Source organism: Mesorhizobium sp. B2-8-5, assembly GCF_006440675.2.
Lineage (GTDB): Bacteria > Pseudomonadota > Alphaproteobacteria > Rhizobiales > Rhizobiaceae > Mesorhizobium.
In genome coordinates this window covers 2,162,367-2,219,178 of record NZ_CP083951.1, presented here as the reverse complement: position 1 = coordinate 2,219,178, position 56,812 = coordinate 2,162,367, and the positions used below count along the sequence as shown (strand labels likewise).

The following is a 56,812-nucleotide window of genomic DNA, read 5'->3' as shown; positions in this document are numbered from 1 at the left end:
CTCGCCAACGATGGCTGCGCCCAACGGCACGACTCGCCTGAAACACGGGGGGTGCGAGACTGGGCGAATTGGCGGGACGAGGTTTTCGGTTTCACGTTCGAACCCGTCGTGTTCGTTTACGACCGGCGCTGGGTTCCGCCCGAGGAAGTGCCGAGAAGTCACGACGCGCTTTTGGAACTCCTGCGCCGAAAGCCCGAAGCCTACCGCACACGCATAGGAACCTACGATATCCAAGCTTCCGGCATCGGCTATCTTTTGGCATTCTACGATTCCCGCCAGGCGCCTACAGCAAACGGGCGACTGCTCGAAGCTCTGAGCCGCGTGGAAACCATCGTGCGCTGCTGCAACAATGAAGTGCTTGGCGAGCTTGCAGCGGGGCGGATCAGCATCGCCTACAACGTGCTCGGCTCCTACGCCTATGCGGCGGTGCTCGCCAATCCAGATCTGCGCATCGTGCTGCCCCGGGACTACGCGCTCATCCTGTCGCGGGGTGCCTTGATTCCCGCTGCTGCGGCCCACCCAGATCTCGGGAAGCGTTTCCTTAACTATCTCCTGTCGGCTCGCGGCCGGCAGGTCGCGATGGACGCTTCATTCTTCTTTGCCGAGGACGCCCCCCTGCCCGTCGGCGTCGACGGACCCGAGGCATTGATGGACTCGGGGATCGGTCGCCCCATCCGCATCGGCCCGGCGCTTCTTGCCGCACAGGACGAAATCCAGCGAAGTACATTCATCGAGGATTGGCGCAGACACATCGGAGAACATCCACAGCGTTGATGAGGCCACGTGCCCCAGTCGGAGCTCCCCTCTCCAGCTCGCACCTCGGCGCGCGGCAGCTTCAAAGCAACGGTACCCGCGATTCGCCGGGGCTTGAAGCGCGCCAAAGCAGTCGAAGGAGATTTCACGGACCGGAGATTTACACGACGACTAGAGAATGCGCACCATCCAAAACCCTGTCAGGTTTAATCTAGTTCTTGTTCAGAGCAAGCCGACGCTGCGATATCAGAGATATAAGCACACAGTCAAAAGTGACGGGATGCCTGTCGCAGGCATGCCCGTGGTTCAGAGGTATCGGCCAGGTGACAAAGCTTGAGAAACCTTATCTTGGGCTCTGCCGTGTACCAGTTCCGATAACAGCCGGGCGCTTGTGGGTCCCAGCGTAAATTCCTGATGGCCGTGGCCAAAATTACACCATAGGCCGGGCTTTTCCGAGACGGCGCCAGCGACCGGAAGCATGTCCGGCATGCATGGTCGCCAGCCTGCCCAAGGCTCAGGCTCGACGGCTTCACCGAAATCGATCGCCTCGCGCGCCATGGGTTCGGCATGGGCCAGTTGTCGGGGCGTCTTTGCCGAGGGGAAGCGCGCGATCTCGGCGCCCGTCGTCAACCGGCGCCCTTGTCTCATCGGGAAGTAGAGGGCAGAGGCCGCGACATCGAACAACGGCCTGCCTGGAAGGCGATCGGCCTGGTAGTGACTGTGGTAACCGCGCTTGCGAACCATGGGTATGGAAACTGCCAACGGCTTGAGTAGCGACGGCGACCAAGCTCCGAGCGCAATGACGACGTTTTCGGAGGACAGGCGACGCCCATTCCGCAAGTGAGCGTGCCAGCCGGAAGCAGGCTGCGTCAGTGACTGCACTTCTTCTTCCAGCAGGTTGCCACCGCGATGGCGAAAAAGCGCTGCATACGCCGCGACGAGCCCGCCCGGATCAGCGCAACTTCGGCTTTCTTGCCAATGCACAGCGCCCGCAAGATCCTTTTTCAAGCAGGGCTCCTCGCGTCTCAACGCCTGATTGTTCAAGATGTGCGACTGAACCCCAAAGTCCTTGGTGTAGCGTTCCGCCTGCGCGGCATCCGCATCGAGCTCACGGGCGTCGCGATGCATCTGGATATAGCCGCGCCTGCTGAAAAAGTGTTCTGCGCCGGCTTCCGCGATCAGCTTGTCGTGATCCGCGCCGCAGCGGCCAATCAATTGCCGATAGATTGCGGAAATTGTCCGATACCTTCGGGGGGCAGAGTTGAGATAGTACAGGGCGAGCGGCAGTGCCGCGGATGGCAAAGCCGCAAGATGGTACCTGACATCGTTGCCGAACCCTAGTGCCAAACGCAGTACATCAAGCGGGGCCCGCAGAAATGCATAGGGCTCCATCACCTCGACCTGAACAATCCCGGCATTTCCGTAGCTTGCCCCACCGCCGGGTTGCCGACGGTCGCTGACAATGACCTCGTTCCCCCATTCTTGCAGTGCAAGCGCGGTCGTCATACCGATCATGCCGGCGCCAAGGATGACAAACTCGCCCATGCGCAATCACTTGTCTGAGCACTGTGCGATAATCGAAATTTCGAGCAACGCATCGAGAACCAGATCGGCTACCACAGTCGTGCGGACCGGCAGGGTGTCTTCACTGAAGAAGGCGTGATACGCCTGGTTGAAGCCGGGGAGGTCTTCCTTGCGCACGAGATAACAGGTGCAGGAGACAATGTCGCTTCGCGACAGTCCGGTGCCGGCAAGCGTGGCTTCGATCCGGCGCAAGGTGAAATTCAGATCATTGCCGCGACACTCAACTCTTTTCGGTATCCATTCGGAAGAATTCGGAACACTTGATGCAGCCTTCGAGACGCGCGCAAGAAGCTTCCCCAATCTGAGGCGTGCCGTCACGCCGACGGTGCAGACCCCAAGGAGGGCGCGCCATGAACGTCGTCAAGTCAATTCCAGACACTGAAAGCGATTTAGCCATCCGCAAACAGCAGGCCTATGAACCGTTTTTCAAACGGCGGGGGCCGCCGCGCTTCGAAACTCTGGAGCAGGAGCGGCAACACCGAAAGGAGCGGCTCGCTGCTGGCTTCCGCATATTCGCGGAGTTGGGCTTCAGCGAAGGCGTTGCCGGACATATCACGGCACGTGATCCGGAATTCGCCGATACATTCTGGGTCAATCCGTTCGGCATGCATTTCGCACATATCACCGTCTCGGACCTCATTCGCGTCGACGGCTCCGGCGATGTGGTCGAGGGCACGATGCCGGTCAATGTAGCCGCATTCGCCATTCACCATCAGATCCATACGGCGCGGCCGGATGTCGTCGCGGCCGCGCACGCCCACTCCATCTATGGCAAGGCGTGGTCGGCGGTGGGCCGGCTGCTCGATCCGATCACGCAAGACGCCTGCGCGTTCTATGAGGATCACGTCTTTTTCGATGACACGCGGGTGCTGATCACCGAGGCAATCGAGGCGGCGCGGATCGCCGAGTGCCTTGGTGCTCACAAAGCGGCGATCCTGCGCAATCACGGTCTGCTTACGGTCGGTGAGAGTGTCGACGAAGCAGTCTGGTGGTTCATTTCAATGGAACGCTGTTGCCAGGCGCAGTTCCTCGCCGAGAGCGTGGGGACGCCGCTGCAGGTCGATCCGGCCAACGCCCGAGCCGCTCGCGCGGTGAACGGAACGCCCACAGCGGGCTGGTTTCAATGCCAGCCGCTCTGCCACCGCATCCTCAGGCAACGACCCGATCTGCTCGAATAGGGCAGCGTGGCCACAGATAGAGACCACTGGTGGGGGATGGCAAAAGCCATCCCCTTTCCATCTCGTCGTCATGGTCGGAACGCCCGGGCGCCATCCCGCCTCGGCATAGGAGGGACGTCACTGCCCTATCCTGCGGCTGGTCCTTCATATGTTGAGACAAATGCTCGACAGGCGCGCGTAAAGACGCAAAACCTTTTGGAGCCAAGCCGAGCAGGCGAAAGCCGTCACCGGATCAATATCAATCTTGATGGCCATTGCTGCGCAGGTGACATGCGAAAGAACGGTCGCGGCGGCCGCCGACAGACGCGGCATTCCTGGCCTTCGTGCGGCGCTTCTGACAGGCGATGTAGGCCGCCATATAGTGATCGAGGGCTGCGCGAAACTCTTCGACGCGGGGGCGCGGAGTGCTCACCGGGGTTACCTGGGTGGTCTCGGTCTCAAACCCGATACGGTAGAAAACAACAGCGGACATCTCGGCTCTCCTGTCTCGAAACACTGCGACAGGGTGAGCCCGGCGCGCGGCAAGGTCGCGGGCGCATGGCCGAATAGTTCCGAGAAGCTCCAAAAAGATGTTAGTTTGTTCCATGATGGGGAAGCGTTTTGCCTTCGGCCCGTTCGAGCTCAATCCGGAGGCAGGGACGCTGCTCCGGCAAGGCCTTCCCGTTCCCGTCGGCTATCGCGGTGTGTTGCTGCTGGCAGCGCTGGTGATGCGAGCCGGCGAGGTTCTGTCCAAGGCAGAGCTCATGGACGCGGCATGGCCGCGCGCGGCGGTGGAGGAAAGCAACCTCTCCGTCCAAATCGCATTGCTGCGCAAACTGCTTGGGCCGGCGTCCGACGATACCGAGTGGATCGCAACCGTCCCACGGATCGGGTACCGCTTCGGCGGCGCGGTAGAGTCCCTCGACGCGACCTCGACCCCATCCGACAAGGAGGAGGCCGGGCCCTCCATTGCCGTGCTGCCCTTTGCGAATCTCAGTGACGACACCGAGCAGCAATATTTCGGCGACGGTCTCGCCGAAGACATCATCACTCGCCTTGCGCGGCTGCGCTGGCTCTTCGTTTCGGCCCGCAACTCTTCCTTCACCTATGGCGGTAAAGCGGTCGACGTGAAGCATATCGGGCGCGAACTTGGCGTGCGCTATGTGCTCGATGGGAGCGTGCGCCGTTCCGGACAGCGGCTCAGGATTAATGCCAGGTTGAGCGATGCCAACACCGGGCGCCAGATATGGGCGGAGCGTTATGATGCCGAAATCGCCGATTTCTTCGCGCTGCAGGACGAGATCGCCCAAAGCGTGATCGGTGCCATCGAGCCCAGACTCTACGTGGCCGAGCAGGAGCGTTTCCAGAGCCGGTCGCCCGGCAGCCTAGACGCCTGGGGGTTCGTGATGAAGGCGATGCCCTATGTCTGGACCTGGGGTTCGATGCCGGATTTCGAGATCGCCGAGCGGCTGCTGAAAAAAGCTATCGACATCGACCCCGACTATCCACGCGCCAACTGCCTGGTAGCCTGGGGCCTCGGCGCAAAGGTGATGCTTGGACTGGCTGATGCCGAAGCCACCTTGCCGACCGCCCACGACATGGCGCAACGGGCGATCCGCAGCGATCCGGAAGACCCTTGGACGCACTTCGCCGCGGGCTTCGTGCATATGGCCTCGCGCCGTTTCGATCCCGCCGTGAAAGCCCTATCTGAGGCGATCACCCTCAATCCGAGCCTCGCCTACGCGCACATGATCCTTGGATCGACCTATGCCTATGCCGGCATGCCCGACGACGGCCTGCACCATGTCGCGCTTGCCGACCGGCTCAGCCCGCGCGACTTCACGCAGGCGGGAAGCCTTTCCGTCATCGGGCTCTGTCATTTCATGGCCGGGCGTTATGTCGAGGCAGCCGAGTTCGAGCGGCGGGCTGTGGATCTCAGGCAGAATTTCGGGACGGCCTGGCGCACCTACGCCGCCTCCGCAGGCATGGCGGGCGATCACGCGGCCGCCACCCACGCGCTGTCACAAACGCGGCGCCTACATCCATCCGTGTCCGTGGATTGGGTCGAGAAATACCACCCCATCATCCACGAAAAGGATCGCGCGCGCTATATCGAAGGATTGCGCCTAGCCGGGCTCGACTGATACTGCCCGTCGCCGCCCGCCGTCAGCTCGAGCACGTGGTTGGAGAGGGCGGCAGATCGTGACGCTCGACGCGACGTACCCGGGCGATGCCGAGTAACGAGCAAGGCTGCAGCGCCCCATGACGGAACGCGGGTTCCTTCCTCGGGGACTTTCGTACGCCTGCCGGCGCCCGAAACTCTTCACGAAAGCGGACTAGCAGCTTCTGGAGAGCGATCTGCCGCTTGGCACTCGCAATGTCCGCTTTCGGGGACCGCAGAAATGGGTCTCGATGACCGACATGAGGCGCAGAGCTGCCGTTCGCGTCCTGGATAGCTTTCGGGTCAGACTCTCCCGTTCCCTACCGGTCTTTGCAGCACCGAGACAGGCCATCATGCCCGACACTGTAAAAGATCGCATGCTCTCCGAGTGGGGGGAAAGGCGGTAGCTCTCCCGCTACCAACCTACTTATAAGCTATTGAAATCACAATAAAAACATGAGCCTTGGTAGCGCCCTGTCCGAAAAATCTTCAAATCATTTCCGGGCCGAGCCCGCTACCTTATGGTGCCAACGAACGTCGCAAATGCGCCAGAAGCGGTCTTTGCAGAGCAGATGTTCTGATGTCGCGTTTTGCGCCGAGAGCCGTCGGTCCGCTATCAGAGCGCGTTTAGCGGACAGCTGCCGTTTGGCCTCCGGCTAGATGAGCTGATCGAAGCCCCAAAAGGCGCAGGAGAGTTTGTTTTGAAGGATCGTCGGTCGAGGAAATTCAGCCTCCAGGGTCACTATGCGGCTCCAGGATCGATGTTCTGGTTCATCCGGAAGATGTTCTCGGGATCATAGCGCCGCTTTACCTGTTGAAGACGTCCGTAAGCCTGAGGGCCAAACGCATCGCGGACGAGGTCGGCGCCTTCGCCATGGCCTGGGAAATTGAGATAGAGCCGGCCGGTCGAGTGTCGCTGCATGTGCTGCCAGAAGGTGCGCACCCAGCCGATATTCGCGTCGTCGTCCGAAGCCCTCGACCAGATCGCGTCGAGGCTCAGCATGTAGGGCATGGACCGGTCGCCGAAGGCGGTCGCGTCTTCCGGCACGCGCTGCACGTGGCCGCCGAATTTCCAGATCGAGGCGAAGGTCATCTCGGACGGACGTTTCGCCATCTGCCGCACGATATCCGCAATGACGCCGTCGTCGAGGCGGGAGAGATAGGTTGATTTCCAGTAGCAGCGGTCGCGCCCCTTCGGAAACAGCGCGTCGTACAGTGACTGAATGGTGCGATAGGGCATGCGGCCGCTGAAATCGACCAGCGGTTCGCCAAAACCGCGGAGCGGCGCTACGATCCGTTCGCCTTTATCCGCCGGGCCGTCATACACATGCGCAAGTGACACTACGCGCCGGCCGCGCGCGGGCTCGGGGAGGGAAGGATCGTCAGTCAGCGTCGAGAATTCAGCGAGTCCGCTCAGCCGGTCCGGTGCCGTTTCCATGAAGTCGCGCCAGCGCGCAATGACCTCGTCCGCGCGTTCCTCGGGATAGGCGGGGCCACAGAACATCAGCTCAGATTCGATCGGGTGCAGCTTGAACTCGAAGCTCACCACGACACCGAAATTGCCGCCGCCGCCGCGGAGCGCCCAGAGAAGATCGCGGTTTTCCGTCTCGTCGGCGCGGATCAGCTTGCCCTCGGCGGTGACGACATCGGCCGCGACGAGATTGTCGACGCAGAGGCCATGAGTGCCGCGGAGCCACCCGATGCCGCCGGACAATGTCAGGCCCGCAACGCCGGTCGCGGAGATGAGGCCCCCCGGCGTGGCACGGCCGAAAGGCGTCGTCGCGGCGTCGACATCCGCCCAGGTCGCACCGCCACCGACGATGGCGCGGTCGAGGCCGGGCACGACGCGCACCGCGTTCATCGGCGACATGTCGATCATCAATCCGCCGTCGCAGACCGCATAACCCGCGACATTGTGGCCGCCAGAACGGATGGCGATGGCGAGTCTGTGCTCGCGCGCGAAATTTACTGAGACCATGACATCGGCGGCGTTCCGGCAGCGGGCGATGAGGGCTGGGCTTCGGTTGATCATGCCGTTCCAAACGACCCGGGTGGCATCGTAGGCCTCGCTCGTCGGAACCAGCACCTCGCCGCGCATTCTGGAGCGAAGGTTTTCGATGCTGGCTGGCGAAAGCGAAGGCGTGGTCGTCGCGTTCATCGTCCCATCCTCCGTTTCCAGAATGCTAGCGCGGAACGAATGCGCCGGCTAAAGTCGAAAACGCAACGAAACGGTCATTTCTGCCATGCCTGAACAGGTGGCTCCGTTCAATGTGGCGATCCTCGCCGTGCCCGAGGTCACGGCTTCGGCGCTCTATGGGATGGTCGACCTGTTCTCCTCGCCGGGGCGGGACTTTCGCTTCATCACGCAGGGCATGGCTGGTGACCAGCGGATGCGGCCCTACGTCGTGGCGCGCGGAGCAGACCGGTTTCGCGCTGCGAACGGCGTCTGGGTACACCCTGATCACACGATTGCCGACTGTCCGCGTCCTGATATCGTCTGCATCCCCGATTTCTTCGTCAATCCGGGCGAAAGCGTCGCCGGGCAGTATGACCCTGAAGCGCGCTGGCTGAAGCGCGTGCATGAGGAAGGCGCGCTGCTGGCGAGCGCCTGTTCAGGCGCGGTGCTGCTGGGCGAAGCCGGGCTTATCGCGAACCGCGAGGCGACAATCCACTGGGGCTATGTCGACACGCTGACGAACAACTATCCCGGCGTAAAGGTGAAAGTGGAGCAGTCGCTGGTGCTGAGCGGCGAGGCGCAGCGCATCGTCATGGCTGGTGGCGGATCGAGTTGGCAGGATCTGGCTCTGTATCTGATCGCGCGCTTCGTCGGTCTTCGTGAGGCGATCGAGGTGGCGAGGGTCTACATGCTGCAATGGCACGACCTCGGCCAGCAGCCCTTCGCCACGCTGGCGCGCTCGCGGCAGACCAGCGACGCAGTGATCAAGCAAAGTCAGCAATGGGCGGAATCGAATTTCCGCAATCCGGCACCGGTCGCCGTCATGGCGCGCCTGTCAGGTTTGCCCGAACGCTCCTTCGCGCGTCGCTTCGCCAAGGCAACGGGCATGAAGGCGTTGGACTATGTTCACGCGCTGCGGCTCGAAGAAGCCAAGTGGCTGCTGGAAACGAGCGACGAGGCCATCGAGGCGATCGCCAATGAGGTCGGCTACGAGGACACGAGTTTCTTCGGGCGCCTGTTCCGCCGCAAGGTCGGTATTACACCGATGCAATACCGCTTGCGCTTCGGGTCGTTGCGCCGGGCGGTCCAAAACGAATGACCGCGGATAATCCGGCAAGGAGGACGTTGATTTCACCAAGGGCAAATGTCCGCTTCCGGGTAGTCGGCAAACACCTCTGAACGACCGGTTTTGGGCGCAAAGCGGTCGTCCACGCCTCGGTAGTCGTGGGTCGTCTTGAGGTCAGCCGCCATTCGCCTTATCCGCTTTTCCCCGACTGAAAGTCAGGAACGCGCCCAACGTCAGTCATTACGTGGACTTCTCCATTCGCCGAAAGCGGACATTGCCGGGAATACGCTTAGTTTGCGCGAGAAGCGGGCATTGCATTTGAGAACCCAGCGGCGGGCATATCGGTGCTGGAGTCACTCCCTCCGCATGCTGCCTCAACGCCAGAAGCGCCTGGTATTGACAAAGGCGTCGTGTGCTTCCGCGGCCTCTTTGAGAAGCTTGGACTTGTCGTCGGCGCTGAAGAGATCCTGCGCACCAGCCACGTCCGAAAGCTCCAGCGCTGCCAGCATATCGGGGGCGGTGGCGATATCGTTGAGGTTACCGAGCTGATCCTGCAGGCCCTTCATCGCGTCGATGAACCGTCGATGGCGTTTGGCTTCCGCCTTGCTGTTGTAAAGCGGCTCGAAGAACTCCGCAGCGTAGCGCAGTTTCTTTGCGGCGATGCGCACTTTGTGGCGGGTCTCGTCATCGGCATCGATGAGATTCTTGCCGCCCTTCGCCACTTTTTTCCAAAATTTCTCAAATACACCGGAGGCGAAATCCCTTGACGACTGCTCGCGCAACGTTTCGTCCGATTGGTCGGTCGGCCAGTCCCTGATGGAGATCCACTCGGTAGCATCGATCATCAAGGAGCGGGCGCGCACCGAGGAGAGCGATGCTTCGACCGCCGTATAGGCGTCGTCTCGCGCGTTTTGAAGACGGCTTGAAAGAGCCTCGCTCGAAGCGCGGTCGATCATCACGTCGATATTGCGCGCATCGCCAAATTCCGAGGCGAGCCATTTCAATTCTTCTCGCAGGTGGTCGAAACGGCTGTCATGGAACAGCGACTTGCAGATCGAGCAAAGGGAGCGCAGCCGCCGCAGCGACACGCGGGCCTGGTGCAGGGCCTCGGCATCGCGGGACCACCCCAGCACCTTTTCATTGAGACGAAACTGTCTGAGACAGGCAGCGGCGATACGCGCGAAAGCCGTTGCCGCGCTCATCTCGGAGGTGAGCAGTGTCGAAGCCGCCTTCACAGCACCGGGTGCCCTGCCAAGCAGGTGATAGCCCCGTTCAGCTTTGCTCAGCACCCCGACATGCGCCGGCGTGATCAGGTCGACTTTCCGGGCGAGTGCAAACAGCGCTCTCGGTGAGCCCGCCTTCTTTTCAAACTCGATCTCGCAGACCGGCGCCTCGCGATCGGCTGCAACGACCTTGCCAAGATCCAAAGCGACTTCGACCGTGGCGCCGCTGTCCGTCACATTCCAACGATGCCGTTTGACATGAACCTCGAACAGGGGCGCGAGTTTGGGGCCAGCCCCGGCGAGCAGGTCTCGGATCTCCGGATCGTCAAGCATCGGTATATCGCCGGCGACCGGTTGCTCCCATTCCTCGCGTGCGAACGATCCGGCCGCGGCGTCATCGCTGGCTTTGACGGTTTGTATCCGTTCATTTCCCGATTGCCGAATGCGAAGCGACAGGCCGCGCTTGGACAGGTCCCATCCCGGGGTGTCGAAATAGATCGATCTTTGCTGGAGAACGGTAGGCGAGGATCCGAACGGATTTTTCTTGAGGAGCGATCCCGCACCCGTTCGCGAAAGCTCGAGCTTCAGTTCCGTTTCCTGCATGATGTCCTCGGCGCCGCGCAACTTCACGACAATCGAAGGGAACCCCAACTCGCATGGTGCGTCATAAAGCTGTCACAAACAACCGCTCGCCTCGACCAACTGTAGCCGGACCTCAAGTCGACAGACGACAATACGCGAGCCGGAACCACACCTGTCAGTTCTCGTTCATCCGAGGATGCAAGAGAAGGACATAGGAGATGGCTACCAAAGAAAAAAAGAAGAAGGCGAGCCGCGTGGCGAAGGGGCAAAAGCTGGAGGTAGAGCACCTGACGGAAATTGCCGACGTCACGCCGAAACAGGCACGCGCATTGTTGCGAAAGTATGGTGCCGACTGGACCAAGCTCAGGGACGAAGCCGAAGACTTGAAGGAAGACTGAATTGTCGGCACGGCTTCCCCGTTTCCAAGCGGCACTGGGACGCGCTGGCTGGTTGACGCCGTTGCAGCGAAGCGCTTTCGCCCTTATGAGACAGCCGACGCAGCCGGGACGCGCGCTGGCTCGTCTCCCATTGTAACGTGAATTTAGTTTCAGCTAACAATGGCGCTCTGCAAAAGTTGTTGGTGGGGAGCCAGGGACGGAGTTTCCCAATGGATGCAACGGAATTACAGTCGATCAGCGACACTCTGATGCGGATTGTGACGCCAGATATGACGCCGAAACAACTGTTGAAGGCGGCAAGGAAGGAACACCCGGACGCGTCAAAGAAAGACATCGTCCGCGCGGCGTTCTTCTCGATTATCGCTAACGCTGACCAGGACCACGGAAAGGTCAAAAACCTACAGGCATTCGCCATCGCAGGGCGAGTGAGCGGCGAGGCTTAGTGAGGCGAGCCTTGCGTCCCAATGATTGCCGATCACTCTGCAACTTATTGCTGACACGGGCTGAGAAACCTCGAAACCAGCGATAGCACGCCGAAGCGGTCGGGCGGACAAAAGCCGTCCGACCAAATGGAAGAAGACCGGCGGAATGGGCCCAGAGACTAGGCACGACCTTCGGTCTCGGATGTCTGAGGCAATCAGGCAGCCTTGCGTTCCTTCAAAGCCTTCTCAAAGGCATTCTTGATCGGCATGGACATGTCCTCGCTAACCCTCATCATCACGGCCTGGAGGTCTCTGGCCTGCTCGGCCGATTTTTCGATCTGCTTGTGAAGGAAAGCGGTCTGCAATTCGATGCACTCGGACAGCGACTTCGCGGCAACCAGCGCCTCAAGGTGTGTGAAGCCGGCTTCGGCATTGTCCCTCAGAGCCGTAATCATCTTCAGGGACACCTCGTTGCCGGTGGTCTTGGCCACCTCAAAGGTCGACTCAAGAGCCTTTTGTGTTGTTTCGGCGTCCGAACTCAGTTTGGAAAACGCTTGCTTCGACTGCTCAACGCCCTGGTCGACAACAGCTCGAACTTGCTCGGTAGCTTTGGACGGGTCGAAGGTGGGGGATTCGACGTCTTCGATCGTTTCGGTCTTGCCGGGGAGCTTCGACATTTTTCCATCCTTTTTTCCAGGGACGGCTTCAAACAAAGCCGTCCCCATCATGTACGAGACCGTCGCAACGGATTTATGTAACCGACATGAATTGCGCGCGACACCGAATGTCTCGTTGCAACCCCGTTGACGATGCTTCATGCAATTCACAGCCTCAGGCGGAGCTGAACGTCCGCAGCTACGATTACTCGTCCGAAAGAAGCCAGTCCCCCTCAAAGCGGAACACTCCTGCAGCGGTATCCCCGTGTTATCGGATTTGTGCAAATTGAAGGGCGGGATCTTCCCGGCAAGTGTGGCGGTGCGCCTCCGTACCCGAACTACGAAGCGGCCCGGTCCGCCCATCTTGCAATTGAGGCTCTTCTCGATGCCGCGAGCCGGGCTCTCCATACCTTAACGATCCATCAATTACTGTATTTTAGAATAGTCTAATGCGCTTTACTATTCTGCTCTCCTGCTGGGCGGCATTTTTCGGCTGGGACCTGGCCGCCAATGGTGGTGAATTCGTCCTGGCTATCGGCACGCGGATCTTGCGTCTGATCCATATGACCGGGCTTATTTGACGCCCATTCAAGGCTTGCCGGGCGAATTCGAGCTGACCTTAACAGATCACTGTGCCGATCTCGCGCGCATTGCGGCGAAAAGCTGAATAAGTCAGGCTCGCACTGTCTTAGGAGGGGAACTGAGGTTTGACCAGGGGTGGCCTCGCCGCTCGGAGACTATGCACGAAAGGGGCCGACCGCGACTGGACGCCGGACGTCAGCACTGCCCAACGTCGACCGGCGCGATCCGCTTGGCTCGATTCACAAAATGGACCGCACCGTTACTGCGCCAGCACAATTCGCGCACTGTTAGGGCCAATGCCGTCCGGTGCCGGTATTTTCGATGCCGAGTAGTTCGAGTTGATCACGAGGGTAGCACCAGCAGTCACGTGCAATTTGTAGGTCACGATCGCGGTCCAGGCGGAGACGGTTCCAACATCTGAAAGGCACTGCTCCGCTACAGGCTGCGAAAGTGTCATCGTTTCGTCAGTGTCGCACAAGCCATCCCCATCCTTATCACCTCCGACTGTGAGGTTGTCATTAGGAAGGTAGACTGTACCGATAATCCGACCGGCGTCCCTGCTTTGGATTTTGAAGTCGCAGATCTTCATGCCGACTGGCTGGGCGTAGAGCACGATTCCGGACATGATCCCCTTTCAGGAGCCGATAGAGATACGCTCGAGTCATGAGCGAAGTTCAACGTGGCCTGCTCTCCCATGAAGATGAAGGCCACCTGCTCGCCGCTGATCGACGACTTTCCGTCCACGCTGAATTGGCCATTGCGAATGATGTACAGCCCCGGTGAAAACGTAACCTTTGCACCTCCGGAAATCTTCAGACCCTGGCAGTAGGTTCCCGGCGTCAGCGTTGCTTGAGCATTCTTGATTTCGGTTTTATGAAAGTCGCAGCCGTTCGGCAAGGTTTGGTCCACCTCCTGCGCCCGTGCCGCAAGCGGGTCAGAAATCCAGGGACAGTCAGTGATTGGAGCTGGCGAGTAGTTCCTCGAGGAACCTTCGTAACCTCCTACCGTGCAGGTGACCTTCGTCATGAGGGTCGAATTGTCTTTGACCGAGAGCCCCTTGTTGTCATAGGAGCCGGAATAGGCCGAGCAGCCGTTGGCAGTAACCTTGGCGTTCCCCTCGATTTTGAGCACACCGGCGCCCTTGGGATCCTGGGCGATGATGCAGATGGTTTCCTGTCCGGTCTGCTTTGCAACCGACTTCACCGAGATCTGTGGGCTTCCGGTGAAGTAGCCAATCAGGAAATAGCCATAGTGATCCTGAGTGAGCGTCATCGAGACTTGCCGATCTTCTTCGCTGACCGTCGTGCTGAAGCCACCGATTGACAATGGGTACTAATCGGCTCGACCATTCGTAAAGTCGAGGCCGACTGCTCGGCCACGTTGCTGCGTGATGTTCACAAGGGAGGGGGGTATGGTGGCGGGAGACGCGCAGGGCAAATATTTTGGGATACAGACCATATGAGAAAGTTCGATAAACTAAAATGAAGACTAGTCTCTGAATTTGTTGATGAATAGGTGAATGGTTGCGGTCCCCTTTTCGACGGCGCGGACTACCCACTCGGTGCCGGCAGATTTCACCCGCACGTCGTCCGGTTCCCCGCCCACCATCCCATGCCACCGTGATACGAATTCAAGTCAGTACTGCTGACAACCAGCTATGGTGTGGATTTTGTCAATCCAACCCTTTTAATGGTTGATATTCATATACCTAATGATAGCGAAAACACTCAATAAAATTGGAATTCGCGGCCTTTTACCAAGAAATAGACCATCTAGAAGCCGCCACAATCAATGTTCTGGATCAGAGTTTTCATTCATTTGGCCCAAACATCTCTGTTCTTTTATTACTGCTATGCGTTGACTTCGTAGCTCTTGACCACACCTGACACGACTATGGCCAAGTCCGTCAGGATCGCGAAGACATTACGAAACCTGGCAGCCCGTTTCCCCAGCCCGAACTCGCAGCACAACAATGCCGTCGAGCGAAGAGGTCATCCGCGTACACGGATGCCCCCCTACGGCATCAGATTCCAGTTCGTTCTGCTAAGAGCAAAGCGTCTTCGATATAGACGCCCAAATACCGCACTGTATTCTCGATCTTGGTATGCCCGAGCAGGATCTGAATGGCACGCACATTGCCCGTCGCCTTGTAGATCATTGCAGCCTGTGTTCTGCGCAGAGAATGCGTCGCAATCCTCCCGTCTCGATCCAAGAAGAAGCGGGTTGCCCATATTTGTTTCTGCGTCAAAGGGCGTTTCGTTCCGACGGTCTTTCCCGCATTCCAGGCGGCACGGCCACGAGCCGCAGCATCATGGTGATGAGTAACCCATCTCATTTCTACTCGGCCTTGATTGGGCGGGAGGGGTAACTAGATGGAGCTGACTGCGGCGGGGTCGCGTGCGGACTGGCCCTTCTGCTGTGACGATAATAGCGGAGCAGACGTTAGCCTATGCAAGCCAAATGGCCGCTATCGACCGCCATCCCGGACCTTCCCAAGCCCCCCGCACTTCCCCGAAAGCCGCTGCTCAGCGGCTCATTTTGAGCGGCAATGATTACAGTTCGAGTGCGGCACCCCGAATTTGAAGCCCGCAAGCGCTTCGACAGTCAGGGAGATACTAGTTCAAACTATGAATGCAAGTCACGCCTCCCAGAACGGCTTTTGCAGTTCCGCCTCGACGGCAGCCAGGGTGAGACCGACGTCGTCGACCCTTTGAGGCCCATCTTCCGCCAGTCGCTTCAGCTCCTCGCGATAGTATATGCGCTCGCGCCAGAGGCCGCGCAGGGCGATGAGTCTCGCCAAGACCGATGCCGGTCCAGTCGTCCACGTCCGCTGTTCGCTCCAGAAAGACTGGTAGAATCTTGAGGTAAGAGAGAGTTGCGTGCTCATTTGGCTCGTCCTTTCTTGGTGCTGCTAAATCGATGACGCTACTTTGGCGGATGCGCGGACCTGCGTACTAAAGCGCGGCCGAAACTGTTTCGAAAAATTCCGAAACGTCTAATATGGCGGGATGCATCACTTCGCCTTTGGTCCGTTCGTGCTCGACCCTGTGAAGGGGACGCTCCTGCGGCAAGAGATACCGATCTCCATCGGGCATCGCGGCATCACGCTGCTCACCACGCTTGCGGCCCGGCCCGGCGACATCCTGACCAAGGCCGAGCTGATGGAAGCCGCCTGGCCGGGCCTGGCGGTCGAGGAAAGCAATCTTACCGTCCAGATTGCGACCCTGAGGAAGGCGCTCGGCCCTACCGACCAAGGTGGCGACTGGATCGCCACCGTGCCTCGCGTCGGCTACCGCTTCACCGCTCCTGTCGAGCGCGTGGAAGGTTCAGTGCAGCGACCGATCGCGCCGTCCGGCAAACCCGCCATCGCCGTGCTGCCCTTTGCCAATTTGAGCGGCGATGAGGACCAACAATATCTGAGCGACGGCATCACCGAAGATATCATCACCGAACTGGCGCGATACCGGTCGCTCGTGGTGATCGCCCGCAATTCAGCTTTTCAGTTTTGTGGACCAGCGCCGGATCCCGCGGAAGTCCACCGGCAACTCGGCGCGCGCTACCTCGTCGAGGGCAGCGTGCGACGGCTCGGGGACCGCATCCGGATCACAGCGCAACTGATCGACGGCGCCAGCGGCTTCCATTTATGGGCTCAACGCTACGACAAGGCGCTTGAGGACATCTTTTCGGTTCAGGAGGAGGTGGCGGCCCTCGTGGCTTCAACCGTCCAAGGCGCTGCCGAGGCAGATGCGACTAGCCGCTCGCGGCGAACCCCGCCGGCCGATTGGGCCGCCTACGACTACTACTTGCAGGGTCGCGCGCACTACCATCAGTATGAAATGGACAAGGGCGAATCCATGTTCGCCCGGAGCGCCGAACTCGATCCGGCTTTTGCTCAAGGTCATGCCTATCTGGCGCAGTGCCTGGTTGCGCGATTCTGGTACGACCGCGATCCTCGTACGCTGCAAAGTGCCTTGCAGTCTGCGCGCACGGCGCTCCTGCTCGACCGGAATGACGGCATATGCAACCAGAGCATGGGTCTCGTGCTCGTACATATGCGCCTGCATGGGGATGCCGGACTGCATTTCCAGCAGGCTCGTACGCTCAATCCGCACGACGTCAACATTGCCGGAGACTATGCAAGCTGGCTCAACTACGGCGGCCAGCCTCAGCAGTCCTTGGCGGTCCTCGAAAGGGCCATACTGCTCGACCCGTTGCCCCCGGTCTGGTTCTGGGAGGTGAAGGGCAGCGCGCTCTTCCTGCTCGGCCGATATGCCGAGGCCATCGACGCTTATCGGAAGGCCGGCGACCAGTTCTTCATCCATGCCTTTCTTGCGGCGGCCTACGCACATCTTGGCGAGATGGAAAACGCGCATGTCGCAGTCAAGGCTACACTGAGTCGGCAACCGGACCTCTCGCTCGGCTACCTTGCCCACCTTCCCTTCGCAGACCCGTCATCCTTCGAGCTCTTCCTCTCCGGCTTCAAAAAGGCCGGCTTTTTATAGGATCCAGTCGGTCCGAGAACTCATCTCCGCATTTCGGTGTATGTGAGCAGTAGGAAGACGGCGGCGATGATCATCGACATAACATCGGGGTCATTGCTGGATCAGGCCCATCGTCGAGCATGCACTCATCTTACCTTCGGCAGACCGTCCGCTTTCGAGCGAAGGTAAAGTTTGCCGAGCGTCCGAGATGAGGGCGCGTTGCGGTCCGGCGGGTTGGTTCGCGGAAGCCGACGATCCGGCTCTGGAGCGAACTAGCCAGAAGCCGCCATTCCGCTTTCGACCTGTGCGAGCCTGTCGGCCGGTGGCGTATATTGCGTTGAACTGCGGCGCAGGAGCTAGTGGCAGCTACGAGATGGGTGATTAACCAGGAGGCTCTCCAGAATAGCTGGTGCAACAACCTAACAAGCGCTGATCTCGCCGAACAGGATGGACGCAATCGGCGGACAGACCCTTCTTGATTGTATCAATCGTTTCTTAATTAGGGGATCCTTACGTTTGCCCTCGCCACGAACGCACATAAGGCGTACATTTGCGCATCGCTGGCTGGGACCTGATAGAGCCTGCGACTGAGAGCGGGAGAATCCGCCTAAACACGGCGCGCTTCTACTCGCCAGATCCGAGCGCTCTCAAGATTTGCCCGCCTCGGCCGGCATCCCCTCGTGCGATTCGGGCCGCTGTCACTTTTATGCCTGGAGGAGAAAACAGCTTTTCACACTGGAGGAGGAACCATTATGCATCATCTTGCACGCCGCGAATTCATCGTTCAAGGCAGCGCGGCCGTTGCCGCACTGGCGGTCTTCAATTCACAGTTTGCCCAAGCCTTTCCAAGCCGGGCGGGTGAGACCGTGATCCCGTGGCTGGACCAGCCGCAGCCCAATCCTGTTCCCGCGGTCATCCAGAGCCAGCTTGTCTGGGAGGATATGGATTCATGGGTGACGCCTAATGACAAGTTCTTCAGCATCGCTCATTTTGATCGGCCAAGCATCGATGTGAATGCCTGGAAGCTGGAAATTGATGGCTTGGTGAAGAAGCCTCTGAGCCTGTCGCTCGCCGACATCAAGTCGCGGCCGCGCCAAGAAGTGGCTTTCACGGTGGAATGTTCGGGCAATCATGGTTTTCCATTCTTTACCGGCGGCATTGGCAACGCCCGCTGGGCCGGCACGCCGCTCGCCGCCATACTTGAGGAGGCAGGGGTCAACGAAAACGGCATCGAAGTTGTTTTCTGGGGCACTGACGTCGGTGACATCGCTCTCAAGGACAATAACCGCGACGTCAAGATGCATCAGAATTTCGCCCGCAGCATGTCGCTCGCCGATGCGATGAGCCCCAACAACATCCTCTGCTACGAGATGAATGGAGCCGCGCTGCCGCCACCCAACGGTTCCCCGGTGCGGCTCATCGCCCCTGGATGGTATGGCATCGCCAACGTCAAGTGGCTTAAGCTCATTGAGATACGCAACAAGCGCTTCATGAGTCAATTGATGGCGCGAGACTACGTCACCATCCGAGAGGAAGAGCACAATGGCGAGACGGTGTGGGCCGAGACCTCGGTCGGCCGTGCATTGCTGAAGTCGGCGCCTGCCAGAGTGACGCGTAGCGATGCCGGATACCGGATCAGCGGCGCAGCCTGGGGGGCCCCAATCGCCAAGGTCGAAGTGAAGGTTGATAACGGCCCATGGCTTGAAGCGACGATAGACCATGGTGAAGAAGCTGAATTCGCCTGGAAGGTGTGGTACCTCGACTGGAAAGACCCAGCAAAGGGCGAGCACACGGTCACCTCGCGTGCCACTGATATGGCGGGACAAATCCAGCCTGCCATGGATGATCCATGGATTACCAGGAAACATACATACTGGGAAAGCAACGGCCAGGTCACGCGTCGGATCGGCATTGTTTGAGAAGTCTACCAGTCGGCCGTACCCACCTCAGGGAAATCGATTTGAGCTCATGCGGAACATGGGGTCGTTTCGTCACTGTCAAGCAAGCGTATTCGCGCGTGCGGGATGACTTCCGCTTAGACGCGCAAAGCTGCACTGCATGTAGCGGATAGGTAGGCTCATTATGACCAAAGGCCGACCCTGGATCGCCTCTCTCTAACATTGTGGCCAAACTGAACTGGGACAGCGGCCGTCTAATGCAGAGAAGGTATACGCAAGCGGGACAACAGTGCCGCCAGTTCGGCCTGCCGGCACGTCCCCGTTTTCGCAAAGACAGCCCGCAGCTGCGTTCGGGCAGTCTCCCGGCTAATGCCCAATTTTGCGCTCGCCGTGCCAATGCCTTCTCCGGATGCCAATTGCGATGCTAGGCGGGCTTCCGCTACTGTCAGCTTAAAAGTTAGGCTCAGCAATTGCTCATCTAGAACCGGCTCGGTCATAAGATTTGTGAAATACAGCAGAATGTCGCCTCCATTGAACAGATCATGCCCTAGTGCAGTCAGGGGCATCACCCCCGCTATGAGCCAGGGGGAACCCTGGCGTGTAATGACAACAGGTTTGGACCGAACCGACACAACCGAAACGGCGGCTCTGAGGAAGCCCTGAAGACGGGCGTCACTCGGCTGATCGGTCGCGCGGATTCGGCCGTGTCGGACAACGAGGTCGGAGCCGAACAGGGTCGCTGCGCGTTCGTTAAACCGCCTCACGCATCCACGATTGTCTAGCAGCACTGCGCCACAATTGAGCCGATCAAGAGTAACTAGGCTCGGACCGACAGACAATTCCCCGAACTTCTCTGCTGCACTGATGACCCGGCTCAAGTCCGGCGCCACCCTCAGGAAATGGTCAGCTTCGCTCGGGTAGAACGGTCCGATATGAGCATCGCGGTACAGCGACACACACCATTTGCGGTTGTTCACCACTGTGCCGACGGAGGCCCACCATTCTCGGTGTCCAGGACGGGCGATCTCTCGATAATAAGGCAGAACCTTCCGTTCCTCCGGAGTTGTGATTTCGTCCTCGACGGTGAAACTGACCGGGGGTTTCGCCAGCAGCTGCGGCCTCTCAAGATGTGGACTCGGAGCGTCTCCGATCCGCTCGTGCCAAAGAGCCGAAAATTGAGCATGTTCCGTCGAGTCCGGCACGCGGCCGACTTTATTACGCTGATCGGCCGCAAAAGGGTGCGCTTGTTCGCAGGTGCGGAGAGCGCAGCTACTCGCGCCCAGTGAATCCGCAAGTCCTTGCAGTGCTCCCGGCCACCGCTCAAATTCGAAAGCGGCGTCGTAGCAAGCCTCGATGGCAAGTGCGATTGCGTCGGCAGCCATTCGAACCCACCTTCATTTGGACGAGTTACCACTCACGCGCGACGATATCACAGATGGGTGAAATTCAGTACAGCAAGTCAATCTACGCCGCTTGCGGGACGTAACGAAGAGCGACGATAGGTACGCCTGGCCATCCTGGCCGGGCAGTAGGTAGCTTTGAATCTTTCGTAAAGAGACAATCTTCGGCGACCGCCCTTCGCGTGCCGGTGCCAAGGGCGTCGTAACAAACTTTCATTGCCTGCTCAGGCATCCACCATCTCCGCGGTTGGACAGGCAGAAATCTCAGCACGTTGGCGCTGGATTCGGCCGACATTATAGCAGAAGCGCAGTCCTAATATTCACCCATACACCCAAACGGGTGATGGCAGACGAAGTCGCCGGCAGCATCTTCCGATCGACCATCGAGTTGACGCGCTGAGATGATGTGCTTCGTTCCACGCCGCGCTGCACAAACAGGACAGGCACGAGGCCGACTGTTCGCTGTCGCGGTAAGCTTAACAATGTCGATGTCGGCCGCGGCGGAGCCGGTTGCCTCGGTGGATCTCGAACTGGTTCTGAGCGTCGACGTATCTTCTTCAATGAGCGAGGCGGAACAACGGCTGCAGCGGCAAGGCTATATCGAAGCGTTCCAGGATGCCAAAGTTTGGCAGTCAATCAAATCCGGCCGGCGCGGCAGAATTGGCATAACCTATGTCGAATGGGCAGGCCCGAACCACCAGAGCGTGCGCATTCCATGGACTATTCTAGAAGGGCCCGAAGATGCCGCCGCCTTCGCCCAGGCGCTGCGGGCCCAACCAATCGTCAGAGGGCTCGGCACATCAATCTCGGGGGCGCTTCTGTTGGCGGGCAAGCTGCTGGCGGGTGGGCCCGCAGGCGATCGCCAAGTCATCGATGTTTCTGGAGACGGGCCCAACAATGCCGGTCTACCTCTGCAACCGGTGCACGACGCGCTCATAGCCGACGGCGTGACCATCAATGGACTGGTGATCTCGCTGCACGCACACGACACGCTGGATAGCTTTGGGCCGGGCTTTGTTGAGTTCTATTATGAGAGCTGTGTTATTGGCGGTTCCGGGACGTTCATTGTCACCGTCGCGAGCACAGCCGACTTTGCAAACGCGATCCGAAGCAAGCTCGTGAATGAAATTGCCGGCTTGCCTGCAAGCGCGCACGTTGCAGCTTATAAGGTTCACTTAGGACCGCTTGTCGATTGCGACACGGTCGGAGAGGCACCTGGACGATAATGAGCCCCTATCGGATATTTCGCAGCCACCCAATTTGTCACGGGCGTAACCAAACGGGAGCCGGAAGGCTTCACCCGTGCGCATACGCCTCGAGTCGGGCCCAAAATCGGCGCTCGCTCCCGACGGGCCGCTGACGATCACACGCCGTAGGTGCGATCCTTCGGCAGGAGAGCAAGGGCTTTGCTCCTCTCGTTCCGTTATCAACCGGTCGCTGAAAAGCCGGCCCTTCTCAGACTCTCCTTCAGGAGAGTCCACTGCTCTCCTGACCAATGTGAAAAGGGCGTACAAAGTGGAGGCACCGAAATGTCCATAAGCGCAAATAAGTCAGTTCGGTGCTGGAGCAGGTTCATGGCCTGAGACCGGTTCAACAGGGGCGGCCGAAGGAGCATCAGCATAGCGCCGCCGTAAGGCGGGATGCGGGACCGACAGCCCCCGGCGAAGGGCGCCATATGATGACGACCAGTCCGGTTCCAGCGATACTGGTTTCCATGTGATCGATACCAAATGAAATCGGGTGAGAAATGCCGCGGAATCGTGCGTCGCGAAGCCAATTTCTGGATGCTGATGGCATCTAAAAGCCAAATACGATAGCCTCAACTCACCCATTGCAGCGAAGCCGGAACTGGCAGCTGGATGAGTGGGGGGAAAGGCGGTAGCGCTCTCCCGCTACCATCGTTAACAACACCGAGGCTCCCAAAGCCTTGCGCTCCTTGGCGTCGGTTACCTTGCCCGTGACGTGCCCCTCCCACCTGACGCCAGAGGCGTTTAGCGCCGCGAGGGATGCTCCCAGAAGCGCTCCACGCTCCTTGATGCGGCAAAGGTGCTCGGGAAGGTCTTCGCCTGCCAGAGAGGCCCGTAACTCGGCAAGCTCATGATTGTAACTTACCGAGAGAAACAGGTCATCACTCGCCCTGCATTTCGGGGTAGCACAGAGGCGCTCGACCAGCAGCGATGCCACAACCCATTCCCCGCCAAACCGCTGACGGAAGGTCTTGCCTGCCGTGGCTGCCACGACCAATCTGACCGTCTCGACCGACGCCAGACCCACATCCTCGAAGGCGATGCCCGCCATACGCCGCCATAGCTTCGCCGGATCGGCCTTCAAGAGGGCAGCAGCGGCGCGGGTGGCAAGATCGACATCACCCCGGCGGATACCCTTCTGCATCGCGGACATAGCTACCCATGGCGACGTGTGCAGTGGCTCGATGGTCGGGGCTTTGTGATCGGACGCCAGTATCCGGAAAGTCGGATTGGCTGCGTCAAACAACGGTAGAGGTTGGAACATCTTCGGTCTCCCTATTTCGAGGGAGGACCACAACCTGTTTCCCACCATCAGGCATGGCAGATTAATGCCTAGCATACGAACTAAATCGACCGCAGACCTATCGTAACAGACGGGCGCTATCGGCTAGATCGATGTCTAACTGCGGGAGATAACCAGTTCCAAGGCCGCTTTGGCATGCAATTGGTTCATCATTTCACTAAGCGCTGCTCGCTTGTTTGGTCCGGTGGGCAGAGCAAGAAATGGTGAGCCTTTGGAACATTCCAGAATTGCGTCTATATGATCCACCATATCCTCCCGCTTGAGTTTGGCGACGCTGGTCTCGCGTCGCCCGAGTATACTCGACGCCGAAAGTATGCGGACGCCTTCGGGTTCATAAATCCAGACGTAAGCTTCCGGGTTAAGCCGGGTCATTTTTGCACACTGGGTTATAAGCTTTTCCCCTCGCAGTTGATTGGCCTTCTTCGCCTGTATCAGCAAACCCTTGGAAACGTAGTCATCATCAGATATCTCGACGCCAAAATAGAGATCGATCCCGGTCGTTATCTCCTGTGACGACTTCCCCATTGCCACTGCTTCGCATCCGTAGACGGCAAGGGAATATCCCTGAATGTTCAGATCGCCACGTTGCGACATCTCTTCCAGTTTGTTTCTTATTGATGTCGTGATCACCGGCTCATGCATGCCGGAGATGATTTCGTTCGAAACGGTGGCATTGATCGCGCTTGCAATCTTTTGCGCTATCTCACCACGTCGTATTGGGTCCTCTCGAAGGGAACGGCGGCGATGAGATTTTTCCTTGAATGTTGTGTCCGGCATCCAGCCCTCGCCCCTTGTCTAATCGCCCGCTCTCTCGCGAAAGCTGAGCACCCTGAAGGGCGGGGTCATGCATACCGACCAAATTGCTTTCGCCCCGTCAAATTCCCACAAAGACATGCCCGAAAGTCGGTAGTGCATAATCCGGCGTGTGGCTTGTCCTAAACTTCTTCTACAACTAATTTCAAACCCGCTTTGAGGGAGGCGGCAATGCGTTTGCTCCGATTTTTTTACGCCACAGCGCTTGTGCTTGGGTCTTTGAACAGTGCGGTAATCGCCAAGACGTGCAAATGCGACCAGCATGAGGCAGAGGCTGCAGGTGCCGGCAGTTGCTCCCGAAGCGAGAGTGCTGATTATTGCACCATTAATTTCCCGGCATCTGACGCCTCCGGTGATTTCGCCGATCCAAGTAAGTGGCAGGCTGCGGGCTATAAGATTGATTTTGCATCTCCCAAGACAGCTTTCAGCGCGCTCGAAGCGTGGAGCAAAGAACCGGTAACTGCCAGTGTTCTTGCCACCGTGGCCGCCACAGCCGTGCCCCCGGAGCGGTTCAAGGAACTGGCCGACAAATTTGGGGCCATCTTCACGAACTCATTATTCCTCGAAGGCATGGTTCAAAATTTCAACAAGGAGGGCTGTGTTGACGCAGAATTGAACGACTTTCACATTATGATAATCGCGCAAAGCTCCAGTAAAAACGGAACTTGTAAATAGCGGTAGTCCAATGGCACAGATAGTAACTGCACTGGTCAGCTTCGGCATTCCGGGTCTCGCCCTCTACCTGTTTTATCAATACGGCAGCGACAGGCTTGGCTTTTCGTTCTCGCAGATAGGTCCCGTTTTTTCCGGACTTATTGCGGTATTATTTATACTTGTTTTCGGGGGGCTAATTTTCTATGCCTTGTACAAATTTAGCGCGCCAAGTCCGCCACGGTCAGTTTCGCATAGCGGTGAACTGAGGAACTTGGTAGCGCAGCTGGAGAAGGATAAAAACGCACATCTTTCGATACAGCTCCAAGGCTCCGATCAAGACCAAGCCTTGCTTGGGAAGCTGTTCTTTTTGGACACAAGTGCGCCAACCTATGCAGCCTTAATCGACAAGTTGTGCGCCTCGAAATCGCAGTGCATGGAGTGCAAAAAGAGCCAGAACGGCGACATTACCGTCGTCTCAACAACCAAGGTTGGGAACATCGAGCCAAAGTGCTTGGATGAGGGCCAACTGGTCTACTGTTGCACCAGCAGCTAGTCCACAACGGCCAGCAGTGTTGGCTGAGTGATATACTCCCGCGAGCATGTGAAATTGATTTCACGCCGCGACGAGCATCGCATTCGGCATGGCTTTTGTCGTCAGTGTCTCTCCGTCTCCCTGTTTTCGAGGGAGGCCAAAACCAATGCCCCGCTATCAAGGCATGGCGGATTAATGCCTAGCATGCGAACTAAAATCGAGCCGGGATCAAAGCTTCTGCATCAGAGACGTTCATGGCCACTTCCGGGACGTGCTCACGCTTGGAACGTGTCCCTACAGAGGAATGAGTTCTCATTTTCAAGCCGAGGACATGGGTCCGGTTTTACGGACATGAACTCGTCAACTCACTGGCATGCATAGGCTCTTTGACTTTGCGACGAGACCGAGCGTGCGGCTGGTCGAGAGGTCTCCGTTCCGGGTGTGCATTGTCTCGCTACATCCCCGCAACACTCAGTGCAATTCGATCTTCGCCTATCGATTGGGCACTGGCCCTCAGCTACCGAGCCTTCATTTTTGCGAGCCGCCCCTCCAACCGTCGAATGATCGTCTAGTCTGTCAGCGGTATATAGAAAACCGAATGCTTAACGTTCGTTTCCATGATCGCTGCGATCAGCTCGCCGTCCTGAAAGCTCTCAACGAGATACAAGGTAATACGATCTCCGACGACCTCGTCCACGTAGTAGTAGCGAAGGGGATGGTATAGGAAATAGAACTTTCCGGCCTCGAATGACGTCCCGCCAAGCGGCAATGTCGAAAGGTCCGTTTCAAATTTCTGGCCGGTCAACACGTTCTCGTATGAAACCTGCGCGGAAACAGCTGACAACTCCACCCTGACGTCAGCATCCAGCACACGGGCGCGGATACGCACGATCTCCGCCTCGATAGCCGCAACTATCCCGGACCTGACGAAGTAGGTGTCTGGTGAGATGACTGCGCGACCGAGCGCCACCCTACGAATGATCGATGTACCATCGGCAATCGGTTGCGCAGCTTGCGGCTGCACCACATCGAGCAAACTTCCCCCTCCCTCAACCGACGTCTTTTGGAGATAGTAGTTCATCTGCGAAGGCTCACTAGGCAGATTTGTCTTCGAGCCGTCGTCGTATTCGAGCGTAACGCGAACAACCCGATGGGCATCTGTCTCCCCTAGGTCTCGTACCTCGGGTTGTACCATGAATGGTGGCGACCCATCGCCAGCCAACACAGTGATGGGAGGGAGCCTAAAGTCATTGGTCGGGAAGGTGATCTTGAAGAGATCAACATCGTGGCGCTCTGCAACTCGAATTGCACCCTCTTGATAATCGCTGGTACTAACGAAAACCGCCTTATGGACTTTCGCATCCTTGGCCTTGGTTACAAAGGCATCCATCATCTCAACCGAGATTGATCGCTTTTTGTGCTTGACCTCGAACCCGATCAGCACGTGATAAAGTCCTGCCTGAATGGTGGCGAGAACGTCGAACTGCCGACGGTCGATCTTCACATTCCACTGGACCTCGGCGCTCTCCATTGTTAGCCGGTTTATTCCAGCTGTAATGAGTTCGATGAATTTGTCGTCTGAAATCATTGGCGTTTGCCCCAGAGCGCGAAGCGAGAATGCGTTCCTAACCCAAGCGACCGCCTCGCGCCACTCAAGACAACCGTGCTGTTACATCCTGTGCATCGGCCTCTGCTAGGCGGCGGCAAACAATTCGAATGGGATTGTGGGCAGTGTTGAAAGCGGACAGAACGGTCTCCCGCTACCATTTCCCTACATTTTGGCTTTCGCGCACGCGGTCAGCCCTTGCGTTCCTGCAGGATGTTGCCGCCGTCCACGACGAGAACGGTGCCGTTGACATAACTGGCTGCGTCGGATGCCAGGAACAGCACGGCGGCCGCGACTTCCGCGGGGCTGCCGGCGCGGCCTAGCGGCGTGTTCCGGGCAGCGACAAGTTCCTCCGGCGTCGAGGCGCCCGTCGCGATCCACCCCGGCGCCACGGCATTGACGGTGACGCCGCTGCGGCCGACCTCCAGGGCAAGCGCATGCGTCAGGCCGACCATGCCGGCCTTGGCAGCGGAATAGGCGGCCTCGCCTTCATTGGATACGTAAGGCCCCGTCACCGAGGCCATGTTGACGACGCGCCCATGGCCGCGCTGCACCATGCCGGCCAGAAATCCGCGCGTGCTCAAAAAGGCGGTTTTCAGGCTGACATCGATGCCGCGGTCCCATTCGCTTTCGCTGAGATCGAGAAACCGCCGCTGCAACGCCGGCTGGGCGACGGTGCCCATCCCGGCATTGTTGACGAGGATATCGATTTCGCCGGTTTCGGCACGTAACCGCTCGACATCGCCGGAGAGCGTCAGGTCGGCCATGAAAGCGCGGACATCGAGCCCCTCCCCCCGCAGTTCCGCCGCTCGTTGCTCGACGCGTTTGGACGAAGCGGTGATGGTGACCGAAACACCTGCCTCGCCCAACGCACGCGCGATCGCGATACCGATGCCGTCGGCGGCGCCCGCGCCGGTCACCAGCGCCTTGCGGGATTTGCGAAACACGACCATTTGCCCTCCAGGATAAAGGTGCCGACATGCCGGCGCGGCCAATCACACCCGCGATGAGCCGTACCGGTTCAATAACCGGCGGTGACGCCGAAATCGATCGAAAGCGCGGCTCCGGTGATCGGCGCCGCGCCCGGCTGGCAAAGATAATGGATGAAGGAAGCAATCTCCTCCACCTGGATGAACCTTGCTCTGTCCCCTTGCGGATAGTGCCCGAGAAGCCGGCGCTTGTAGCCGTCGGGGTCGTCTGCGCCATAGGTTTTGGCCTGATATTCGATCATCGGCGTTGCCGTGTCGCCGGGGCAGACCGCATTGACCCTGATGCTGTGCGGGGCGAAGCTCAGGGCAAGAGCCTTGGTCAAAAGCACCAGCCCGCCCTTCGAGGCGCAATAGACGGCCGACCCATTGTTGCCGACGATGCCGGCGTCGGAGGCAATGTTGACGATCACGCCTTGCGCGGCCGACAGATGCGGAATGGCGGCCGAGACCAGGAAGAACGCGCCCTTGAGATTGACGTCCAGCACCAGGTCCCACTGCTCCTCCTCGACCTCGCTTGCCGGCCCCTCCAGCCAGACTCCTGCGGCGTTGACGAGGATGTCGATGGCGCCGCCCCATTCCTTGGCCTTGCCCACCACCTCGCGGCAGGCGTCGACGGAGCGGATGTCGAGCGGCAAACCGATCACGTCCGCCCCGGTCGCGGCAATCTTCGCCACGGCGGCGTCGAGCTTGGGGCCGGCAAGATCGGCGAGCGCGATCCGCTCGCCGTCAGCGGCGAAGCGCAGTCCGGTCGCCAGACCCATTCCCCCGGCGCCGCCGGCGATGAGGATCGTCCTGCCAGCCATTCGATAACCTCCACGCAACGCAGCCCGGCAAAGGCAACCACGTCATTGGGCCATGTCGCATGGACCAGCCAGGCAAAACAATGATCTCAGCGCGATCATCCCAGTTCGAGCGTCGTGACGCCGAAAACCGTCGAGGGGGCGTTGCCGGGCTTGCCGCCTTTGTACATGCGTGTCGTCGTAAAGCCCGGAACCAAGCCGGCGGCTTGAAGCATGGTGGTGAATTGAACCTGGCCGGCCGGCACGTCGATATGCAATTCCTCGCCGGCCGTTGCGTCCGAGAGGTCCGCCACCATCGCCAGGGCCACGTCCGTCGCGTCGGCGAACAGCGGCCCGACCTTGAAACCCTCCCGGCATCGGCGCGCCACGCCGTAACCGGCGATAGCGTCGGATCCGGCTGAGAGCAGCGCAATCCGCGGCTGCCGTAGCCACTCGCCAATGAAGCCCTCGCGCGGCGCCGGGAAGCACTGGCGATCATAGGCGAACAGCCCGGCCATGTCGGCAACCGTCACCGGCCGCATGTCGCCACCGCCGGGCAAGCCGGCGGGGCGGCCGCTGTGGCGGACGGTCTCATAGGCTGGCACGAAGCCCATGCGCTGGTAGTTGGCCCGCTGCTCGGCTACCCCGTCGAGACCGATGATGCGGTTGCCGAGGCGCGCCATGCCCGCGTCCCAGACCGCTTTGCCATGGCCTTCTCCACGCCGGTCGGGCCGGCAGATGTAGAGGCCGATGAAGCCGAAGCCCGAGCCGTATGCGACAGCCGAAATGCCGGCCACCATCTCGCCCCCGGCAAAGGCGCCGATGAATCCATCCGGATCGGCCGCCCGAAACGCCGTGGCATCGTCTATGCCCGGATTCCAGCCCTCCCTCGCCGCCCAGTCGACAAGCGTTTCCACTTCGCTGGCGGTCAGGGTCCGGATTGTTCTCGGCATCGTTTCACTCTGTGGCATTGGCTGCGCCATGGCCGGCCATCAACCGTCACGATAGGCCGCCGGCCGCGGGCTGCAAAGGCCGCGCGGATTATCGGCCGACGCCAGCCGCCCCCCGCGGCCCCGATGGCGTGGAACCTGTGCCTGCTTGGCGGGACTCGTCGATTCAACGCAGGGCCGCGGCCCGGCTATTATCGGGACGGCTTTCCCGAACCGGTGCAAAGAGTTAGCGAGGAATGCACCACTTATTCGATCGTTGTTCCAATAGGCAACTGGACACAATCGGCGAAGACTGGGAATCTTCATTTGTCGTTGCTTGGAATCGCATGGAGTGCCGCAGGAAATGCCGCTGAGTGCCGCAGAGATCGCCCGTCATCCAGCAGCGCTTCGCGGTGTCCAGGAACAGGCCAAGGCGCTCATCCATATTTACGAAACGAGCCCGCGGCTGGCCGCCGTGTTTGCCACCCAGCAGCGCTGGCTGCTCGGCCATGTCGGCCTGGCGCTGCATTTCCGGCGCGATCCCGACGACCGCCGCACCGAAATGACGATGGCACGTTTCATCGAGGTCGTACGCCGCAATTCGGTGGCCAGCCGCAACACCGCCGAGGCGTTCGTCAAGGAGATGCTGCACTACGACATCGCCGAATATATTTCGGCCAGCGGCGATGGCCGCGCCCACCCCATGCGGGTCACGGCGGGCACCATCGAGACCTTCACCGGCTGGATTTACGCGCATCTGACGACGCTCGACCGTATAGACGGCGGAACCCGGCTGGCAGCCTTCCTCGATCGGCCCGAAATGCTGCCTGTCTTGCAGCCGCTGATCGCCGACGGATTGCTCGCCAGCGACGGCGTGCGGGAGCCCGGACAGACTTTTTCGTTATTTATCTGGCTGAACAACGGCGGTATCGTCATGGACTGGCTGATGTGCGGCATCGATCCGGAGGACGTCCATCTCGACAAGATACCGACCGGCGTTATCTCGGTCAGCGAATTCGCGCACTGGCTGAAGCTCTCACGCACGCATCTGGCGCGCAAACTCCATGATGCCGAGGCGCTCGGCAGCATCGGCTGGGTCGGCCAGCGCGGTCATTCCGTGATGTGGGTTTCGAGGGCTTTCTTCGACGAGTACATGGCCGTCCAGGCAGCCAAGCTCGCCGTCGTTGACGAGGCCTTCGAAGCCTGTATTTCAGCTCCGCAAGGCCGCTGACAGCCGGAGATCGGCGCAACTCGCGCAAAACCGGCCCGCTACTGGCAGGCGCCAGCCAAAACTGCTATCCGCAACTTGCGAGCATGACAGCATCTTTGGGTGGAAGCTGGGAGGGTGCGTTGACCTATGAAGACATTGCCGGTCACCCGGCATTGCCCGCTTGCGTGCGCGCGCAAGCCATGGCGATGCAGCAGGCCTATCAAGGAAACCCGCGAGCCTCCTCGGTCTTCGCCACCCAGCAACGCTGGCTGATGGCGCATATCGGTCTTGCCCTGCATTTCCGCCGGGATCCCAGCGACTATCGAAAGGAACTGACCGCGGCGCGTTTTGCCGACGTCACCGTTCAGCATGCGGTGGCAAGCCGAAACACGGCTCATGCCTTCATCAAGGAAATGCAGCACTATAATTTCCTGGAGGCCGGGCCGACGGCCGATGACGGCCGCATTCGCCCCCTGCAACTGCCCGCCATGACCCTGGAGCCGTTGATCGGCTGGATTCATATGCATCTGAACACGCTTGATGCCCTTGACGGCGGGAACCGGCTGGAAACGTTCCAGGCAAGGCCGCAGATGCTTGCCAAGCTGCAGCCGCTGATCGCGGACGGCCTGATCTCCTCCGCGCCGGTGCGCGAGCCGCAACAGACTTTCTCGCTGTTCACCTGGCTCAACAATGGCGGCGTCGTCATGGACTGGCTGATCTCCGGCGTCGACCCGCGGGATGCCGGCCGGGAGCGCATCCCGACGGGCGTCCTCTCCATCGGTGACTTCGCCAAATGGCTGAAGCTGTCGCGCACCCACCTTGCGCGCAAGTTGCGCGACGCCGAGGCGCTCGGCAGCGTCGGCTGGCTCGGGCAGCGCGGCCATTCCGTCATGTGGATCTCGAACGAATTCTACGGCGAATACCTCGCCGCGCAGGCGGTCAAGCTCGCCATCATCGACGCGGCTTTCGCCGCCACCGCGACGCAAAGGATGGGTTGACCGCTTCTATCCGGCCTTCAGGATGGCGGAAAAACGCGGATCGAAGGCCCGGCTGATCGGCTCTGCCGCTGCGCCCACCGCGATCGCCCAGGGATCGGTGGTGCCGAGTTGCAGTCGAGGCAGGCGGCGGACGGAACGATCCGCGATCGACGGCAGCAGCGGATGCATGGCCTGAAGCAGGAGCCGGGCCAGCGCCTCGGGCGCGCTGCTGGTGAGGATGACGGTTTGCGGATCGAAGATCGTTTCGATCAGATGCACGCTCCAGCGCAGGTCGGACGCGGCTTTCTCGACCCAGCCCATGATCCGCGGATCCCGCGCAAGCGCCAGCGCGCCGAGCGTCTCGTAGAGACCCCTCTCGGTGGGGTCGAGGCCGAGATGCTGGTAGAGCGAGGCCAGCGATGCACGGTGTTCGAGCGGCGTGGAACCGGGGCCGGCCGGCGCAAGCAACGCCATGCCGATCTCGCCCGCATTGCCGTTGCCGCCGCTATAGAGTTCGCCGTTGAGAATCAGCCCGGCGGCTATGCCGTAACCGACATAAAGGCAGACGGCGTGATCGACGCCATGCGCCGCGCCGACGATCCGCTCCGCAGTCGCGCAGGCCGCCGCGTCGTTCTGCAGGCCGACATTGAGCCCAGTGCCGGCCGCAAGCGCCTGCACCAGGGGAAATTGCTGCCAGGCCGGCATCATCCATTTGTTGTCGGGGTTCTTCAGCCCGAACGGTCCGGGCATGGCGACGCCCAACCCGACCAGCCGCCGCTCGGACTGGGCAAACAAGGAAGCCAGCTCGCGCCTGACGCGGTCGACGAGGCCGAGGATGATCTTGACGCCCGCCGAAGGCTCGTCGAGCGGCAGCCCCGCCTCGGCGCGCGCGATCACCTTGCCGACGAGGTCGACCACCACGACGCGCGTCAGATGCCGGTCGATCTGCAGCCCGATGGCGAAGGCTCCCTCGGGAACCAGCCGGTAGGGTGTGAAGGGCTGCCCCCTGCCCTTGCGCACCGCATCCAGCGCGACAACCAGCCCGTCGCGCTCGAGATCCTCGATGATGTTGGAAACCGCCTGCTTGGTAAGCTGCGTCGCCCGCGCCAGGTCGGCGCGCGAAAGCGCGCCGTTGAGCCGCAGCGCCTCGATCATGACGCGGCGGTTATGCGCGCTGGTACCCTCCTGGTTGGTGCCGCTTTTGGCACGGATCGGGCTGATGTCGTGCACCGTCGTTTCCCCTCTTGACTCCATTAAAGGATTGATCGACTAATTAAGTCAAGCGAATTGACTTAATAGGTGAGACCCCTGCGGCTCTACAAAAAGACGGCAAAAGCTTTTGGGCTCCGCCGCAGGCCGTTGGGGACGGATCCGGTCAGACGCGATGCGAATTTGGGGAAGCGGCGCAGTCCTGGCCGCCCACTCGCAGTTGTCGAAAATGGGAGAAAGACAAATGCTGAAATCGATCGGTAAGACACTTCTGGGCGCGGTGTTCGTCGGCGGACTGCTCGTCCCGCACGCCTTTGCTGAAACCACCTTGAACGCGCTCTTCATGGCCCAGGCCGCCTACAGCGAGGCCGACGTGCGCTCGATGACGGAGGCCTTCACCAAGGCCAATCCGGACATCAAGGTCAATCTCGAATTCGTCCCCTATGAAGGCCTGCACGACAAGACCGTGCTCGCCCAAGGATCCGGCGGCGGCTACGACGTGGTGCTGTTCGACGTCATCTGGCCGGCCGAATATGCGACCAACAAGGTGCTGGTCGACGTGTCTTCGAAGATCACCGACGACATGAAGAAGGGCGTGCTGCCCGGCGCCTGGACCACCGTCCAGTATGACGGCAAGTACTATGGCATGCCGTGGATCCTCGACACCAAGTATTTGTTCTACAACAAGGAAATCCTCGAAAAGGCCGGCATCAAGGCGCCGCCGAAGACCTGGGAAGAGCTCGGCCAGCAGGCCAAGATCATCCAGGACAAGGGCCTGCTGAAGACGCCGATCGCCTGGAGCTGGTCGCAGGCCGAAGCCGCCGTTTGTGACTACACCACGCTGGTCAGCGCCTATGGCGGCGACTTCCTCAAGGACGGCAAGCCCGACTTCCAGAACGGCGGCGGCCTATCGGCGCTGAAATACATGGTCGACAGCTACAAGTCGGGCCTGACCAATCCGAATTCGAAGGAATTCCTGGAAGAAGACGTCCGCAAGGTGTTCGAGAACGGCGATGCCGCCTTCGCGCTGAACTGGACCTACATGTACAACATGGCCAACGATCCGAAGGACTCCAAGGTCGCGGGCAAGGTCGGCGTGGTGCCGGCGCCGGGGGTTGCCGGCACCAGCGAGGTCTCGGCCGTCAACGGCTCGATGGGCCTTGGCATCACCGCGGTGTCGAAGCACCAGGACGAAGCCTGGAAATACATCGAGTTCATGACCTCGCAGGCGACGCAGAACCAGTATGCCAAGCTCTCGCTGCCGATCTGGGCCTCGTCCTATGACGATCCGGCCGTCACCAAGGGCCAGGAAGAACTGATCGCCGCCGCCAAGCTCGGTCTCGCCGCGATGTATCCGCGCCCGACCACGCCGAAATATCAGCAGCTGTCGACGGCACTGCAGCAGGCGATCCAGGAATCGCTGCTCGGCCAGACGGCGCCGGAAGACGCGCTCAAGACCGCTGCCGAAAACAGCGGCCTCTGATCCGGCGTTCCCCGACGGGCGGGCGGCCTCATACATGAGCGCCGCCCGTGCTATTTCTGACCGGATGAAGGAAGAGAGGCGCCATGTCAGGCACCTGGATGACGACTCGCGCGTGGCTGTTGATGCTGCCGCTTCTGGTGATCATGGTCGCCGTCATCGGCTGGCCGTTGGTCGATACGGTCAGGCTCTCCTTCACCGACGCCCAGCTGGTCGGCACGGCTGGCAATTACGTTGGCTTCGACAACTACACCAAGATGCTGACGAGCTCGAACTTCAGCCGCACGCTGGTCACAACCACCTGGTTTGCGGTCATCTCGGTCGCCGCCGAGATGGTGATCGGCGTGCTTGCGGCTCTTCTGCTCAATCAGGAATTCCGTGGCCGCGCGGTCTTGCGCGGGCTGATGATCCTGCCATGGGCGCTGCCCACCGTCGTCAACGCGACGCTCTGGCGGCTGATCTACAATCCCGAATATGGCGCGCTGAACGCAGCCTTGACGCAACTCCATCTCCTCGATGACTATCGCTCGTGGCTGGGTGAGCCCGGCACGGCGCTCGCGGCTCTGATTGTCGCCGACTGCTGGAAGAATTTTCCGCTTGTCGCGCTGATCGCGCTCGCCGCCCTGCAAGCGGTGCCGCGCGACATCACCGCTGCGGCGCTTGTCGACGGCGCCGGCCCGTTCAACCGCTTTCGTTTCGTCATCCTGCCCTATCTCGCCGGTCCGCTGATGGTGGCGCTGGTGCTGCGCACCATCGAGGCCTTCAAGGTCTTCGACATCATCTGGGTCATGACCCGCGGCGGCCCGGCCAACAGCACCCGCTCGCTGTCGATCCTCGTCTATCAGGAGGCCTTCTCCTTCCAGCGCGCCGGCTCCGGCGCATCGCTGGCGCTGATCGTCACCTTGCTCGTCACCGTGCTCGCCGTCGCCTATGCGGCGCTGGTCAGGAAGACCGCGGGGAGTGCCACCTGATGGAACGCAAGAGCCCGGTCTTCACCGCTTTCATCTATGTCTGCGCGATCCTGCTTGCCGCCGTGATCCTGGCGCCGCTTGCCTGGCTCTTCGTCATGAGCATATCGCCGGCGGCCGATCTTGCCGCCAAGCCGCTGCGCTGGTGGCCGCAGGCGGCCGACTTCTCCCGTTACGCGCAGCTTCTGTCGACGGCCGAAAACAGCGCCGGCGCCGCCTTCACCGCTTCGCTGCGCAACAGCCTGGAAGTCGCCGGCATGGCGACGCTTGCCGCTATCGTTCTTGCCGTGCCGGCCGGCTGGGCTGTCTCACGCACGCCTTCGGTAGGCTGGTCGCTGTCGATGGTGATCGCCACCTATATGCTGCCGCCGGTGGCGCTCTCCGTGCCGCTTTATATGGGCTTGTCCTATCTCGGCCTGCTCAACAACGTCTTCGGCCTGGCGCTGATCTATCTGACGATCCTCGCGCCCTTCACCACCTGGCTGATGAAATCGGGTTTCGATTCCATCCCGCGCGAGATCGAGGCCGCGGCGATGATCGACGGGGCCGGGCTGCTCCAGACGTGGCGCATCATCACCTTGCCGCTGGCGGCGCCCGTCGTGGCGACATCGGCGCTGTTTGCCGTGCTGCTTGCCTGGGACGAGTTCTTCTATGCCCTGCTCTTCACCTCGGACCAGCGGGCAAAGACCCTGACGGTCGCCATCGCCGATCTCGCCGGCGGCCGCGTTTCCGACTACGGACTGATCGCCACCGCCGGCGTGCTCGCGGCCTTGCCGCCGGTGCTGATCGGCCTCGTCATGCAACGCGCGCTGATCTCGGGCCTCACCAGCGGCGGAGTGAAAGGATAATCATGACTGCAGAGAAGAAACGCCCGGCAGGGCTTGTCGCAATCGACCGCGAGATGGCGCGTCAGCATGAGGATGCGCTTGCCTCGTTCGAGAGCAATCGAGAGGCCGCCGCCGAGGTCGCCGCCTCGATCAGGAAAAACGGCAGGCTCGTCCTGCTCGGCATGGGCGCCTCGCATGCCGTCGCGCGCGCCGTCGAGCCGCTCTATCGCGCGCATGGCATCGATGCCATCGCCATGCCGCTCTCGGAGCAACTCGGCCAGCCGCTGCCGCTTACAGGCCGGACCGTGCTCGTCACCTCGCAATCCGGTGAAAGCGCCGAAGTCCTGCGCTGGTTTGCCGAGACCGGCGATCGCGCCGAAACCTTCGGCCTGACGCTGGAGGCCGGTTCCTTCCTCGGCCGTACGGTGCCTTGCCTCGTCGGCGCCGGCGGCACCGAGCTTGCCTTTGCCGCGACCCGCAGCCTGACCGTGACCTTCGCCCTGCACCTCGCCATCCTGGCCGCGCTTGGCGACGATCCCGCCGGCGCGCTCGCCGTTCTCAAGACGCCTCAGGAGGTCGAGATCGATGCCGCGCTCGCGGCGCTGAGCACGGTCGCGACCGTCGTGACCTCCGGCCGCAGGCTGCAGGGCCTCGCTGAGGCGCTGGGGCTCGGCCTGACCGAATTGTCGCGCCTGCCGTGCTTTTCGCTCGAAGGCGGTCAGCTTCGCCACGGACCGATGGAGATGCTCGGGCCCAAGATCGGCGTCGTCCTCTTCCGCGGCGACGACCCGACCGCGGAGCTGATCACCGCCATGGCCGTTTCGGTGGTCGAGACCGGCGCGCCGCTGATCATGTTCGATGCCTCTGGCAAGCCGCCGGTCGCAGGCGCGGTCACGTTCGCCTTCAAGCCCGCCACGGGCTTGGCGGCGATCTTTGCCATGCTGCCGGTTGCGCAACGCCTGATGATCGCCTTCGCCGATTCCCGCGTCGAGAATGCCGGAACGCCGGTGCGCACCACCAAGATCACCAGGAGCGAGTGATGCGGCCGCTCGCGGTGATCGGCAACGTCAATGTCGACCTGATCGTCGGGCCCGTCGCGCCCTGGCCGAAGGCCGGCACGGAGACCGTCGTCGATCATGACGACCTGCGGGTCGGTGGCCAGGCCGGCAACACCGCGCTTGCCTGGCAGGCGCTGGGCATCGACTTCGAGATCGCCGCCAATATTGGCGACGACCAGTTCGGGCGCTGGCTGTGCGAAGCCTTCGGACGCCGCGCGCAGAAATGGCCGGTTCGTCCCGAAGGCACGACTTTGTCGGTCGGCATGACCCATCCAGATGGCGAGCGCACCTTCTTCACCACGCGCGGCCACCTGCCTCGCTTCAGCCTGGCTGACGTGCTCTCCGTGCTGGACGGCAATCGGCTTGCTGGCGGCTACGCGCTGCTCTGCGGCTCTTTCCTCACCGACGACCTGACGCGCGATTACGACGCCTTCTTCGACTGGGCCGAAGCGCATGGCGTCGCCGTTGCGCTCGACACAGGCTGGCCGATCGATGGCTGGACGCAAGCGAACTGCACCGCCGCGCGCGGCTGGCTGTCGCGCTGCGCACTGGCCCTCTTCAACGAGGTCGAGACGACCACGCTGGCCGGCCTGGCAAGTCCATCGGAAGCCGCGCGCAAGATCCGCGACGGGATGCGGGACGAAGCGACGGTCGTCGTCAAGCGCGGGCCGGACGGCGCGATCGCCATCGGCGCCGACGGCGAGCTCATTCAAGTGCCGGCACCTCGAGTCGCCGTCATCGACACGATCGGCGCCGGCGATGTCTTCAACGCCGCCTTCCTGGCGGCACTGGCACAGGGGCAATCGTTGGTGAAATGCCTGTCCGCCGCCATCCTTGTGGCCTCGCGCGCCATTTCAACCTTGCCCCGCGATTATGGCGGGCCGATCCAGTTCGAGGATGCTGTTCATGAGCGCGCTTGAAATTCGCGATGTCCGCAAGAATTACGGCAGCGTCGAAACCCTGAAAGGCATCGACATCGCGCTCGAGAATGGCGAGTTCCTGGTGCTGCTCGGTTCGTCGGGCTGTGGCAAGTCCACTTTGCTCAACATCATCGCCGGTCTCGCCGAGGCGACCAGCGGCGATGTGCTGATCGGCGGCCGGTCGGTGCTTGGCGTGCATCCGAAAAACCGCGACATCGCCATGGTCTTCCAGTCCTACGCGCTCTATCCGAACCTCACCGTCAGCCGCAACATCGGCTTCGGCCTTGAAATGCGCAAAGTCCCCGCCGCCGAGCGCGACAAGGCGGTGCGCGAGGCGGCAAGATTGCTGCAGATCGAGAACCTGCTCGACCGCAAGCCCGGCCAGCTCTCCGGCGGCCAGCGCCAGCGCGTCGCCATCGGCCGCGCTTTGGTGCGCAAGCCGCAGGTCTTCCTGTTCGACGAGCCGCTCTCCAATCTTGACGCCAAGCTGCGGCTGGAAATGCGCACCGAACTGAAGCGCCTGCATGAAATGCTGCGCACCACGGTCGTCTACGTCACCCATGACCAGATCGAGGCGATGACGCTGGCGACCCGCATCGCCGTCATGCGCGACGGCCGCATCGAACAACTGGGCACGCCGGAAGAGATCTACAACCATCCGGCGACGCTCTATGTCGCGGGCTTCGTCGGCGCGCCGTCGATGAACATGCTGGAAGCGACCGTCGAGGACGGCAAGCTGGCGATTGCAGGCACCGATGCGCGGCTGGCGATTCCGGCTCGCTACGCCGACGCAGGCCGCGACGGTGCTCAGGTCATCGTCGGAGTGAGGCCGGAAGCGCTCCGGCTGGGGTCGAGCGCCGACGCGGATCTGTCGCTGCCGGTCGAGATCGACGTCGTTGAACTGACCGGTCCCGAACAGGTCACCACTGCCCGGATCGGCGCGCAGAACTTGACGGCGACATTGCCGCCGCGCGCCCGCGTCGCCAAGGGTCAGCCATGCGCGTTCGTCTTCGATGCGGACGCGCTCCGCCTCTTCGATCCGGCCACCGGCAAGGCTTTCTGACCAATCGCCCGCCTTCCGCCTGCATGGCCTGATCGATAGGCGGGCCGGGTCAGCTCGCGGGTGAGGGCTAACCCGTCGCTCGTCCTCAATCGATGTCGAACGACACGCCTTGCGCGAGCGGCAGCGCCTTGGAATAGTTCACCGTGTTGGTGGCGCGGCGCATGTAGGCCTTCCAGGCATCCGAGCCGCTCTCGCGGCCACCGCCCGTCTCCTTCTCGCCACCGAACGCCCCGCCGATCTCGGCGCCCGAGGTGCCGATGTTGACGTTGGCGATGCCGCAGTCCGAACCGTCGACACCCAGGAAGCGCTCCGATTCCTGCAGGTCGCGCGTGAAGATCGACGACGACAGGCCGGCGCCGACCGCATTGTGCTGCTCCAGCGCCTCGTCGAAATCGGAATATTTCATCACATAGAGGATCGGCGCGAAGGTCTCTTCCGTCACCGGCGAAACCTGCTTCGGCATCTCGACCAGTGCCGGATGCACGTAATAGGCGTCCGGATGGCCGTTCTCGACGCGCGTGCCGCCGGTCACCTTGCCGCCATGCGCCTCAGCTTCCTCCAACGCCTTCTGCATGTTGTCGAAGGCGGCCTTGTCGATCAGCGGGCCGACCAGCGCCTTGCCTTCCAGCGGATTGCCGACCGAGACGGACTGATAGGCCTTCTTCAGCCGCGGCAAGAGCGCGTCATAGACGCTGTCATGCACGAACAGGCGCCTGAGCGTCGTGCAGCGCTGGCCGGCCGTGCCCATGGCGCCGAAGGCGATGGCACGCAGCGCCATGTCGAGATCGGCGGTGGGCGTCACGATGCCGGCATTGTTGCCGCCGAGCTCCAGCACGGCACGGGCAAAACGCTTGGCGAGCCTAGGACCGACCTCCCGGCCCATGCGCGTCGAGCCGGTGGCCGAGACCAGCGGCACCTTGGGATGGTCGACCAGCACCTCGCCGGCGACGCGGTCGCCGATCAGCACCTGCAGCAGCCCTGCCGGCGCATCCTTGCCGAAACGCTTGACGGCGCGCTTGAAGATCGCCTCGCAGGCAAGTGCGGTCAGCGGGGTCTTTTCCGACGGCTTCCACACCACCGCATCGCCGCAGACAAAGGCAAGGGCCGCATTCCACGACCACACCGCGACCGGGAAGTTGAAGGCAGAGATCACGCCGACGACGCCGAGCGGATGCCAGGTCTCCATCATGCGGTGTCCGGGACGCTCGGTGGCGATCGTCAGGCCATAGAGCTGGCGCGAAAGGCCTACGGCGAAGTCGCAGATGTCGATCATTTCCTGCACCTCGCCGAGACCCTCGGACGGGATCTTGCCGACCTCGATCGACACCAGGCGGCCGAGCTCGTCCTTATGCGCGCGCAACTCCTCGCCGAGCAGACGCACCAGTTCGCCCCGCTTCGGCCCCGGCACCAGCCGCCAGTCCTGGAAGGCCCTGTGCGCGGCATCGATGGCCTTGCCGGCATCGGCGGCCGAAATCGACTTCAGCGCCGCGATCTGTTCGCCCGTCACCGGGCTGCGCACGACAAGGTCGCCGCCCGAAAGCGCATCCTTGGCAACGCCGAGTTTCTCAAGAAGTGCGGCCGTTTCCTTCGCTAACGTCATTTCTGTCCCTTTCAGGTTCCGCCTCTCATGGGCAGGAATGGAGCCATGCGCCATCTCTTGGACGTGCGGTCGGGCACAGTCCGGGCGCTTTGATGGCGTGGCATTACTCGTTTCAGGGAAAAACCGCCACCCCGGCATGGTCCAAGGCTGGAGCGCGGAATTGGGCCAGACAGCAAACCACGGCCAAGGTGTGTTGTGGATTCAGGTCAGGCCGAGTCGGAATCGAAGACAGGCGCGAAGCGACCAAGTGGTGGCTTCCGAGAACCGTAGCCTTAATTTAGCTGCCGCGCCACTCACGAGCGCTTCGGCCGGCGAAGTCCGGAAGCGCAGGAACGCGGCATTTGCAGACCGGCATCACCTGAAACTCAATACGCCTCAGTGCGCCTTCTGGACCGAAGGCCTCTGGCTGCTTTCCTTGATCAGCCGGTCGATATGCATGCGGATATGCGCCGCCTCGGCGGCGGTATTGGCCAAAGCGATGGCGCGGTCGAAGGCAACGCGCGCCTCCTCGTTGCGGCCAAGCTGCATCAGCAGCCCGCCTCTGAGGCCGAAGAAATGGAAATAGCCCGAGAGCCGCTCTTCCAGCGGCTCGATCATGGCAAGCGCAGCGTCCGGACCTTTCACTTTGCTGACCGCGACGGCGCGGTTCAGCGTCACAACGGGCGAAGGCTGCATCTGCTCCAGCAGACCGTAGAGCAGGTCGATCTCGGTCCAGTCTGTATCTTCCGCCGTCGCCGCCCGCGCATGCAGCGCCGCGATCGCCGCCTGAACCTGGTAGGGGCCAGGCTTGCGGTGGCGCAGCGCCTTGTCGACCAGCGCCAGGCCCTCGTCGATCATCTTACGGCTCCATAGCGAGCGGTCCTGGTCCTCGAGCAGGACGATCTCGCCATTCTCGTCGAAACGCGCCGGCGCCCGCGCGTGCTGCAGCAGAAGCAGCGCCGTCAGCCCCATGATCTCCGGCTCGGCCTGGAAGAGCCTGAGCAGCAGACGGGCAAGCCGGATCGCCTCCTCGCACAGCGGCGCGCGGGCCGGCGCCTCGCCGCCATTGGTCGAATAGCCTTCGTTGAAGATCAGATAGACCATCGCGGCGACAGCGGCGAGCCGCTCCGAGCGCTCGACCGCGCCCGGCGTTTCGAACGGCACGCCGGCGTCGGCGATGCGCGCCTTGGCGCGGGTGATGCGCTGTTCCATGGCGCTCTCGCCGACGAGGAAGGCGCGCGCGATCTGCTTGACGGTAAGGCCGGAGACGATGCGCAGCGCCACCGCGATCTGCTGCGTCGCCGGCAGATCCGGATGGCAGCAGATGAACAGAAGCCGCAGGATATCGTCGCGGTAATGCGCGCCGTCGAGCCGCTCGGCGATGTCGCTCTCGGCGTCCTCCAGATCGGAGACCTGGTCTTCTTCCGGCATCGGCGCCTGCTTGGCGCGCTTGCGCACGGCGTCGATGCCGCTGTTGCGGCCGACAAAGATCAGCCAGGCGACGGGATCTCGCGGCGGCCCGTTCTTCGGCCAGTTCTTGAGTGCCCTCAGGCACGCGTCCTGGAAAGCCTCCTCCGCGGCGTCGAGGTCGCGGAAGTAGCGCAGCAGCGCGCCCATCGCCTGCGGACGGGCGTTGCTGATTGCGGTGCTTATCCAGGCAAGCTCCGTCATACTGCTACCTTTGTCGGATTGAAGACCGAAACGGGCCGGATCTCGTAGGAGCCGCCGCTCGGATTGACTTCGGAAAGCTCGCGCGCGAATTCGACGGCTTCGTCGAGATCGTCGCATTCGAGCGTGTAGAAGCCGAGGAACTGTTCCTTGGTTTCGGCGAACGGGCCGTCCAGCACGACTGCCTCGCCCTTGACCTTTCTCAGCGTGGTCGCCGCGGTCGTCGGCAAAAGGCGCGCCACGGGGCCGAGCCGGCCCGCCTTGGCGTATTTGTCCTGCACGTTGAGGAGCTTTGCCATGACCTCGTCGTCCTGTTCCTTGCTCCAGGAGCAGACGACGTCTTCGGAAGCGTAGCAGAGGATGGCGTAGAGCATGGTGCGTCCTTTCCGTATCAAAGGACGCGACACTAGGACCCTTCCCGACACAAGGTCGATAAAAAAATTTATCGAGGGATCCCGGACTTGGTTGCCTTCGCGCCTGCCTGTCAGGCGCCGCGCGCCTGCAGCCATCTGAGCACCAGCGTTTCTTCCTCGTCGAGGCCGGATATCCGGCGTTTGCGCTTGTTGGCCCCGGCCATTTCGTCGAGCAGGCGCCCTTTGCTCCATGCCTCGAACACCAGCGGATGGATGTAGCATTTGCGGCAGACGGCACGGGTATTGCCCAGCCGCTCGGCGACCTTGTCGACGACACTGTTGATCATCCGTTTTTGCTGCGTCTTGCTTTCCGGCAGCTCGGTCCCGGCAAACAGCGACGCCGCATGGATCGTGCCGCCCCAGGTGCGGAAATGCTTTGAGCTGAAATCGGCGCCGGATGCCTCGCGAATATAGCGGTTGACGTCCTCCGAGCGCACCGGGCACCGGTCGCCATTCTCATCGAGATATTGGAACAGCTTCTGCCCGGGCAGGTCCTGGGCGCCGCGCACGATCTTGGCGATGCGGCGATCGACCAGCTTCAGCTTCCATTCCTTGCCCGACTTGCCCTTGAAGGCGAAGCGCAGGCTGGAGCCCGTGATCTCGACATGGCGGTCGCGCAGCGTGGTCAGCCCGAAACTCTTGTTGTCCCGTGCATAGGCGGCGTTGCCGATGCGGATAAGGGTGTTGTCGAGCAACCAGACCACCGATGCGACCACGCGCTCCATCGGCAGACCGTGGCGGCGCAGGTCCGCATCGATCTGCAGCCGCAGCGCGGGCAGGCTTTCGGCGAAAGCGACGAGGCTGGAATATTTGACGCCGTCGCGCTCCTCGGTCCATTGCGGGTGATAACGGTACTGTTTACGGCCGCGCTGATCCCGGCCTGTCGCCTGGATATGGCCGTCCGGATCGGGCGAGATCCACACATCCGTCCAGGCCGGCGGAATGACGATCGCCTTGATGCGGGCAAGGGTCTGCGCGCTGACCGCGCGTCCGTTCGGACCGGCATAGGAAAATCCCTTGCCTTTCCTCAATCGTCGGACGCCGGGATCGGCATCGCTCACATAGCTGAGCGACGCGCGCTCGGCCGAATCTTGCTCACCGTTCCTTCGAGTTTCCTCGTTACGCGTTGAGCGGTCCGAGGACAATTGTGAATGCTGCAACATGCCGGCTCCGCGAATTATCCGTAGATAAAGCCGCTCGCCGATGACTGGTTCCGGATGCAAACGGCGGTGCGCATCATCGACGCCGTCGCGTCACGCTGCCACCGGAATGACGTCGACCGCCTGCTCGCCGACCTGACCACCGGTCGTTTTCAAGACGCCGACGATAGGCGCCACGTCGGAATAGTCGCGGCCGTAGCCGACCGTGATATGGTCGTTACTCGCCCGCATGCCGTTGGTCGGGTCGAACTCCTGCCAGCCGGCGTCGCGTCCGCACCAGGCCTTGACCCAGGCATGCATGGCATCCGCGCCTTCAAGCCGCGGCTTGCCCTTCGGCGGGATCGTGCGCAGGAAGCCGCTGACATAGCCGGCCGGGATGCCAAGCCCGCGCAGGCCGGCGATCATGATATGCGAGAAATCCTGGCAGACGCCGCGTTTCAGCGCAAAGGCGTCGCTGGCCCGGGTCTGCACGGTCGTCGCCTTGCCGTCATAGGTGAAGTCGCGATGAATGCGGTTGCAGAGATCGGCCGCCGTGGCGACGGTTGACCCCGACAAACTGTCCCGCGCATAGGCCGTGATCGCCGCGTCGATGCCTACATGATCGCTGGCGGCGAGGAAATGATGCGGCGCGGACGGCGAGAGTGAGCGCACCAGATCGAGCTCCGACCTCAGCCCGTTTATATCGGGCGAGACATCGAGACCCGGCTCGGGCCGCGACACCGAAACGCGCGCGCTCATTCGGATGTCGAGCGTCTCATGCGCGTCGCGAAAGGCGATCGATGTGACGTTGTTGCCGAAGAAATCGGAAAAATCGGCACGTTCGGCCGGCGACGGCTGGAAGGACAGCGAGGCCGCGATCACGCGCTGCACGCCGGCGATCGTCTGCGGCATGACGCGCACCTGGTGCCGTCCGCCGCCGGCGGCGGCGGCATAGTCGTAATGCAGATGGAGTTTGATGTCGTAGTGCATTAAAGCAATTCCAGCAAAAGTGCGCAGTGGTTTTGCGTCCGGAATTGCGCAAAAACAAAGAGATAGAGCATTGGAGGCGATCCTTTTCGCTGGAAATGCTCTAACCGAAATAGCCTCTGGCGAGGCTGTTGTAGAGAGCGCCGATCTGGCCGGCCAAGTCGTCGAGCACCTTGGCGCTCATATCCGACGGCTCCATGACGGCGATTGCCGTGTTGAGCTGCAGGATTTCCTTGGCGGCGGGCGACATATGCCCCTCGCCGCCGATCGAAGGCAGCATGGCGATCTCGGCCTTCAGCCGCTCGAGCTGGAACAGGATCGAGCGTGGGTTGAGCGGGTCGAGCGCGAGCAGGTCGATCACCGTGCGCCGCCCGGCCTGCACCGGATACTGCCGGCGATGGGTCATGACGCTGTCGCCGATCTCCAGCATCATGTCGAGCGCCCCTTCCGGCGCCCCATTCCTTGTCAGCCGGCTGAGCGTGCCGGCGATCTGGATGCCGCGCTCCAGCCTGCGGCCGATCTCCAGGAAGCGCCAGCCGGTGAAGCGGTACATGTTCTCGTGCAGCAGGCCGGAAAAGCCGGCGAGCTTGCGCAGCATCACCGTCATCGCCCGCGTCGCGTCGTCTCCGGGCGCGACCGTCTCCGCGAATTTGTGGATGGTCTTCGACAGATCCTTCAGCGCCAGCCAGCCGTCGGGAGAGAAGCGGTCGCGAATCTGGCCGGCGCTGTAGACCGCGCTGTCCAAAGTGCCGATCAACCCTGGCGGTATCGCCGTTTCGGCCTCGATGCCGAACGGCTCGAGATAGTCCCTGATATCGGCGAGCAGCGGCATGTCCGGATCGGAGGTCTCGGCAAGCCGCACGTGATAGGCGCGCAGCACGCGCACCGTATCTTCGGAGCGCTCGATATAGCGCCCGAGCCAGGTCAGGTTCTCCGCTGCGCGGCTGGGCAGGCTGCCCGGCATGGTGCGCGTGAATCCGTCATGCTCCTGCGGCAAGAGCGTCTCGCGCTCGACCGGCCTGTCGCTGACCACCCAGACATCGGCCGCCTGGCCGCCGCGCTGCATGGCGATCGCCGTCGGGTCGAGCGAGAATCCGACGCGGGCGAAGCCGCCGGGCATCACCGTCCAGCCTTCCGGTGTGCGCGCCAGATAGACGCGCAGACTGGCGGGGCGCGGCTCAAGCACACCGCCGACGAACACCGGCGTGGTCGAGAGTGTCACCGCTTCCTGGCCGACAAAGCCGGCGCCGTCGGCTTCGATCCGCGCGACAAGCTCCGCCCGTTCCCCCGCCGAAAGCGCCGAACCGAGGCTGGTCGCGCCATCGTCCTCGAAGGCGAGCCGCGTCGACAGCGCCGGGCCGACCACCATATGGTCGATGTTGGCAAGCACGTGGTCGCGTTCGTTCTGCTGCCCGCACCACCAAGTGGCAACGTTCGGCAACGACAGATCTTCAGCTTGCAGTTCCCGCGCGATCCTGGGCAGGAAGGAAAGCAAGGCCCGCGTTTCCACCAGGCCGGAACCCAGCGCATTGACAGCCGAAACGGCGCCGCGCCGGATCGCCTCGACCAGCCCGGGCGTGCCGATCTGCGAGTCCGGCCTGAGCTCCAGCGGATCGGCGAAGGCCGCGTCGAGCCGCCGCCACAGGACGCCGATCGGCAGCAGGCCTGAAACCGTTCGCACCATCAGCCTGCCGCCGGATACGGTCAGGTCCTCGCCTTCGAGCAGCATGATGCCGAGATAGCGGGCGATATAGGCATGCTCGTAATAGGTTTCGTTGAGTGGTCCCGGCGTCAGGATGGCGACACGGCCGCCCGATTCCCTCGCCATGCCGTTCAGCGCATCGCGGAAACGGCGGAAGAAGCCGGCCAGCCGATGCACATGCATCTCGCCATAGATATCCGACAGCGCGCGCGTGGTGGCGACGCGGTTCTCCAGCGCGAAGCCGGCGCCGGACGGCGCCTGGGCGCGATCGCCCAGCACCCACCAGCGCCCGTCCGGGCCACGGCCGAGCTCGAAGGCGACCATATGCAGGAAATGCCCGCTGGCCGGCCGGACGCCTGCGACGGGGCGCAGATATTCGGAGCTCGCCGCGATCAGCCCGGCAGGCAGGATCCCCTTCTCGATCAGCCGGTTCGGCCCATAGATGTCGGCCAGGATGGCCTCGAACAGGTCGGCGCGCTGGACGAGGCCGGCACTGATCTCGGCCCATTCCTTCTCGTCGATCAGCAGCGGGACATGCGCGAGCGGCCATTCCCGCTCATTGGCCCCTGCCTGCTCATAGACGCGGTAATAGACGCCGGCGTCGCGCAGATACTGGTCGGCGCGGGCAAACCGCTGCCCAAGCCGTTCCGCGCCCAGATCGTCGAGCGCGTCGATGAAGAAGCGCCAGGCCGGACGCGGGCTGCCCGACGCGTCGACCATCTCGTCGACGACGCCTTCGATCGGCCGGTAGCGCTCCAGCAGGCCCTGCGCCCGCGGCCTGCCGCCTGCCCGTTTCTGATTCCCCTTGGCCATTGTCGATCAGAATCTCGCCGGCCGCCTGAGGTCAAGGGTCATGGGGAAGTCTTCAGAGGCTTCTTCGTCGCGCAGCACATAGGCGCCCGGCGTATGACCGCGCGGTTCGAACCGGGCAAGCCGCCGCGCTTCGGCCTCGTTGCCGTTGACCGGGAAGGTGTCGTAGCTGCGCCCGCCCGGATGCGCGACATGGTAGACGCAGCCGCCGATCGAGCGCCCAGACCAGCGGTCATAAATGTCGAAGACCAGCGGCGTGTTGACCGGCAGGGCCGGATGCAGGCCGGAGGCCGGCTGCCAGGCCTTGAAGCGCACGCCAGCCACCGCGACCTCGCGGTTGTCGGTGACTTTCATCGGCACGATGCGGCCGTTGCAGACGATGGCGTGGCGCTCCGGATTGAGGCCTTCGGTCCTTACCTGCAGTCGCTCGACCGAGGAGTCGACAAACCGGACAGTGCCGCCGATGGCGCCCTGCTCGCCCATCACGTGCCAGGGCTCCAGCGCCTGCCGCAATTCCAGCTTGACGCCGGCTTGGCTTACCTCGCCGCAGAACGGGAAGCGGAATTCGAGCTGGGCCGCGAACCATTCGGGGCGGAACTCGAAGCCGTTGAGCTTCAAATCCTCCAGCACGTCGAGGAAATCCGCCCAGACATAATGCGGCAGCATGAAACGGTCGTGCAACGAGGTGCCCCAGCGCGCGAAACGGCCGTCGAGCGGGTTCTTCCAGGCGCGGGCGATGATGGCGCGGACCAGCAATTGCTGGGCGAGCGACATGCGCGCATTGGGCGGCATCTCGAAACCGCGGAACTCGACCAGCCCCAGCCGCCCGGTAGGCCCATCCGGCGAGAACAATTTGTCGATGCAGATTTCCGAACGATGCGTGTTGCCGGTGACATCGGTCAAAAGGTTGCGGAACAGCCGGTCGACCAGCCACGGCAAAGGCGCCGCGCCCTTGTCGGGATACGGCACCTGCGCCAACGCGATTTCCAGCTCATAAAGTGAATCGTGCCGCGCTTCGTCGATGCGCGGCGCCTGGCTGGTCGGGCCGATGAACAGGCCGGAAAACAGGTAGGACAGGGACGGGTGCCGCTGCCATTGCAGCACCAGGCTCTTCAACAGATCCGGCCGGCGCAGGAACGGGCTGTCGTTCGGCGTCGCGCCGCCAACCACGACATGGTTGCCGCCGCCGGTGCCGGTATGGCGTCCGTCGATCATGAACTTGTCGGTGCCGAGCCGCGACTGCCGCGCCTCCTCATAGATTGCCGTGGTCGTCGCCACGCAATCCCGCCAGTTGGCGGCTGGGTGGATGTTGACCTCGATGACGCCCGGGTCGGGCGCGACGCGGATGACGTTGAGGCGCGGATCCTGCGGCGGGGCGTAACCCTCGATATGCACCGGCAGGCCGATGGCCTTGGCCGCGTTCTCGGCCGCCGCCACCAGTTCGAGATAGTCTTCCAGCGCCTCGACCGGCGGCATGAACACGCACAGCCGCCCATCGCGCGGCTCGACCGAAAGCGCGGTGCGCACCGCGCCACCGATCTCCGTGATCTCCTGCTCGACGCGATCCTGCTGGCCGGTCGCGGCGGTGAAGGACACGGCCTGCTGGCGGCGCGCCATTTCGTCGGCGCCTTCAGGCTCCGCCGTGGCGGCCCCCGGCAAGATAGCCTCGCGCGCCGGCAGCGGCCCACGCGGCAGCGACGGATCGACCGGCACGATATAGGGAAACTGCGCCGGCGGCACGTAAGGCAGCGTGCCGAGCGGCAGGCGGTAGCCGACCGGGGAATCGCCCGGCACCAGGAACAGGCGGCCGCGCCGCGTCTTCCATTTCTCCGAGCGCCAGCGCTGTCCGGCGGCCTGGCTGTTCCAGCGCTGCACCGGCAGCACATAGCCCGACGGCTTGGTCAGCCCGCGCTCGAAGACGCGCGCCATGCGGCTGCGCTCTTCCGGGTCTTCCAGCTTGGAATTGGACGGATCGACATTGTCCGGCAGCTTGCCTTCCTTGAGCAGCCATTCGCCTGGATCCTCATAGGCCTCGCTGACCATCGCCCTGTCGATGCCGAGCTCGCCGGCGATCGCCTTGAGCAGGCTCTCGGCCTGCTGCGGCCCGACCTTCGCGTCACTCTTTTCGCGTGCGATCAGCGACGGGTCGCTCCATACCGGCTCGCCGTCGGCGCGCCAGTAGAGCGAGAAGGTCCAGCGCGGCAGGCTCTCGCCCGGATACCACTTGCCCTGGCCGTAATGCAGGAAGCCGCCCGGCGCGAAGCGCTCGCGCAGCCGGCGGATGAGCTGGTCCGCCTTGTCGCGTTTGGATGGACCGACGGCCGCCGTGTTCCATTCCGCGGATTCGAAATCGTCGATCGACACGAAGGTCGGCTCGCCGCCCATGGTGAGCCGCACGTCGCCGTCTTTCAGCACCGCGTCGACCTTTTCGCCCAATCGATCGAGCGCCTGCCAGCTTTCGTCCGAGAATGGCTTGGTGATGCGCGGATGCTCGGCGATGCGGTCGACGCGCATGTCGAAGCCGAATTCGACATTGGCGAAGCTCGCCATGCCGGAAATCGGCGCGGCGTTGCGAAAATGCGGCGTCGCCGCCAGCGGCACATGGCTTTCGCCGGTGAGCAGGCCGGAAGTCGGGTCGAAACCGATCCAGCCGGCGCCCGGAATATAAACCTCGCACCAGGCATGCAGGTCGGTGAAGTCGACAGCGGTTCCCGGCGGCCCGTCGAGCGAGACGAGATCGGGTTTGAGCTGGATCAGATAGCCGGAGACGAAGCGCGCGGCGACGCCCAGATTGCGCAGGATCTGGACCAGGAGCCAGCTCGAATCCCGGCACGAGCCCTTGCCGGCGGCCAACGTCTCCTCGGGCGAATAAACACCCGTCTCCATGCGCACGATATAGGCGATCTCGCGCTGCAGCCTTGCATTGAGGTCGACGAGGAAATTGACGGTGTTTGCCGGGCTGCGGTCGATGCTTTCCAGAAATTTCGACAACAGCGGCCCGGTCGGCTCCGGTTTCCGGTAGATGGCGAGGTCTTCCCTGATCTCTTCCGGATAATCGAACGGAAAGGTCTCGGCGCTCTCCTCGACGAAGAAGTCGAACGGATTGTAGACCGTCATGTCGGCGACGAGGTCGACCTCGATCTTCAGTTCCGTCACCGGCTCCGGAAAGACGAAGCGGGCGAGGAAGTTGCCGTAGGGATCCTGCTGCAGGTTGACGAAGTGGTTTGCCGGCTCGACCTTCAGCGAGTGGCTGAGCACCTTGGTGCGCGAATGCGGCGCCGGCTGCAGCCTGATCACCTGGGGACCGAGCACCACCGGCCGGTCATATTTGTAATGGGTCAGGTGATGGACGGCTGCCAGAATTGCCATGGTGCCCCGGAGTTCGGCGTTTCAGTCGCCGAACCCTGACATAAATGCTGGCCATTCTCCAAGCAGAGATGTTGCGCTGCACCTAATTTAAGCAGCGTTGCCAGCTTAGAAAAACGCCTGGATACCCGTCTGCGCCCTTCCGAGGATCAGCGCATGCACGTCATGCGTGCCCTCATAGGTATTGACCGTCTCCAGGTTCTGCGCGTGGCGCATCACATGGTAGCCGATCTGGATGCCGTTGCCGCCATGCATGTCGCGCGCCTGACGGGCGATATCGAGCGCCTTGCCGCAATTGTTGCGCTTGACGATCGAGATCATCTCCGGCGCCATCTTGCCTTCGTCCATCAGCCGGCCGACGCGCAACGAGCCCTGCAGACCGAGCGCGATCTCGGTCTGCATGTCGGCGAGTTTCTTCTGGAACAGCTGCGTGCCGGCAAGCGGCTTGCCGAACTGTTTTCTGTCGAGGCCATACTGCCGCGCCCGGTGCCAGCAATCCTCGGCGGCGCCCATCGCGCCCCAGGAGATGCCGTAGCGTGCCCGGTTGAGGCAGCCGAACGGACCGCCGAGGCCCTTGGCGTTGGGCAGCAGCGCTTCCTCGCCGACCTCGACGCCTTCCATCACCACTTCGCCGGTGATCGAGGCGCGGAGGCTGAGCTTGCCGCCGATCTTCGGCGCGGAAAGCCCTTTCAGGCCCTTTTCCAACACGAAGCCGCGGATCTCGTCCTTGCCGTTATCGCCCTTAAGCTTCGCCCAGACGACGAACACGTCGGCGATCGGCGCGTTGGAAATCCACATCTTGGAGCCGGAGAGCCTGTAGCCATTCGCGGTCTTCTCGGCGCGCGTCTTCATGCCGCCCGGATCGGAGCCGGCATCCGGCTCGGTGAGGCCGAAGCAGCCGATCCATTCGCCCGACGCCAGCTTCGGCAGGTATTTCTTGCGCTGCGCTTCCGAGCCATAGGCATGGATCGGATACATGACCAGCGAGGACTGCACGCTCATCATCGAACGATAACCCGAGTCGACACGTTCAACTTCCCGCGCGACCAATCCGTAGGTCACGTATCCGGCGCCGAGCCCGCCATACTCTTCCGGAATGGTGATGCCGAGCAGGCCCGCCTCGCCCATCTCGCGGAAGATCGACGGATCGGTCTTCTCCTCGGCATAGGCTTCCTCGATGCGCGGCGCCAGCTTGTCGGCGGCGAAGGCGGCAGCGCCGTCACGCACCATGCGCTCGTCCTCGGAAAGCTGGTCCTCGATGAGGAAAGGATCGTTCCACACGAAGGCATTCTTCTCGGCGGCCATGACTCGCTCCCGGTATTTTTTGATGTGCCCGGCTTATCCGCCCGTGCCAGCGAAAAATCAAACAAAATTGCATCACGGATCAATGAGCGTTAGTAATAGATCATGAATGTCCAGCGCCGCCTTCTACCCAATACCGCCGCTCTTGCCGCTTTCGAGGCAGTGGCGCGCCTCGGCTCCTTCACGGCAGCCGCCCGCGAACTCGATCTGACGCAAGGTGCCATCAGCCGGCAGATCAGCTTGTTGGAAGAGCAGTTCGGTCGGCGACTGTTCGAACGCGACAGCCGCAATGTCCGGCTATCGGCCGCAGGCGAGATCTATGCCGAAGCGGTGCGCTCGGCGCTTGGCCAGTTGCGCGACGCAGCACTTGGATTGATGAGCAATCGGCATAGCGGTGTCCTCAATGTTGCGATCCTGCCAACCTTCGGCACGCGCTGGCTGATGCCGCTGATCCCGGATTTCGTCGCCCGCCACCCGGACATCACCATCAACTTCGCCACCCGCATCGGACGGTTCGATTTCGCCCGCGAACGCTTGGACGCCGCGATTCATCACGGCATGCCGGACTGGCCGGAGGCAGACTGCACGCTTTTGGTGCGCGAAACCGTGATGCCTGTGGTTTCGCCCGAATTCCTGGCCGCCCGCGCCATCGCCACGCCGGCCGATATCGGCCGCATGCCGCTGCTGCATATGGCAACGCGCCCCGGCGCCTGGAGCGAATGGTTCGAGCATGAGGGGCTCGATGCGCCGACCGGTCCCGGCATGCAGTTCGAGCAGTTCGGCACCGTCGCCCAAGCCTGCATGGCCGGGCTCGGCGTCGCGCTGTTGCCGGAAATCCTGATCGCCGGCGAACTGCAGCGCGGCCAGCTGGTGCCGGCGCCCGGCCGGCCGATGCAGAGCCGCAGCGCCTATTATCTCGTCGTGCCGCACGACAAGCGCGGCCATCCGCCGGCCGCCAGTTTTCGCGACTGGCTGTTGGGTCAGATCGGCAAGGAGCCGGCTGTCCTGGCGTGGTAGCTACTTGCGCTTGAGCGCCTCGGCCAATGCCGCACCGAAGGCTCCCTGCGCCGGCCGTTCCGGCTGCCGCTGCGGCGCCGGCGCACGTGGCGCCGGCTTGCCGCCGCCACCGTCGCGCGGCCCGCGCGATACCCCGCCCTCGCCGCCATCCTTGCGCATCGATAGCGCGATGCGCTTGCGCTTGATGTCGACATCGACGACGCGCACTTTCACCACGTCGCCGGCCTTGACCACCTCATGCGCGTCCTTGATGAAACGGTCGGCCAGTTGCGAGACGTGCACCAGCCCGTCCTGGTGCACTCCGATGTCAACGAAGGCGCCGAAGGCCGCGACATTGGTGACGGTGCCTTCGAGCTGCATGCCGGGTTTCAAATCCTTGATGTCGTCGACACCCTCGGCGAAGGTCGCCGTCTTGAAGCCGGGGCGTGGATCGCGGCCGGGCTTTTCCAGTTCGGCCAGGATATCGCGCACCGTCGGCAAGCCGAAGCGCTCGTCGACGAAGACGCGCGGGTCGAGCGCCTTGAGCGCTGCGCTGTCGCCCATCAGGGCGCGCACGTCGCGGCCGCAGGCGGCAACGATCTTCTTGGCCACGCCATAGGCTTCCGGATGCACAGATGAGGCATCGAGCGGCTCGCTGCCATTGGCAATGCGCAGGAAGCCGGCGGATTGTTCGAACGCGCGCGGTCCAAGGCGGGAGACCTTGAGCAGGTCCTTGCGGCTGGCGAACGGCCCGGTCGCGTCGCGATGCGCGACGATCGCTTCGGCAAGCGATGGGCCAAGGCCTGAAACGCGTGCCAGCAGCAGCGCCGACGCCGTGTTGAGATCGACGCCCACGGCGTTCACCGCATCCTCGACCACCGCTTCCAGCGAGCGGCCGAGCCGGTACTGGTCGACATCGTGCTGATATTGGCCGACGCCGATCGACTTCGGCTCGATCTTGACCAACTCGGCCAACGGATCCTGCAGGCGCCTGGCGATGGACACCGCGCCGCGCAGCGAGACATCCAGGCCCGGGAATTCCGCCGCTGCCGTGGCCGAAGCGGAATAGACCGAGGCGCCGGCTTCGCTGACGATGACCTTGAGCGGCTTCGGTCCGGCACCCGCCGGCAGGTCCGCCAGCATGTCGGCCACCAGCTTTTCGGTCTCGCGGCTGCCGGTGCCGTTGCCGATGGAGATCAGCTCCACCTTGTGCTGGCGGATGAGGACGGCAAGTTCGGCCTGCGTGCCGCGCACGTCGTTCTTCGGCGGGAACGGATAGACAGTCGTCGTCGCCACCAGCTTGCCGGTGCCGTCGACAACCGCCACCTTGACCCCGGTGCGGATGCCTGGGTCGAGCCCCATGGTCGGCCGCGAGCCGGCGGGCGCGGCCAGCAGCAGGTCCTTCAGGTTGCGGGCAAAGACATGGATCGCCTCTTCCTCGGCCCGCTCGCGCAGGTCGCGCATCAAATCGAGCGTCAGATGTAGCGACAGCTTGATCCGCCAAGTCCAGCCGGCTACGTCCATCAACCATTTGTCGCCGGGCAGGCTGCCGCCGATCGCATAGGCATTGGCGATCATCCGCTCGACCGGTTTCACCGGCGATTGATCGTCGGCATCGACCTCGATGTCGAGCGACAGCACTTCCTCGTTGCGGCCGCGCAGCATGGCCAGGGCGCGGTGGCTGGGCACGCCTGCCCAGCGCTCGACGTGGTCGAAATAGTCGGAGAATTTAGCGCCCGCTTCCTGCTTGCCGTCGACGACTTTTGCGCGCAGGAAGGCGCGTTCCTTCATATAGGCGCGCAGCTTGCCGACCAGATCGGCATTTTCGGCGAACTGCTCCGACAGGATATCGCGCGCGCCTTCGAGCGCCGCCTTGGCGTCGGCCACCTCTTCGGTGACATAGGCGAGCGCAAGCTCGGCCGGAACTTTCGAGCGATCGGCAAGGATTGCTTCGGCAAGCGGCCCGAGCCCACGCTCCTTGGCGATCTCGGCCTTGGTGCGTCGCTTCGGCTTGTACGGGAGATAGATATCCTCGAGCTCGGCCTTGGTGCCTGCGGCGGCGATCTTCGCCGCGAGCTCCTCGGTCAGCTTGCCCTGTTCGCGGATCGAGCCGAGGATCGTCTCGCGCCGCGCATCGAGCTCGCGCAGATAGGCGAGACGCTCGGAAAGGTCGCGCAACTGCGTATCGTCGAGCCCGCCGGTGGCTTCCTTGCGGTAACGCGCCACGAACGGCACCGTCGCGCCCTCGTCGAGCAGCCCGATTGCCGCCGCGGCCTGCTCCGGCCGCGCGCCGATCTCGGCCGCGATGATTGCTGCGATGCGCTTGATGTCCGATGCCATGCTGGTTCCTGCAGAAAAGAGCGGCGACCATAGGCCGGGATGCCGGCCGCGCCAACCGCGCCGGCTTCATCCAGCGAGGAAGGTCCACAGGAAAGACGCTGAGCCCGGCCGCCAGGCCGGATCAGGCTATTCGGCTCAACGCCGCGAGGAATGCCACGATGTCCTCGTCCAGCTTGTCGTCCACCGGCTCCGGCTGCGACGACATCTTGGCGATGACAACTTCCGCCTTCGGATTGACGTAGAGCCACTGGCCGTGGATGCCGATGCCGCAGAAGGCGCCGCTGTCATTGCCGGTCTGGTACCATTTGTTGCGGTAGCGCCCCTTCGGGAACAGGAACGCCATCGTGCCGCGCTGCCAGGCTTCATGGCTGCCGCCGGTGGCGACCGTGTCGCGCACCCAGGCCTCCGGGACGATGCGGCGGCCATTGGCCGTGCCGCCCTGCCGCACCATCTCGCCGATACGGGCAAGGTCGCGCGGCGTCATCGACATGCCACCGGCGGTGCGCGCCGTGCCTTCCATGTCGACCGTCACCGACATTTCGCTTGCGGCACCGAGCGGCTGCCACAGTTTCTCGCTGAGCAATTGGCTGACGCGCTTGCCGGAAGCGCGCTCGACCAGGATGCCGAGCACATCGGAATTGGGCGAGCGGTAGCGATAGGTCTGGCCGTGCGGCTCGGCAAGGCGCTGGATCGTCGTCAGGAACGCCGCGAGGCTCTCCGACCCGCCGCCGGGGTTCCACAACGTCGAGCGGCGGTAGCGGGCGAAAGCGCTCTCCGGATCGAGATAGGCTTCCTCGAAATCGAGGCTGACCGTCATGTCGAGCACGTTGCGCGCGCTGGCATCGCCATAGGCCGAGCCCCTGGCTTCGGGAATGTATTCTGTAACCGGCGCGCTGGGGTCGAACACTCCTTCGCCCTCCAATATGCCCGCCAGGATCGCCGTCACCGACTTGCTGATCGAAAAGATGATGTGGCGGGCTCCGAACGGCATATGCGGCGCCGACCAGTCGCCGACCAGCTTGCCCGCCTTGAGGATCGTCAGCCCGTCCGTGTCGGAACGCTTCAGGAAGCTCTCGACGGTTTCGCTGCCGCCGGCGAGCGGTATCTTTTCCTCAAGCAATGCGCCGAGCGATTTCGCCTGCTCCTCGCCGCGGGGCGCCGCCGCGACATGCGCGCTTGGCACCAGTTCGCCGACATTCTGGAAGGACCATCGGTTGAACGGTGCCAGCCGCCAGGTTTCGAGCCGCACATCCTTGCGGGCAAAGCCGTACTGGGCCTCGAACGCGGTCTTGCCGGTCATGACACTCTCCCGGATTTTACTTGCGGTTTCAGGCCAGAGCGGCGGCGATGGCGTGCACCGCCTTCTGCGTCGCCACCGAATAGGCGGAGTTGACGAAATCCGGATAG

At 62.2% G+C, this 56,812-nt stretch carries 50 protein-coding genes (2 of these 50 only partly in view); 21 read left to right on the top strand and 29 right to left on the bottom strand.

Annotation, left to right across the window (positions count from 1 at the left end; translation table 11 throughout):
* Window positions 1-774 carry the 3' portion of an ABC transporter substrate-binding protein gene (locus FJ430_RS10680; RefSeq protein WP_140708282.1) on the top strand. It extends 321 nt beyond the left edge of the window, so 774 of the gene's 1,095 nt are visible here — the last part of the coding sequence; the start codon falls outside the window, past its left edge; the stop codon is at window positions 772-774.
* Between the two features lie 285 nt (window positions 775-1,059).
* Here the strand turns inward: FJ430_RS10680 and FJ430_RS10675 are convergent, their stop codons facing one another.
* The gene (locus tag FJ430_RS10675) at window positions 1,060-2,298 is read right to left on the bottom strand and encodes an NAD(P)/FAD-dependent oxidoreductase (RefSeq protein ID WP_140708284.1); all 1,239 of its coding nucleotides are present in this window, start codon (window positions 2,296-2,298) and stop codon (window positions 1,060-1,062) included.
* Between the two features lie 6 nt (window positions 2,299-2,304).
* Entirely contained in the window at window positions 2,305-2,655 is a 351-nt protein-coding gene (locus tag FJ430_RS10670; protein WP_140708286.1) for a RidA family protein, read from the bottom strand.
* A gap of 32 nt (window positions 2,656-2,687) precedes the next feature.
* On the opposite strand from FJ430_RS10670, the gene FJ430_RS10665 reads away from it, so the two are divergent.
* Window positions 2,688-3,515 carry a class II aldolase/adducin family protein gene (locus FJ430_RS10665; protein WP_140708288.1) on the top strand — a complete coding sequence of 276 codons (828 nt, stop codon included), beginning with the start codon at window positions 2,688-2,690 and terminating at the stop codon, window positions 3,513-3,515.
* Between the two features lie 238 nt (window positions 3,516-3,753).
* Here the strand turns inward: FJ430_RS10665 and FJ430_RS10660 are convergent, their stop codons facing one another.
* The gene (locus FJ430_RS10660) at window positions 3,754-3,987 is read right to left on the bottom strand and encodes a hypothetical protein (protein WP_140708290.1); all 234 of its coding nucleotides are present in this window, start codon (window positions 3,985-3,987) and stop codon (window positions 3,754-3,756) included.
* Window positions 3,988-4,099: 112 nt separating this feature from the next.
* Here FJ430_RS10660 and FJ430_RS10655 point away from each other — a divergent pair, with 112 nt between their 5' ends.
* Window positions 4,100-5,638 (top strand): winged helix-turn-helix domain-containing tetratricopeptide repeat protein, encoded by a 1,539-nt coding sequence (locus tag FJ430_RS10655; protein WP_181166817.1) that lies wholly within the window; start codon window positions 4,100-4,102, stop codon window positions 5,636-5,638.
* Window positions 5,639-6,397: 759 nt separating this feature from the next.
* On the opposite strand, the gene FJ430_RS10650 is transcribed toward FJ430_RS10655, so the two are convergent.
* Window positions 6,398-7,813, bottom strand: a complete 1,416-nt coding sequence (locus FJ430_RS10650) for an FAD-binding oxidoreductase (RefSeq protein ID WP_140708294.1) — start codon at window positions 7,811-7,813, stop codon at window positions 6,398-6,400.
* 85 nt (window positions 7,814-7,898) lie between these two features.
* Between FJ430_RS10650 and FJ430_RS10645 the strand changes: the two genes are divergently transcribed.
* Window positions 7,899-8,930 (top strand): GlxA family transcriptional regulator, encoded by a 1,032-nt coding sequence (locus tag FJ430_RS10645; RefSeq protein ID WP_140708296.1) that lies wholly within the window; start codon window positions 7,899-7,901, stop codon window positions 8,928-8,930.
* Window positions 8,931-9,271: 341 nt separating this feature from the next.
* Here FJ430_RS10645 and FJ430_RS10640 read toward each other — a convergent pair whose 3' ends face one another.
* Complete coding sequence (locus FJ430_RS10640; protein ID WP_140708298.1) at window positions 9,272-10,723, bottom strand: inorganic triphosphatase; 1,452 nt, start codon at window positions 10,721-10,723, stop codon at window positions 9,272-9,274.
* A 197-nt stretch (window positions 10,724-10,920) separates the two neighbouring features.
* Between FJ430_RS10640 and FJ430_RS10635 the strand changes: the two genes are divergently transcribed.
* On the top strand, window positions 10,921-11,100 hold the full coding sequence (locus FJ430_RS10635) for a hypothetical protein (RefSeq protein WP_140708301.1): 180 nt from the start codon (window positions 10,921-10,923) through the stop codon (window positions 11,098-11,100).
* Between the two features lie 209 nt (window positions 11,101-11,309).
* On the top strand, window positions 11,310-11,543 hold the full coding sequence (locus FJ430_RS10630; protein ID WP_140708303.1) for a hypothetical protein: 234 nt from the start codon (window positions 11,310-11,312) through the stop codon (window positions 11,541-11,543).
* A gap of 194 nt (window positions 11,544-11,737) precedes the next feature.
* On the opposite strand, the gene FJ430_RS10625 is transcribed toward FJ430_RS10630, so the two are convergent.
* Window positions 11,738-12,199 carry a phasin gene (locus tag FJ430_RS10625; RefSeq protein WP_140708305.1) on the bottom strand — a complete coding sequence of 154 codons (462 nt, stop codon included), beginning with the start codon at window positions 12,197-12,199 and terminating at the stop codon, window positions 11,738-11,740.
* Between the two features lie 428 nt (window positions 12,200-12,627).
* Between FJ430_RS10625 and FJ430_RS31595 the strand changes: the two genes are divergently transcribed.
* Window positions 12,628-12,759, top strand: a complete 132-nt coding sequence (locus FJ430_RS31595; protein ID WP_264296139.1) for a hypothetical protein — start codon at window positions 12,628-12,630, stop codon at window positions 12,757-12,759.
* A 260-nt stretch (window positions 12,760-13,019) separates the two neighbouring features.
* Here FJ430_RS31595 and FJ430_RS10620 read toward each other — a convergent pair whose 3' ends face one another.
* From FJ430_RS10620 to FJ430_RS10605, 4 genes are all read right to left on the bottom strand, one after another.
* Window positions 13,020-13,385, bottom strand: coding sequence for a hypothetical protein (locus tag FJ430_RS10620; protein ID WP_140708307.1), 366 nt, complete (start codon window positions 13,383-13,385; stop codon window positions 13,020-13,022).
* Window positions 13,346-14,032, bottom strand: coding sequence for a hypothetical protein (locus FJ430_RS10615; RefSeq protein WP_140708309.1), 687 nt, complete (start codon window positions 14,030-14,032; stop codon window positions 13,346-13,348). Before FJ430_RS10615 ends, FJ430_RS10620 begins: the two co-directional genes overlap by 40 nt.
* 751 nt (window positions 14,033-14,783) lie before the next feature.
* On the bottom strand, window positions 14,784-15,095 hold the full coding sequence (locus FJ430_RS10610; RefSeq protein ID WP_140708311.1) for a tyrosine-type recombinase/integrase: 312 nt from the start codon (window positions 15,093-15,095) through the stop codon (window positions 14,784-14,786).
* Window positions 15,096-15,398: 303 nt separating this feature from the next.
* A complete protein-coding gene (locus FJ430_RS10605; RefSeq protein ID WP_226892136.1) occupies window positions 15,399-15,560 on the bottom strand; it encodes a DUF1127 domain-containing protein in 162 nt (53 codons plus the stop codon).
* Window positions 15,561-15,768: 208 nt separating this feature from the next.
* On the opposite strand from FJ430_RS10605, the gene FJ430_RS10600 reads away from it, so the two are divergent.
* Window positions 15,769-17,262 carry a winged helix-turn-helix domain-containing tetratricopeptide repeat protein gene (locus tag FJ430_RS10600; RefSeq protein WP_140708315.1) on the top strand — a complete coding sequence of 498 codons (1,494 nt, stop codon included), beginning with the start codon at window positions 15,769-15,771 and terminating at the stop codon, window positions 17,260-17,262.
* A 731-nt stretch (window positions 17,263-17,993) separates the two neighbouring features.
* The gene (locus FJ430_RS10595) at window positions 17,994-19,160 is read left to right on the top strand and encodes a sulfite oxidase (RefSeq protein ID WP_140708318.1); all 1,167 of its coding nucleotides are present in this window, start codon (window positions 17,994-17,996) and stop codon (window positions 19,158-19,160) included.
* A 233-nt stretch (window positions 19,161-19,393) separates the two neighbouring features.
* Here FJ430_RS10595 and FJ430_RS10590 read toward each other — a convergent pair whose 3' ends face one another.
* Window positions 19,394-20,521: a helix-turn-helix transcriptional regulator gene (locus FJ430_RS10590; protein ID WP_140708320.1), complete on the bottom strand. Its 1,128-nt coding sequence runs from the start codon at window positions 20,519-20,521 to the stop codon at window positions 19,394-19,396.
* A gap of 500 nt (window positions 20,522-21,021) precedes the next feature.
* Between FJ430_RS10590 and FJ430_RS10585 the strand changes: the two genes are divergently transcribed.
* The gene (locus FJ430_RS10585; RefSeq protein ID WP_181167046.1) at window positions 21,022-21,765 is read left to right on the top strand and encodes a DUF1194 domain-containing protein; all 744 of its coding nucleotides are present in this window, start codon (window positions 21,022-21,024) and stop codon (window positions 21,763-21,765) included.
* Window positions 21,766-22,363: 598 nt separating this feature from the next.
* Here the strand turns inward: FJ430_RS10585 and FJ430_RS10580 are convergent.
* Together FJ430_RS10580 and FJ430_RS10575 are read right to left on the bottom strand one after the other, a co-directional pair.
* Window positions 22,364-23,050 carry a hypothetical protein gene (locus FJ430_RS10580; protein WP_181167047.1) on the bottom strand — a complete coding sequence of 229 codons (687 nt, stop codon included), beginning with the start codon at window positions 23,048-23,050 and terminating at the stop codon, window positions 22,364-22,366.
* 135 nt (window positions 23,051-23,185) lie between these two features.
* On the bottom strand, window positions 23,186-23,866 hold the full coding sequence (locus FJ430_RS10575; protein ID WP_140708326.1) for a hypothetical protein: 681 nt from the start codon (window positions 23,864-23,866) through the stop codon (window positions 23,186-23,188).
* Between the two features lie 207 nt (window positions 23,867-24,073).
* Here FJ430_RS10575 and FJ430_RS10570 point away from each other — a divergent pair, with 207 nt between their 5' ends.
* Window positions 24,074-24,577 carry a hypothetical protein gene (locus tag FJ430_RS10570; RefSeq protein WP_140708328.1) on the top strand — a complete coding sequence of 168 codons (504 nt, stop codon included), beginning with the start codon at window positions 24,074-24,076 and terminating at the stop codon, window positions 24,575-24,577.
* Between the two features lie 10 nt (window positions 24,578-24,587).
* Window positions 24,588-25,109, top strand: coding sequence for a hypothetical protein (locus FJ430_RS10565; RefSeq protein ID WP_140708330.1), 522 nt, complete (start codon window positions 24,588-24,590; stop codon window positions 25,107-25,109).
* A gap of 547 nt (window positions 25,110-25,656) precedes the next feature.
* Here the strand turns inward: FJ430_RS10565 and FJ430_RS10560 are convergent.
* From FJ430_RS10560 to FJ430_RS10545, 4 genes are all read right to left on the bottom strand, one after another.
* Complete coding sequence (locus FJ430_RS10560) at window positions 25,657-26,676, bottom strand: restriction endonuclease (protein ID WP_140708332.1); 1,020 nt, start codon at window positions 26,674-26,676, stop codon at window positions 25,657-25,659.
* A 209-nt stretch (window positions 26,677-26,885) separates the two neighbouring features.
* Entirely contained in the window at window positions 26,886-27,647 is a 762-nt protein-coding gene (locus FJ430_RS10555) for an SDR family NAD(P)-dependent oxidoreductase (protein WP_140708334.1), read from the bottom strand.
* Window positions 27,648-27,715: 68 nt separating this feature from the next.
* Window positions 27,716-28,486 (bottom strand): SDR family NAD(P)-dependent oxidoreductase, encoded by a 771-nt coding sequence (locus FJ430_RS10550; protein ID WP_226892135.1) that lies wholly within the window; start codon window positions 28,484-28,486, stop codon window positions 27,716-27,718.
* Between the two features lie 95 nt (window positions 28,487-28,581).
* A complete protein-coding gene (locus FJ430_RS10545; protein ID WP_140708338.1) occupies window positions 28,582-29,415 on the bottom strand; it encodes a GNAT family N-acetyltransferase in 834 nt (277 codons plus the stop codon).
* Between the two features lie 340 nt (window positions 29,416-29,755).
* On the opposite strand from FJ430_RS10545, the gene FJ430_RS10540 reads away from it, so the two are divergent.
* Complete coding sequence (locus FJ430_RS10540; RefSeq protein ID WP_140708340.1) at window positions 29,756-30,622, top strand: hypothetical protein; 867 nt, start codon at window positions 29,756-29,758, stop codon at window positions 30,620-30,622.
* An 83-nt stretch (window positions 30,623-30,705) separates the two neighbouring features.
* Window positions 30,706-31,599, top strand: coding sequence for a hypothetical protein (locus FJ430_RS10535; protein ID WP_140708343.1), 894 nt, complete (start codon window positions 30,706-30,708; stop codon window positions 31,597-31,599).
* Between the two features lie 6 nt (window positions 31,600-31,605).
* Here the strand turns inward: FJ430_RS10535 and FJ430_RS10530 are convergent, their stop codons facing one another.
* Window positions 31,606-32,808: an ROK family transcriptional regulator gene (locus FJ430_RS10530; protein WP_140653215.1), complete on the bottom strand. Its 1,203-nt coding sequence runs from the start codon at window positions 32,806-32,808 to the stop codon at window positions 31,606-31,608.
* A gap of 223 nt (window positions 32,809-33,031) precedes the next feature.
* Between FJ430_RS10530 and FJ430_RS10525 the strand changes: the two genes are divergently transcribed.
* From FJ430_RS10525 to FJ430_RS10500, 6 genes are all read left to right on the top strand, one after another.
* The gene (locus FJ430_RS10525) at window positions 33,032-34,270 is read left to right on the top strand and encodes an extracellular solute-binding protein (RefSeq protein ID WP_140653213.1); all 1,239 of its coding nucleotides are present in this window, start codon (window positions 33,032-33,034) and stop codon (window positions 34,268-34,270) included.
* 83 nt (window positions 34,271-34,353) lie between these two features.
* On the top strand, window positions 34,354-35,238 hold the full coding sequence (locus FJ430_RS10520; RefSeq protein ID WP_140708345.1) for a carbohydrate ABC transporter permease: 885 nt from the start codon (window positions 34,354-34,356) through the stop codon (window positions 35,236-35,238).
* Window positions 35,238-36,083, top strand: coding sequence for a carbohydrate ABC transporter permease (locus tag FJ430_RS10515; protein WP_140645641.1), 846 nt, complete (start codon window positions 35,238-35,240; stop codon window positions 36,081-36,083). Before FJ430_RS10520 ends, FJ430_RS10515 begins: the two co-directional genes overlap by 1 nt.
* Window positions 36,084-36,085: 2 nt before the next feature.
* Window positions 36,086-37,102: an SIS domain-containing protein gene (locus FJ430_RS10510; RefSeq protein WP_140708347.1), complete on the top strand. Its 1,017-nt coding sequence runs from the start codon at window positions 36,086-36,088 to the stop codon at window positions 37,100-37,102.
* A complete protein-coding gene (locus FJ430_RS10505) occupies window positions 37,102-38,040 on the top strand; it encodes a PfkB family carbohydrate kinase (protein WP_140708349.1) in 939 nt (312 codons plus the stop codon). Before FJ430_RS10510 ends, FJ430_RS10505 begins: the two co-directional genes overlap by 1 nt.
* Entirely contained in the window at window positions 38,027-39,103 is a 1,077-nt protein-coding gene (locus tag FJ430_RS10500) for an ABC transporter ATP-binding protein (protein WP_140708351.1), read from the top strand. Before FJ430_RS10505 ends, FJ430_RS10500 begins: the two co-directional genes overlap by 14 nt.
* 85 nt (window positions 39,104-39,188) lie before the next feature.
* Here FJ430_RS10500 and FJ430_RS10495 read toward each other — a convergent pair whose 3' ends face one another.
* The 8 genes from FJ430_RS10495 to FJ430_RS10460 form a co-directional block, all read right to left on the bottom strand.
* Window positions 39,189-40,703, bottom strand: a complete 1,515-nt coding sequence (locus FJ430_RS10495) for an aldehyde dehydrogenase family protein (protein ID WP_140708353.1) — start codon at window positions 40,701-40,703, stop codon at window positions 39,189-39,191.
* A 375-nt stretch (window positions 40,704-41,078) separates the two neighbouring features.
* Window positions 41,079-42,353, bottom strand: a complete 1,275-nt coding sequence (locus FJ430_RS10490) for an RNA polymerase sigma factor (protein ID WP_140708355.1) — start codon at window positions 42,351-42,353, stop codon at window positions 41,079-41,081.
* Window positions 42,350-42,724 carry a YciI family protein gene (locus FJ430_RS10485; protein ID WP_140708357.1) on the bottom strand — a complete coding sequence of 125 codons (375 nt, stop codon included), beginning with the start codon at window positions 42,722-42,724 and terminating at the stop codon, window positions 42,350-42,352. Before FJ430_RS10485 ends, FJ430_RS10490 begins: the two co-directional genes overlap by 4 nt.
* Window positions 42,725-42,834: 110 nt before the next feature.
* Complete coding sequence (locus tag FJ430_RS10480; RefSeq protein WP_140708359.1) at window positions 42,835-43,926, bottom strand: DNA topoisomerase IB; 1,092 nt, start codon at window positions 43,924-43,926, stop codon at window positions 42,835-42,837.
* Window positions 43,927-44,016: 90 nt separating this feature from the next.
* Window positions 44,017-44,892, bottom strand: coding sequence for a transglutaminase family protein (locus tag FJ430_RS10475; RefSeq protein WP_140645649.1), 876 nt, complete (start codon window positions 44,890-44,892; stop codon window positions 44,017-44,019).
* A gap of 100 nt (window positions 44,893-44,992) precedes the next feature.
* Window positions 44,993-47,404: a circularly permuted type 2 ATP-grasp protein gene (locus FJ430_RS10470; RefSeq protein ID WP_140708361.1), complete on the bottom strand. Its 2,412-nt coding sequence runs from the start codon at window positions 47,402-47,404 to the stop codon at window positions 44,993-44,995.
* 6 nt (window positions 47,405-47,410) lie between these two features.
* On the bottom strand, window positions 47,411-50,770 hold the full coding sequence (locus tag FJ430_RS10465; protein ID WP_140708363.1) for a DUF2126 domain-containing protein: 3,360 nt from the start codon (window positions 50,768-50,770) through the stop codon (window positions 47,411-47,413).
* Window positions 50,771-50,875: 105 nt separating this feature from the next.
* Window positions 50,876-52,072: an acyl-CoA dehydrogenase gene (locus tag FJ430_RS10460; RefSeq protein ID WP_140708365.1), complete on the bottom strand. Its 1,197-nt coding sequence runs from the start codon at window positions 52,070-52,072 to the stop codon at window positions 50,876-50,878.
* Window positions 52,073-52,174: 102 nt separating this feature from the next.
* On the opposite strand from FJ430_RS10460, the gene FJ430_RS10455 reads away from it, so the two are divergent.
* On the top strand, window positions 52,175-53,086 hold the full coding sequence (locus tag FJ430_RS10455) for a LysR family transcriptional regulator (protein WP_140708367.1): 912 nt from the start codon (window positions 52,175-52,177) through the stop codon (window positions 53,084-53,086).
* Here the strand turns inward: FJ430_RS10455 and FJ430_RS10450 are convergent, their stop codons facing one another.
* The 3 genes from FJ430_RS10450 to FJ430_RS10440 form a co-directional block, all read right to left on the bottom strand.
* Window positions 53,087-55,405, bottom strand: a complete 2,319-nt coding sequence (locus FJ430_RS10450; protein WP_140708369.1) for a Tex family protein — start codon at window positions 55,403-55,405, stop codon at window positions 53,087-53,089.
* A gap of 121 nt (window positions 55,406-55,526) precedes the next feature.
* The gene (locus FJ430_RS10445) at window positions 55,527-56,705 is read right to left on the bottom strand and encodes a serine hydrolase domain-containing protein (RefSeq protein WP_140708371.1); all 1,179 of its coding nucleotides are present in this window, start codon (window positions 56,703-56,705) and stop codon (window positions 55,527-55,529) included.
* A gap of 28 nt (window positions 56,706-56,733) precedes the next feature.
* Window positions 56,734-56,812, bottom strand: the final stretch of a protein-coding gene (locus FJ430_RS10440; protein ID WP_140708373.1) for a serine hydrolase domain-containing protein. It continues 1,118 nt past the right edge of the window; 79 of the gene's 1,197 nt are visible here — the last part of the coding sequence; its start codon lies beyond the right edge, outside the window — the gene reads right to left on this strand; it ends in the stop codon at window positions 56,734-56,736.

Bases quoted from the DNA above. Each gene is read 5' to 3' on its own strand.
- FJ430_RS10675 (WP_140708284.1), bottom strand. From the start codon at position 2,298: ATGGGCGAGTTTGTCATCCTTGGCGCCGGCATGATCGGTATGACGACC.
- FJ430_RS10665 (WP_140708288.1), top strand. From the start codon at position 2,688: ATGAACGTCGTCAAGTCAATTCCAGACACTGAAAGCGATTTAGCCATC.
- FJ430_RS10660 (WP_140708290.1), bottom strand. From the start codon at position 3,987: ATGTCCGCTGTTGTTTTCTACCGTATCGGGTTTGAGACCGAGACCACC.
- FJ430_RS10655 (WP_181166817.1), top strand. From the start codon at position 4,100: ATGATGGGGAAGCGTTTTGCCTTCGGCCCGTTCGAGCTCAATCCGGAG.
- FJ430_RS10650 (WP_140708294.1), bottom strand. From the start codon at position 7,813: ATGAACGCGACGACCACGCCTTCGCTTTCGCCAGCCAGCATCGAAAAC.
- FJ430_RS10645 (WP_140708296.1), top strand. From the start codon at position 7,899: ATGCCTGAACAGGTGGCTCCGTTCAATGTGGCGATCCTCGCCGTGCCC.
- FJ430_RS10640 (WP_140708298.1), bottom strand. From the start codon at position 10,723: ATGCAGGAAACGGAACTGAAGCTCGAGCTTTCGCGAACGGGTGCGGGA.
- FJ430_RS10635 (WP_140708301.1), top strand. From the start codon at position 10,921: ATGGCTACCAAAGAAAAAAAGAAGAAGGCGAGCCGCGTGGCGAAGGGG.
- FJ430_RS10630 (WP_140708303.1), top strand. From the start codon at position 11,310: ATGGATGCAACGGAATTACAGTCGATCAGCGACACTCTGATGCGGATT.
- FJ430_RS10625 (WP_140708305.1), bottom strand. From the start codon at position 12,199: ATGTCGAAGCTCCCCGGCAAGACCGAAACGATCGAAGACGTCGAATCC.
- FJ430_RS31595 (WP_264296139.1), top strand. From the start codon at position 12,628: ATGCGCTTTACTATTCTGCTCTCCTGCTGGGCGGCATTTTTCGGCTGG.
- FJ430_RS10620 (WP_140708307.1), bottom strand. From the start codon at position 13,385: ATGTCCGGAATCGTGCTCTACGCCCAGCCAGTCGGCATGAAGATCTGC.
- FJ430_RS10615 (WP_140708309.1), bottom strand. From the start codon at position 14,032: ATGACGCTCACTCAGGATCACTATGGCTATTTCCTGATTGGCTACTTC.
- FJ430_RS10610 (WP_140708311.1), bottom strand. From the start codon at position 15,095: ATGAGATGGGTTACTCATCACCATGATGCTGCGGCTCGTGGCCGTGCC.
- FJ430_RS10600 (WP_140708315.1), top strand. From the start codon at position 15,769: ATGCATCACTTCGCCTTTGGTCCGTTCGTGCTCGACCCTGTGAAGGGG.
- FJ430_RS10595 (WP_140708318.1), top strand. From the start codon at position 17,994: ATGCATCATCTTGCACGCCGCGAATTCATCGTTCAAGGCAGCGCGGCC.
- FJ430_RS10590 (WP_140708320.1), bottom strand. From the start codon at position 20,521: ATGGCTGCCGACGCAATCGCACTTGCCATCGAGGCTTGCTACGACGCC.
- FJ430_RS10585 (WP_181167046.1), top strand. From the start codon at position 21,022: ATGTCGATGTCGGCCGCGGCGGAGCCGGTTGCCTCGGTGGATCTCGAA.
- FJ430_RS10580 (WP_181167047.1), bottom strand. From the start codon at position 23,050: ATGTTCCAACCTCTACCGTTGTTTGACGCAGCCAATCCGACTTTCCGG.
- FJ430_RS10575 (WP_140708326.1), bottom strand. From the start codon at position 23,866: ATGCCGGACACAACATTCAAGGAAAAATCTCATCGCCGCCGTTCCCTT.
- FJ430_RS10570 (WP_140708328.1), top strand. From the start codon at position 24,074: ATGCGTTTGCTCCGATTTTTTTACGCCACAGCGCTTGTGCTTGGGTCT.
- FJ430_RS10565 (WP_140708330.1), top strand. From the start codon at position 24,588: ATGGCACAGATAGTAACTGCACTGGTCAGCTTCGGCATTCCGGGTCTC.
- FJ430_RS10560 (WP_140708332.1), bottom strand. From the start codon at position 26,676: ATGATTTCAGACGACAAATTCATCGAACTCATTACAGCTGGAATAAAC.
- FJ430_RS10555 (WP_140708334.1), bottom strand. From the start codon at position 27,647: ATGGTCGTGTTTCGCAAATCCCGCAAGGCGCTGGTGACCGGCGCGGGC.
- FJ430_RS10550 (WP_226892135.1), bottom strand. From the start codon at position 28,486: ATGGCTGGCAGGACGATCCTCATCGCCGGCGGCGCCGGGGGAATGGGT.
- FJ430_RS10545 (WP_140708338.1), bottom strand. From the start codon at position 29,415: ATGCCGAGAACAATCCGGACCCTGACCGCCAGCGAAGTGGAAACGCTT.
- FJ430_RS10540 (WP_140708340.1), top strand. From the start codon at position 29,756: ATGCCGCTGAGTGCCGCAGAGATCGCCCGTCATCCAGCAGCGCTTCGC.
- FJ430_RS10535 (WP_140708343.1), top strand. From the start codon at position 30,706: ATGACAGCATCTTTGGGTGGAAGCTGGGAGGGTGCGTTGACCTATGAA.
- FJ430_RS10525 (WP_140653213.1), top strand. From the start codon at position 33,032: ATGCTGAAATCGATCGGTAAGACACTTCTGGGCGCGGTGTTCGTCGGC.
- FJ430_RS10520 (WP_140708345.1), top strand. From the start codon at position 34,354: ATGTCAGGCACCTGGATGACGACTCGCGCGTGGCTGTTGATGCTGCCG.
- FJ430_RS10515 (WP_140645641.1), top strand. From the start codon at position 35,238: ATGGAACGCAAGAGCCCGGTCTTCACCGCTTTCATCTATGTCTGCGCG.
- FJ430_RS10510 (WP_140708347.1), top strand. From the start codon at position 36,086: ATGACTGCAGAGAAGAAACGCCCGGCAGGGCTTGTCGCAATCGACCGC.
- FJ430_RS10505 (WP_140708349.1), top strand. From the start codon at position 37,102: ATGCGGCCGCTCGCGGTGATCGGCAACGTCAATGTCGACCTGATCGTC.
- FJ430_RS10500 (WP_140708351.1), top strand. From the start codon at position 38,027: ATGAGCGCGCTTGAAATTCGCGATGTCCGCAAGAATTACGGCAGCGTC.
- FJ430_RS10495 (WP_140708353.1), bottom strand. From the start codon at position 40,703: ATGACGTTAGCGAAGGAAACGGCCGCACTTCTTGAGAAACTCGGCGTT.
- FJ430_RS10490 (WP_140708355.1), bottom strand. From the start codon at position 42,353: ATGACGGAGCTTGCCTGGATAAGCACCGCAATCAGCAACGCCCGTCCG.
- FJ430_RS10485 (WP_140708357.1), bottom strand. From the start codon at position 42,724: ATGCTCTACGCCATCCTCTGCTACGCTTCCGAAGACGTCGTCTGCTCC.
- FJ430_RS10480 (WP_140708359.1), bottom strand. From the start codon at position 43,926: ATGTTGCAGCATTCACAATTGTCCTCGGACCGCTCAACGCGTAACGAG.
- FJ430_RS10475 (WP_140645649.1), bottom strand. From the start codon at position 44,892: ATGCACTACGACATCAAACTCCATCTGCATTACGACTATGCCGCCGCC.
- FJ430_RS10470 (WP_140708361.1), bottom strand. From the start codon at position 47,404: ATGGCCAAGGGGAATCAGAAACGGGCAGGCGGCAGGCCGCGGGCGCAG.
- FJ430_RS10465 (WP_140708363.1), bottom strand. From the start codon at position 50,770: ATGGCAATTCTGGCAGCCGTCCATCACCTGACCCATTACAAATATGAC.
- FJ430_RS10460 (WP_140708365.1), bottom strand. From the start codon at position 52,072: ATGGCCGCCGAGAAGAATGCCTTCGTGTGGAACGATCCTTTCCTCATC.
- FJ430_RS10455 (WP_140708367.1), top strand. From the start codon at position 52,175: ATGAATGTCCAGCGCCGCCTTCTACCCAATACCGCCGCTCTTGCCGCT.
- FJ430_RS10450 (WP_140708369.1), bottom strand. From the start codon at position 55,405: ATGGCATCGGACATCAAGCGCATCGCAGCAATCATCGCGGCCGAGATC.
- FJ430_RS10445 (WP_140708371.1), bottom strand. From the start codon at position 56,705: ATGACCGGCAAGACCGCGTTCGAGGCCCAGTACGGCTTTGCCCGCAAG.